General features: G+C 45.3%; 50 protein-coding genes (1 of these 50 only partly in view). 30 read left to right on the plus strand and 20 right to left on the minus strand.

Going from position 1 to position 57,671, the window contains the following annotated elements:
• From NO989_RS07175 to gorA, 3 genes are all read left to right on the plus strand, one after another.
• Window positions 1-841, plus strand: the 3' portion of a protein-coding gene (locus tag NO989_RS07175) for an ATP-binding protein (RefSeq protein WP_371342317.1). 827 nt of this gene lie to the left of the window's left edge; the window shows 841 of its 1,668 coding nt (coding positions 828-1,668); its start codon lies beyond the left edge, outside the window; its stop codon occupies window positions 839-841.
• Between the two features lie 70 nt (window positions 842-911).
• Window positions 912-2,219: a response regulator gene (locus tag NO989_RS07180; RefSeq protein ID WP_371342318.1), complete on the plus strand. Its 1,308-nt coding sequence runs from the start codon at window positions 912-914 to the stop codon at window positions 2,217-2,219.
• Window positions 2,220-2,463: 244 nt separating this feature from the next.
• Window positions 2,464-3,813, plus strand: coding sequence for a glutathione-disulfide reductase (gene gorA / locus NO989_RS07185; protein ID WP_014980462.1), 1,350 nt, complete (start codon window positions 2,464-2,466; stop codon window positions 3,811-3,813).
• A gap of 76 nt (window positions 3,814-3,889) precedes the next feature.
• On the opposite strand, the gene NO989_RS07190 is transcribed toward gorA, so the two are convergent.
• From NO989_RS07190 to NO989_RS07200, 3 genes are all read right to left on the minus strand, one after another.
• On the minus strand, window positions 3,890-6,136 hold the full coding sequence (locus NO989_RS07190; protein ID WP_171337413.1) for a molybdopterin-dependent oxidoreductase: 2,247 nt from the start codon (window positions 6,134-6,136) through the stop codon (window positions 3,890-3,892).
• 130 nt (window positions 6,137-6,266) lie between these two features.
• Window positions 6,267-8,384 (minus strand): TonB-dependent receptor, encoded by a 2,118-nt coding sequence (locus tag NO989_RS07195; protein ID WP_075177836.1) that lies wholly within the window; start codon window positions 8,382-8,384, stop codon window positions 6,267-6,269.
• A gap of 89 nt (window positions 8,385-8,473) precedes the next feature.
• Window positions 8,474-9,604, minus strand: a complete 1,131-nt coding sequence (locus tag NO989_RS07200; RefSeq protein WP_014950951.1) for a PepSY domain-containing protein — start codon at window positions 9,602-9,604, stop codon at window positions 8,474-8,476.
• Between the two features lie 170 nt (window positions 9,605-9,774).
• On the opposite strand from NO989_RS07200, the gene NO989_RS07205 reads away from it, so the two are divergent.
• The 8 genes from NO989_RS07205 to NO989_RS07240 all read left to right on the plus strand — a co-directional run bounded on the left by NO989_RS07205 (window position 9,775) and on the right by NO989_RS07240 (window position 21,612).
• On the plus strand, window positions 9,775-13,110 hold the full coding sequence (locus NO989_RS07205; RefSeq protein ID WP_156078912.1) for an amidohydrolase family protein: 3,336 nt from the start codon (window positions 9,775-9,777) through the stop codon (window positions 13,108-13,110).
• Between the two features lie 237 nt (window positions 13,111-13,347).
• Entirely contained in the window at window positions 13,348-13,893 is a 546-nt protein-coding gene (locus tag NO989_RS07210; protein WP_014950953.1) for a hypothetical protein, read from the plus strand.
• A gap of 22 nt (window positions 13,894-13,915) precedes the next feature.
• On the plus strand, window positions 13,916-15,172 hold the full coding sequence (locus tag NO989_RS07215; protein WP_014950954.1) for a hypothetical protein: 1,257 nt from the start codon (window positions 13,916-13,918) through the stop codon (window positions 15,170-15,172).
• A 77-nt stretch (window positions 15,173-15,249) separates the two neighbouring features.
• Window positions 15,250-16,698 carry a hypothetical protein gene (locus tag NO989_RS07220; protein WP_014977562.1) on the plus strand — a complete coding sequence of 483 codons (1,449 nt, stop codon included), beginning with the start codon at window positions 15,250-15,252 and terminating at the stop codon, window positions 16,696-16,698.
• Window positions 16,699-16,709: 11 nt separating this feature from the next.
• The gene (locus NO989_RS07225; RefSeq protein WP_014950956.1) at window positions 16,710-18,692 is read left to right on the plus strand and encodes an SUMF1/EgtB/PvdO family nonheme iron enzyme; all 1,983 of its coding nucleotides are present in this window, start codon (window positions 16,710-16,712) and stop codon (window positions 18,690-18,692) included.
• 125 nt (window positions 18,693-18,817) lie between these two features.
• Complete coding sequence (locus NO989_RS07230) at window positions 18,818-19,588, plus strand: MotA/TolQ/ExbB proton channel family protein (RefSeq protein WP_014950957.1); 771 nt, start codon at window positions 18,818-18,820, stop codon at window positions 19,586-19,588.
• 15 nt (window positions 19,589-19,603) lie between these two features.
• Window positions 19,604-20,662: a vWA domain-containing protein gene (locus NO989_RS07235; protein WP_014950958.1), complete on the plus strand. Its 1,059-nt coding sequence runs from the start codon at window positions 19,604-19,606 to the stop codon at window positions 20,660-20,662.
• Window positions 20,662-21,612, plus strand: a complete 951-nt coding sequence (locus NO989_RS07240; RefSeq protein ID WP_075177842.1) for a VWA domain-containing protein — start codon at window positions 20,662-20,664, stop codon at window positions 21,610-21,612. Before NO989_RS07235 ends, NO989_RS07240 begins: the two co-directional genes overlap by 1 nt.
• A gap of 38 nt (window positions 21,613-21,650) precedes the next feature.
• Here NO989_RS07240 and NO989_RS07245 read toward each other — a convergent pair whose 3' ends face one another.
• The gene (locus NO989_RS07245) at window positions 21,651-22,790 is read right to left on the minus strand and encodes a hydroxymethylglutaryl-CoA reductase (RefSeq protein WP_371342328.1); all 1,140 of its coding nucleotides are present in this window, start codon (window positions 22,788-22,790) and stop codon (window positions 21,651-21,653) included.
• 823 nt (window positions 22,791-23,613) lie between these two features.
• On the opposite strand from NO989_RS07245, the gene NO989_RS07250 reads away from it, so the two are divergent.
• From NO989_RS07250 to NO989_RS07280, 7 genes are all read left to right on the plus strand, one after another.
• Window positions 23,614-24,867, plus strand: coding sequence for an HlyD family secretion protein (locus NO989_RS07250; protein WP_202285965.1), 1,254 nt, complete (start codon window positions 23,614-23,616; stop codon window positions 24,865-24,867).
• 2 nt (window positions 24,868-24,869) lie between these two features.
• The gene (locus NO989_RS07255; RefSeq protein WP_371342319.1) at window positions 24,870-27,137 is read left to right on the plus strand and encodes a peptidase domain-containing ABC transporter; all 2,268 of its coding nucleotides are present in this window, start codon (window positions 24,870-24,872) and stop codon (window positions 27,135-27,137) included.
• Complete coding sequence (locus NO989_RS07260) at window positions 27,134-27,445, plus strand: helix-turn-helix transcriptional regulator (RefSeq protein ID WP_014950963.1); 312 nt, start codon at window positions 27,134-27,136, stop codon at window positions 27,443-27,445. The genes NO989_RS07255 and NO989_RS07260 overlap by 4 nt, the downstream gene beginning before the upstream one ends.
• 47 nt (window positions 27,446-27,492) lie before the next feature.
• Window positions 27,493-27,699 (plus strand): hypothetical protein, encoded by a 207-nt coding sequence (locus NO989_RS07265; protein WP_014950964.1) that lies wholly within the window; start codon window positions 27,493-27,495, stop codon window positions 27,697-27,699.
• Window positions 27,700-27,809: 110 nt separating this feature from the next.
• A complete protein-coding gene (locus tag NO989_RS07270; RefSeq protein WP_202285969.1) occupies window positions 27,810-28,811 on the plus strand; it encodes a RimK family alpha-L-glutamate ligase in 1,002 nt (333 codons plus the stop codon).
• A 131-nt stretch (window positions 28,812-28,942) separates the two neighbouring features.
• On the plus strand, window positions 28,943-29,284 hold the full coding sequence (locus NO989_RS07275; RefSeq protein ID WP_014977572.1) for a DUF4258 domain-containing protein: 342 nt from the start codon (window positions 28,943-28,945) through the stop codon (window positions 29,282-29,284).
• A gap of 9 nt (window positions 29,285-29,293) precedes the next feature.
• A complete protein-coding gene (locus NO989_RS07280) occupies window positions 29,294-29,737 on the plus strand; it encodes a DNA-binding transcriptional regulator (RefSeq protein WP_014950967.1) in 444 nt (147 codons plus the stop codon).
• An 89-nt stretch (window positions 29,738-29,826) separates the two neighbouring features.
• On the opposite strand, the gene hslU is transcribed toward NO989_RS07280, so the two are convergent.
• Window positions 29,827-31,155 (minus strand): HslU--HslV peptidase ATPase subunit, encoded by a 1,329-nt coding sequence (gene hslU / locus NO989_RS07285; RefSeq protein ID WP_014950968.1) that lies wholly within the window; start codon window positions 31,153-31,155, stop codon window positions 29,827-29,829.
• A gap of 82 nt (window positions 31,156-31,237) precedes the next feature.
• The gene (gene hslV / locus NO989_RS07290; RefSeq protein ID WP_014950969.1) at window positions 31,238-31,762 is read right to left on the minus strand and encodes an ATP-dependent protease subunit HslV; all 525 of its coding nucleotides are present in this window, start codon (window positions 31,760-31,762) and stop codon (window positions 31,238-31,240) included.
• A gap of 305 nt (window positions 31,763-32,067) precedes the next feature.
• Between hslV and NO989_RS07295 the strand changes: the two genes are divergently transcribed.
• Window positions 32,068-32,688, plus strand: coding sequence for a DUF1294 domain-containing protein (locus NO989_RS07295; protein ID WP_242514800.1), 621 nt, complete (start codon window positions 32,068-32,070; stop codon window positions 32,686-32,688).
• Here the strand turns inward: NO989_RS07295 and NO989_RS07300 are convergent.
• The 3 genes from NO989_RS07300 to priA all read right to left on the minus strand — a co-directional run bounded on the left by NO989_RS07300 (window position 32,685) and on the right by priA (window position 36,422).
• The gene (locus NO989_RS07300) at window positions 32,685-33,425 is read right to left on the minus strand and encodes a hypothetical protein (RefSeq protein ID WP_202285971.1); all 741 of its coding nucleotides are present in this window, start codon (window positions 33,423-33,425) and stop codon (window positions 32,685-32,687) included. The genes NO989_RS07295 and NO989_RS07300 overlap by 4 nt on opposite strands.
• An 85-nt stretch (window positions 33,426-33,510) precedes the next feature.
• Entirely contained in the window at window positions 33,511-34,101 is a 591-nt protein-coding gene (locus tag NO989_RS07305; RefSeq protein WP_014977575.1) for a cbb3-type cytochrome oxidase assembly protein, read from the minus strand.
• A gap of 131 nt (window positions 34,102-34,232) precedes the next feature.
• Window positions 34,233-36,422: a primosomal protein N' gene (priA, locus tag NO989_RS07310; protein ID WP_371342320.1), complete on the minus strand. Its 2,190-nt coding sequence runs from the start codon at window positions 36,420-36,422 to the stop codon at window positions 34,233-34,235.
• Between the two features lie 448 nt (window positions 36,423-36,870).
• On the opposite strand from priA, the gene rpmE reads away from it, so the two are divergent.
• Window positions 36,871-37,083 carry a 50S ribosomal protein L31 gene (gene rpmE, locus NO989_RS07315; RefSeq protein WP_014950975.1) on the plus strand — a complete coding sequence of 71 codons (213 nt, stop codon included), beginning with the start codon at window positions 36,871-36,873 and terminating at the stop codon, window positions 37,081-37,083.
• Window positions 37,084-37,288: 205 nt separating this feature from the next.
• On the opposite strand, the gene NO989_RS07320 is transcribed toward rpmE, so the two are convergent.
• A complete protein-coding gene (locus NO989_RS07320; RefSeq protein ID WP_039226843.1) occupies window positions 37,289-37,606 on the minus strand; it encodes a hypothetical protein in 318 nt (105 codons plus the stop codon).
• 673 nt (window positions 37,607-38,279) lie between these two features.
• Here NO989_RS07320 and NO989_RS07325 point away from each other — a divergent pair.
• On the plus strand, window positions 38,280-39,515 hold the full coding sequence (locus tag NO989_RS07325; RefSeq protein WP_014950978.1) for a malic enzyme-like NAD(P)-binding protein: 1,236 nt from the start codon (window positions 38,280-38,282) through the stop codon (window positions 39,513-39,515).
• Window positions 39,516-39,678: 163 nt separating this feature from the next.
• On the opposite strand, the gene metJ is transcribed toward NO989_RS07325, so the two are convergent.
• Window positions 39,679-40,011, minus strand: coding sequence for a met regulon transcriptional regulator MetJ (metJ, locus tag NO989_RS07330; RefSeq protein WP_014950979.1), 333 nt, complete (start codon window positions 40,009-40,011; stop codon window positions 39,679-39,681).
• Between the two features lie 161 nt (window positions 40,012-40,172).
• Here metJ and metF point away from each other — a divergent pair, with 161 nt between their 5' ends.
• Window positions 40,173-41,060, plus strand: a complete 888-nt coding sequence (gene metF, locus NO989_RS07335; protein WP_171337429.1) for a methylenetetrahydrofolate reductase — start codon at window positions 40,173-40,175, stop codon at window positions 41,058-41,060.
• Between the two features lie 225 nt (window positions 41,061-41,285).
• Entirely contained in the window at window positions 41,286-42,170 is an 885-nt protein-coding gene (locus tag NO989_RS07340) for a virulence factor BrkB family protein (RefSeq protein ID WP_171337430.1), read from the plus strand.
• A 67-nt stretch (window positions 42,171-42,237) separates the two neighbouring features.
• Here NO989_RS07340 and NO989_RS07345 read toward each other — a convergent pair whose 3' ends face one another.
• Window positions 42,238-42,876 carry a DUF2959 domain-containing protein gene (locus NO989_RS07345; protein ID WP_014950982.1) on the minus strand — a complete coding sequence of 213 codons (639 nt, stop codon included), beginning with the start codon at window positions 42,874-42,876 and terminating at the stop codon, window positions 42,238-42,240.
• Window positions 42,873-43,115, minus strand: a complete 243-nt coding sequence (locus tag NO989_RS07350; protein ID WP_014950983.1) for a hypothetical protein — start codon at window positions 43,113-43,115, stop codon at window positions 42,873-42,875. The genes NO989_RS07345 and NO989_RS07350 overlap by 4 nt, the downstream gene beginning before the upstream one ends.
• Before the next feature lie 188 nt (window positions 43,116-43,303).
• On the opposite strand from NO989_RS07350, the gene pip reads away from it, so the two are divergent.
• From pip to NO989_RS07365, 3 genes are all read left to right on the plus strand, one after another.
• On the plus strand, window positions 43,304-44,281 hold the full coding sequence (gene pip, locus NO989_RS07355; protein ID WP_371342321.1) for a prolyl aminopeptidase: 978 nt from the start codon (window positions 43,304-43,306) through the stop codon (window positions 44,279-44,281).
• Complete coding sequence (dtd, locus tag NO989_RS07360) at window positions 44,278-44,715, plus strand: D-aminoacyl-tRNA deacylase (RefSeq protein WP_039226792.1); 438 nt, start codon at window positions 44,278-44,280, stop codon at window positions 44,713-44,715. The genes pip and dtd overlap by 4 nt, the downstream gene beginning before the upstream one ends.
• A gap of 115 nt (window positions 44,716-44,830) precedes the next feature.
• On the plus strand, window positions 44,831-45,745 hold the full coding sequence (locus tag NO989_RS07365; RefSeq protein ID WP_014950986.1) for a bifunctional GNAT family N-acetyltransferase/hotdog fold thioesterase: 915 nt from the start codon (window positions 44,831-44,833) through the stop codon (window positions 45,743-45,745).
• Between the two features lie 129 nt (window positions 45,746-45,874).
• Here the strand turns inward: NO989_RS07365 and rpoH are convergent, their stop codons facing one another.
• Complete coding sequence (gene rpoH / locus NO989_RS07370) at window positions 45,875-46,729, minus strand: RNA polymerase sigma factor RpoH (RefSeq protein ID WP_014950987.1); 855 nt, start codon at window positions 46,727-46,729, stop codon at window positions 45,875-45,877.
• A gap of 604 nt (window positions 46,730-47,333) precedes the next feature.
• On the opposite strand from rpoH, the gene NO989_RS07375 reads away from it, so the two are divergent.
• Window positions 47,334-48,560: an EAL and HDOD domain-containing protein gene (locus tag NO989_RS07375; protein ID WP_371342322.1), complete on the plus strand. Its 1,227-nt coding sequence runs from the start codon at window positions 47,334-47,336 to the stop codon at window positions 48,558-48,560.
• Window positions 48,561-48,744: 184 nt separating this feature from the next.
• Window positions 48,745-49,980 carry an EAL and HDOD domain-containing protein gene (locus tag NO989_RS07380; RefSeq protein WP_039226795.1) on the plus strand — a complete coding sequence of 412 codons (1,236 nt, stop codon included), beginning with the start codon at window positions 48,745-48,747 and terminating at the stop codon, window positions 49,978-49,980.
• A 97-nt stretch (window positions 49,981-50,077) separates the two neighbouring features.
• Here NO989_RS07380 and ftsX read toward each other — a convergent pair whose 3' ends face one another.
• The 3 genes from ftsX to ftsY are packed head-to-tail and all read right to left on the minus strand — an operon-like array spanning window position 50,078 to window position 53,471.
• Window positions 50,078-51,058: a permease-like cell division protein FtsX gene (gene ftsX, locus NO989_RS07385; protein WP_156087017.1), complete on the minus strand. Its 981-nt coding sequence runs from the start codon at window positions 51,056-51,058 to the stop codon at window positions 50,078-50,080.
• Window positions 51,055-51,768, minus strand: coding sequence for a cell division ATP-binding protein FtsE (ftsE, locus tag NO989_RS07390; RefSeq protein WP_014950991.1), 714 nt, complete (start codon window positions 51,766-51,768; stop codon window positions 51,055-51,057). Before ftsE ends, ftsX begins: the two co-directional genes overlap by 4 nt.
• A gap of 26 nt (window positions 51,769-51,794) precedes the next feature.
• Window positions 51,795-53,471, minus strand: coding sequence for a signal recognition particle-docking protein FtsY (gene ftsY / locus NO989_RS07395; RefSeq protein WP_156087019.1), 1,677 nt, complete (start codon window positions 53,469-53,471; stop codon window positions 51,795-51,797).
• A 66-nt stretch (window positions 53,472-53,537) separates the two neighbouring features.
• Here ftsY and rsmD point away from each other — a divergent pair, with 66 nt between their 5' ends.
• Window positions 53,538-54,221 carry a 16S rRNA (guanine(966)-N(2))-methyltransferase RsmD gene (rsmD, locus tag NO989_RS07400; RefSeq protein ID WP_156087021.1) on the plus strand — a complete coding sequence of 228 codons (684 nt, stop codon included), beginning with the start codon at window positions 53,538-53,540 and terminating at the stop codon, window positions 54,219-54,221.
• 129 nt (window positions 54,222-54,350) lie between these two features.
• Here the strand turns inward: rsmD and NO989_RS07405 are convergent, their stop codons facing one another.
• A complete protein-coding gene (locus NO989_RS07405; protein WP_371342323.1) occupies window positions 54,351-54,929 on the minus strand; it encodes a YjaG family protein in 579 nt (192 codons plus the stop codon).
• Window positions 54,930-55,532, minus strand: coding sequence for a YhgN family NAAT transporter (locus tag NO989_RS07410; protein WP_014977587.1), 603 nt, complete (start codon window positions 55,530-55,532; stop codon window positions 54,930-54,932).
• A gap of 437 nt (window positions 55,533-55,969) precedes the next feature.
• Here NO989_RS07410 and NO989_RS07415 point away from each other — a divergent pair, with 437 nt between their 5' ends.
• A complete protein-coding gene (locus NO989_RS07415) occupies window positions 55,970-56,152 on the plus strand; it encodes a hypothetical protein (protein ID WP_014950994.1) in 183 nt (60 codons plus the stop codon).
• A gap of 185 nt (window positions 56,153-56,337) precedes the next feature.
• On the opposite strand, the gene pepB is transcribed toward NO989_RS07415, so the two are convergent.
• Window positions 56,338-57,621 carry an aminopeptidase PepB gene (gene pepB / locus NO989_RS07420; protein ID WP_371342324.1) on the minus strand — a complete coding sequence of 428 codons (1,284 nt, stop codon included), beginning with the start codon at window positions 57,619-57,621 and terminating at the stop codon, window positions 56,338-56,340.
• Window positions 57,622-57,671: the final 50 nt, after the last annotated feature.

Consider the following 57,671-nt stretch of genomic DNA (forward strand, 5'->3'; position numbering starts at 1 on the left):
GACCCAGGTACAACTACTTCAAGCTGAGAAAATGGCGTCAGTTGGCCAGCTAGCAGCGGGGGTCGCCCATGAAATTAACAATCCTGTGGGTTTTGTCAGCAGCAACATATCCACCTTAAGCGAGTACGTTGCTACCTACCAAATGATATTCTCACAAATTAACGCGGTGCTTAATGAGCAAGACGAGGGTAAGCGTGCTTCTGCCTTATCAGAACTAGAAAAAATGTTAGCTAATCAGGATATGGCGTTTATCAATGAAGATATCACCGACCTTCTCAGCGATTCGAAAGACGGTTTAAGTCGGGTTGCTGAAATTGTAAAAGGGTTAAAGCTATTCTCTCGTGTAGACAGTGATCACATGCAGCAGCACAACATTAATGATTGTGTACGCACTACCCTTGCCATGGTGAACAACCAATTAAAGTATATTTGTACTGTTGAAACGCATTTAGGCAAAGTCCCTGACGTTGCTATGAATGTAGGCAAGGTTTCTCAAGTTGTTACCAACTTACTCATTAACGCGGGACAAGCGATAGAGAGCACGGGTAAGAACGGTAAGGTAACTATTACCACCTGTACTGCGGGCAAGTTTGTCGAGCTTCGTGTAGAAGACACTGGCTGCGGTATTCCATCAAGTCATTTAGACAAACTCTTCAATCCATTTTTTACAACTAAACCTGAAGGGCAAGGCACTGGCTTAGGTCTTTCAATTTCGTTTGGCATTGCTCAGGAGCATGGCGGCACGCTCTCAGCCACCAGTAAAGAGGGAGAAGGAAGCATATTTACGTTAGCGCTCCCCCTTGTTTCACACTCAGACAAAACATTAGAGAGCGAAGGATGAATCAACTAATAGTGTTATCAAGCAGCATTGCGTGTAATAGTTGTAACGTCGCTTATAAGGATAATAATTTATGACAGAGCCTACTACAGAACAAGCCACGACCTACACGGTTCTATTTGTCGACGACGAGCCGAATATCCTTCGCGCTATTAAGCGTGCGCTGTTCACGATGGACATCACCTTACTGCTTGCTGATAGTGGTGCCAAAGCATTAGATTTAATGAGTAAACACGATGTTCACGTAGTTATTTCTGACATGAAAATGCCACAGATGTCAGGTGCGGAATTACTCGAACAGATCGCTATCAATTATCCCGAGACATTTAGAGTTGTGCTCACTGGCTATGCCGACATTGAGTCAACAATTAAAGCTGTAAACCAAGGCAAGATACACCGTTACCTGCAAAAGCCATGGGACAACCAAGAGCTTATCGGTGTTGTAGAAGAAGGCTTAGAACGAGTTAAGTTAAAGGCGGAAAACCTTCGTCTACAAAAACTAACACGACTGCAAAATAAAAAGCTACGTGACGTAAATGCCTCACTAGAACAAGTGGTTCAAAAGCGCACGCGCCAAATAAAAGCGGCGCTAAATAAAATCGAAAAACACAACCTTGCAATGGAGCAGGTGCTGTTCAACGTGATAAGCATTAACCCTGACATTAATGGTAAGTTTGCCATTGAGGTTAGCGAGTTGGCATCAAAACTGGCGCGTATTGCTCGGTTAGAAAAAGAAGAAATCAAACAGGTGCGTTATGCGGGCCTTATCTGCGAGCTTGGGTTACTAGGGCTTGAAAGCGAAGATTTTAAGGCGCCATTTTCAAAGCTTAAATATCAACAGCAGCAAAACTATCTATCGCAAACCAAGCAGGCGGCGTTAATACTTGCTCCGGCTCACGAACTACATCAAGTTTCTGACATTATTGAATTTCAGTTCGAGCACTATAATGGCTCAGGCTTGTATAACAAAGTTGCAAAAGAAATTCCTGCTGGCGCGCGTATCTTGGCCATAGCCCGAGATTACTGGCGCTTAGTAACCGGCAGAATGAGCGGTATCGAAATGAGCCCTCGCGATGCCAAACTAGAAATGAAAAAGCACAGAAACACCCGCTATGACGGTGAATTTTTGGACCTGTTACTCGAAGCAGAAGATGTAACGACATCTAAACTGCTTTCTACATCATTGAAAGCCTCGCAGCTCAAAGCAGGCATGGTACTAGCCCAAAATTTGTATAACGATAGTCACATCCTTATCCTTCCCGAGGGACATGTGTTTAGTGATGCCACCATTCAAAAACTCGTACACTTTGAAGAAGAACGTGGAAAAGCGTTTAGTATTCAAATAGAACCAGAAGAGCTTTCTGCTACTATAAGTGAATAAGTTCTACAGGTTACGTGCTGAAGGCAGGATGAGCGATGCCTGAATATGCTTCGCTTTGTCTTAGCCTTTTAATTAGGCTGCACTGTCCCCATTGATAAACTAAATGAAATTCCCTAAAGCAAATCTCGGTCTTTTGATTACTCTTTATGACAAGACCGATAGAGAATGATTTGCTGTGCGAACCTTCCGAAGGCATTTATGCTTATCGTTTACGTTCGCCTAACCGACAAAGAAGGCTTTTTGAATGACACATTTTGATTATATATGTATTGGCGGTGGCAGCGGTGGTATCGCATCTGCAAACCGTGCAGCTAAACATGGAAAGAAGGCCGCCATCATTGAAGCGAAAGATATTGGCGGTACTTGCGTGAACGTAGGCTGCGTGCCTAAAAAAGCCATGTGGTACGGAGCACAGGTGGCTGAAGCCATACATCGCTATGCACCTGAATACGGGTTCGATTTGTCGGTAAATCACTTTAGCTGGGACAGCCTAATTGCCAGCCGCCAGGCTTATATTGAGCGTATTCATGCTTCTTACGACCGCGCTCTTACCGCAAATGACGTTACCTTAATTCGCGGTTTCGCGAAGTTTATCGATAACAATACGGTAGAAGTCAACGGCGAAAAGTACACTGCTGACCATATTACGATTGCTGTAGGCGGCCGCCCAATCATCCCAGATATTGAAGGTGCTGAGTACGGTATTGATTCTGATGGTTTCTTTGCCTTAAAAGAGCAGCCGAAGCGCGCTGTCGTGGTTGGCGCAGGCTACATTGGAGTTGAACTGGCCGGCGTTCTTCACGCCCTTGGCACAGAATCGCATTTGGTAGTTCGCAAACACGCTCCGCTTAGAAATTTCGACCCTATTATTCACGAAACCTTAGTGGATATGATCCACGCTGAAGGCTGCAAATTGCACGACCATGCTAGCGTAGAGAAAGTGGAAAAAGCTGACGATGGCGAGCTATCGGTACACTTAACCAATGGCGAAGTGTTAAAAGCTGACTGCTTGATTTGGGCGATTGGCCGTAAACCCTCTACCGACAAAATTGACATTGAAAATACCGACGTTGAACTGAACGACAACGGCACGGTTAAGGTAGATAAATATCAAAACACCACGGCAAAGAATGTCTACGCGGTTGGTGATATTACCGGTGAAGCAGAGCTTACTCCAGTGGCAGTTAAAGCAGGTCGCTTGCTAAGCGAACGCTTATTCAACGGCCAAAAAGACGCTCACATGGATTACTCGCTTATTCCAACCGTTGTGTTTAGTCATCCACCCATTGGCACTATTGGCCTAACTGAGCCAGAAGCTATTGAAGAATACGGTGAAGACAACGTTAAAGTGTACACCTCTAGTTTTGCGTCTATGTACACCGCGGTAACCCGCCACCGTCAGATGACCAAGATGAAACTTGTATGCGCGGGTGAAGACGAAAAAGTGGTAGGCCTTCACGGTATTGGGCACGGCATGGACGAAATTCTGCAAGGCTTCGCCGTTGCCATAAAAATGGGCGCGACCAAAGCTGATTTTGATGCGTGTGTAGCTATTCACCCCACCAGTGCAGAAGAGTTTGTAACGATGACCTAGAGAGACGCACTCAATTGAGCGCTTTCTCACAAAAGCCGGCATTAGCTTATTAGTTAATGCCGGCTTTTTTATGTGTTTAACTTACCTTTTCTAGCTCAACGGGCACGCCATTTAGCACCGCATTTCCCGATAGTTCGTCCACCTGTAAATCGTCAGTAAGAATATTGGTGTTTACCCCAGGGTGCTGACTTGCCACAGACAACTTTATGCCTTTTTTGTTGTGCCCCCATCCATGGGGAATAGATACCACGCCGGGCATAATTGCATCTGTGATTTCAGCCTCTATGGTTAGCCGGCCAACCCGCGATTTCACACTTACTTCATCGCCATCTGTAATGCCATATTTAGCCCCGTCATCTGGATGAAGCTGCAGCGTACACCGATTGTTGCCTTTCACCATACGGGGGCTGTTATGCAGCCACGAATTATTGGTTTTAATATGCCGGCGCCCTATCAAAACGACGGACTGATTTTGCGGCGTACCATGGTTCGCTTTCCCAAAGAAATGCGCGTTAACCCTGTCTAAGTCAGACATGAAATAATCAAAGTCTAAGTGAATTTTCTTATCTTCATGGAACAAGGCATGAGGCAAAGACGGTTGTAGTGGCCCCAAGTCGATACCGTGTGGGTGTGCTTTAAGCGTATCAATCGACAACCCGCCTTCCGGGATAGCGGTTGAAGTTTCGCTTAAGTTAGCATCAGCGCCCTCTTTTTTACTTGCTGCTCGACCATAAAGACCTGCTTGCAACAAATCATCGACCACACCTTTAGGCTGCTTGTCCCAAAGCGCAGCATAGTGTGCGGTGTTTTTTCCGTTTAGCGCATCGAGCCTTTCTGCTAACGAAAGGTATATTTGCCAGTCGCTAAGCTGGTATTCGTCAATGTCCACCACCGCTTCCGAATACTTAGCGAAATTTCGCACGGCAAAGTTGTGAAAAACAATGTCGTAGTGGTCGCGTTCTAGCGCGGTTACCGGAGGAAGGATCACATCTGCATGTCGGGAGGTTTCGGTAACGTAAAAATCCACCGCAACCATAAAATCGAGTTGAGGAAATGCTTTATCAAGCTGTTCTGCATTTGGCGTAGTGACCACGGGATTACCTGCACCAATTACCATGGCCTTAATTTGTCCTTCTCCCGGGGTTAAGATTTCCTCGGCTAAACACGCCACCGGATACTCACCAGCAAACGCCGGAAGCCCTCTTACGCGAGAGGTAAATCCGCCCATGCTGCCCTTGCCTGATACAGGTAATACGTCGGCGGCTGGCTGAGTAAACATCATGCCACCCCGCTTATCTAGGTTTCCGGTGAGCATATTAAACAGCATGATGAGATACTGAGTGAGCGTACCAAACGCTTGTACGCTAGCCCCCATCCTTCCATAACAAACTGCAGACTCAGCATTGCAGAAGTCCAAAACAAGCTGAGTGATTTGTGAAGCTGTAATACCGGTGAGCTCGCTCACCTTTTGTGGTGAATAATCGCGAACGTATTTTTCGACCGCTTTTATATCCTCGGCATAAGGTAAAATTTCATCCGCCTTGTATAACTGCTTTTCAAACAATACATGCAGCATAGCTAGCAGTAACAGCGCGTCACTGCCTGGACGAATAAAGTGATGTTCACAGCTGATATCGGCAGTTTCGCTGCGTTTAGGGTCGATAACGACGACCTTCCCTCCACGTTTTTGAATGCCCTTTAAACGCTTTTTCACGTTTGGCACGGTCATAATGCTGCCATTAGAGGCCAGCGGATTCCCGCCGATGATCATAAAGTGCTGCGTGTGATCAATGTCAGGAATGGGAATTTGGGAGATATGACCAAACAGTCGTCGACTAACAATATGATGGGGCAACTGGTCAACGGAGGTAGCGGAATAGCGGTTGTGCGACTTGAGGGCACGATAGAAATACGGTCCGAATAATATTGAGCCCATATTGTGCGCATTGGGATTTCCTAAATACACACCTACCGCATTATTGCCGTGTGCCTGCTGGATGTGGTGTAAATTGTTTGCGACCAAATCAAAGGCTTCATCCCACGAAATCTCTTCCCAGGTGCAGTCTTCCAATGCACTGTCTTCCGATGCACTCGCCTCGCCGTCAATTCGTACCCTTTTTACCGGGCGCTTCAAGCGGTCAGGATCGTCGTACAAGTCTTTTAACGCACTCGCTTTCGGGCAGATATGACCTTGGCTAAATGGGTTTTCTTTATCCCCTTTTATTGACAGTATTTGACGGCCTTTCGTCGCTACCTCAATACCACACATTGCTTCACAAAGCGTACAAGTAGAATAATGCAATTGTTGTTCAGCGTTGCTCACGGTAATTCCTACACAATTCATTGTTAATGAGTTGTTACGAAATTAGCGATTATTGCTGTAATAGACAAGCATCACTGAAAGTGATGGTAGAGAGAAGGCACCTCGCCACAATTAGACGAGGTGCTATTGGTTAGAAAGAGTAAGTCACACCAAGGGTTGCTGTGGTGCCTAATCCTTTAATATTGTAGCCACCGTAGGTGTATGACTGAGCGCGCGCAGGATAGTAGTCGCTGTTAAACAGGTTTTCGACACCCATAAACGCGTTCCAGTTTTCAGCGAACTGGTACTGTCCACTTAGGTTAACAATATTATAGCTCGATATAGGTCCTTGATCGCCCACATAGTCGCCGTCAGCATTTGGCGAGAAGCGTTTACGATCACCCACATACAGATAGCTAACTGTTAACGATAAAGTGTCTGATGGCTTCCAGTTTACGTTTGCCGTTGCTTTGGGTGGACTAATTTGGCGAGAGCCAAGGTACACATCAGCTTCGGTATTTTTCCCTTCAACGTAACTATATGTGGCTATCACATTGAGCGTTTCAGAGATTCGATAGTCTACTAAGCCTTCATAACCCCAAATTTCCTGTGGTGCGCGTACAGGCTCATACACACCTGTCACTTCGTTGAAACTATTGGTCGTACCAAGTTCAGATGTACTTCTGTAAGCCGCAACTTCAAGGCGTACCTGGTCGAAAAGAGAAGTGAAACCCACTTCGTAGTTATCGATGATAGAAGCTTCCGTTTGAATAAGACCAATATCATCTACCGTTGCAGCGCGCAGTAGGCGGCCAATGTCAGCGATATCTGAACCTTGCGAGTAATTGAAAAACGGGCTAAAGCTGTCGCTCCAGTTATACTTAATTGCAATGTTATAAGTGGTTGCGTCGTAATCTATAGTGTCCCCCTTAACTTGAAGAGGAACAGAGCATTGAGTTTCAGAGCGACACAGCTTCAGTGTTTCGTAGTCATCAACCGATAAATCGATACTTTCCCTTCTCACACCTGCCTTTACAATAACGTCGTCGTGAATTACCCACTTTGTTTGTAAAAAGCCAGCTAAGCTGTCCATTTCCATTTCAGGAACCCACACGCGCCCATCAACCAGCGGTTGTGAGGTAGTGTCTTTTAGCGCGTCGATACCATAGATAAACGTGGCTTCTACGCCATCGAAATCAATGGCAGTATTAAACGTCGCGCGAGCGCCGCGCTTTTCAGAGCGAATAATAGACTGGCCGCCGTCGTAGCCTTCATCCGGGTTCGCTAAGTTAGGCGAAAAGAAGAATACGTTCTCAATATCTTGCGAGTACACATCAAGCGTCATTTCACTGTTTGCAAAGATATTGCTGTCTGTGTATTTCAGGGTGATGTTCTCATTTCCGTCAGGCCCCTGAGGTTTCCCGCGTTTTTGCAACGCTTCAGGTACGTGAATAGCGTAGGTTTTCACGCCTTCGTTGATGTCTCCAGGAACATCTCCCAAATCAGTTTTTTGTTGAGAGCTAAAGTAGTTGTAGCTAAATTGAAGGCGTTTCTCTTGATCGAAATCGTAACCTAATTTGGTAAAGTAATTCTGTGTTTCAGCGTCTGACAGGCCGTACTGCAAACCTAAGATGTCGCCTTCTGCATCGCGCTGAACGCCGTTTTCCTCGTAACTGGCGGTAACAAGGTAATCGAAATTCTCCACCTTGCCGTTAATCGCAGCTGAAATACGCGCACCGGCTGACTCTTCAAGCTTCACTGCGCTAAAACGTGAAGACAAACTCACTTGGCCCTCATGCGTGTCTTGCGCTGTTGCTTGTTTGGTAATGTAGTTGATAATACCGCCTGACGCTCCATTGCCATAAACAGACGTAGCGCCCTTAATTACCTCAATTCTAGCAAGCGCGCTAGGGTCAATCGTTTTCACACCTAACGAGCCATTTCTAAGCGGCGTGGACTGAGGCACACCGTCAATCATCACAAGCGGAGCTCGTCCGCGCAAAGACTGGCCAGTATTGCTCGAACTACCTGTATCTGGAGCTAAGCCCGGCACCATCTGCGCTAACAAGCTCTGTAACTCGGGATTTACTTTCAGGTGATCTTCAATCTGCTTTCTTGAAATAACGGTGATTGACGCTGGTACTTCATCAATACTTTCAATAACACGGCTTCCAGAAACGATAATACGTTCCATATCCTTTTGGGCATCATTAGCAAAAGAAGGCGCACTAACGGCTAAGGCAATGAGCGTAAGCGATGGTCTAAACATGAAAACTCTTTTAAGAAAATAAGGTTACGAAAGGCGCGTTATACTAAAGGTGTAGAAGAACAATGTAAAGATAATGAAAATTATTCTCATTATCTAAAGTGGCGTTTACACCAAAAGTAAAACCCTGTTATCGTAAAAAACGCAGGGAGTAATGCGATTAATAACCAGATAAATTCAAGCAATGGGCCCGCGAAATCACCAATGTGAAACTTGTATTTGAAGTTCCAAACCTGCGTCGCTACGTTCGCTTTTGATGCATCGTAATAACCCGTTATTTCTCCATTTTGAGGGTTTGTCCAAACCCAGCTGTAGGCGTGGGACTCGCCGGGGTTTTGCATTCTGAAACCTATGTGTTCGCCTGAATTTTTTGGGAAGTAAATGCGAAATAGTGACGCATTGGGAAACACCGCTATGGCGTTTTGATAAGATGTATCGATAGCCACTGAAGCACTACTAGCATCGTGGGATAACGGTTCAGGTACTGGCCTTTTCTCAACTTTTGAAAAAGTAACGGTTTCCACCACCTGCTGCGTAGCGCTTTTCCAATTAAACGCCATGCCACTAAAAGCGATGAGTATTAGTGGTATAGCCAAATAAACGCCCAGCACTGTATGAAGTTGATACATGAGAATTCGAAACTTGGCGCGGCGTTTAATCGCAAGGCGTTTTATTCTATTTTTTGGCTTTACCCAAAGGTAAAAACCCACAATTACTTCAAGAAGTAGAACTAAGGCACTAACAGACACCCAATTTCTAAGTGGCCTTTCGTTGTCACCATCTTGATACAACAGCCATCGATGGATAGCCATGGTGAACCCATAAAACGTGCTGTAATAATCGTATCTATGAAGTATTTCGGCAGAGTTGGGGTTTACGCTTACGTATTCGCCATTGTTGAGCTTCCCTTGCCAAGCGAGTTCAGGGTCTGACTCGGGCATTAAAAGCTCGACTTTCTGACCCGTCTCGTCTTCCAGCGCATTCACTATGTAAGAAAGGGGTAAGGGCGATTCGTGAGATTCTATGGTCCACTTCTCTGGTTGGACAAAGGTTTGGATATCTTTTGCATAAATTAGCAATGCACCGGTGATGCTAAGGCAAATAATAAATAACCCACATACCAGCGCTAATAGAAGGTGCAGTCGTCGTACCCAAAGTTTCAAAACAGCGCTCACAAATTGCGAAATAAACGCGAATAGTAACGATTCTCGAAAATTGGTCAATGAAAGTTAAACGCTAAAATCGTGCTTACAATCGCATAAGCTAAATGAATCTATCCTACTTTGCAGTAAGATTAACCTTAGTTTTACAATTCAAGAGTACGTATCTTCATGTTAAGTCATGTACTCTGATGTAGACAGAAAATAAATAACAAGCGGTTGGAAGCACAATTATGATAACGACAAAGAAAAGTTTACTGGCCATCACGCTAGTAAGCGCCCTGGGCTTGGGCGTCGCACCTACTTTATACGCCCAAAACGACAGTGAAGAAAAAACAGAATCCGAGCTTGAAACATGGGAAGTCAGCAACCCACCTTATGCATTAAACGAAGTCACTATCAAAACAAACGAAACCACGTGGTCTAGCTTAGACGTTGCACCAAACGGCGAGTTTATGGTTTTTGACATGCTGGGCGACTTGTACAAAGTGAGCATGAGTGGTGGCGATGCGACCCCGCTGACCCAAGACTTCGCATGGAATATTCACCCTTCAATTTCTCCAGACGGTAAACAGATCGCATTTATCTCGGATAAAGATGGGTTAAGTAACGTATGGGTTATGGACATTGACGGTAGTAATCTTCGTCAGGTAACCAAAGAGAAAAGCAATCTTATCCACTCTCCTAAATGGAGCCCAGACGGCGAATACCTAGTGGTAACCAAAGGCATCATGTCTAGCCGTAGTATTCCTGCGGGCGAGATTTGGATGTACCACAAATCAGGTGGTGACGGCCTACAAATTAAAGCTCGTAACAGCGGAAAGCGCGACCAACAAAACATTGCTGACCCTGTATTCTCTCATGACGGCAAGTATATTTACTTTACCGAAAATACGGTTCCGGGCGCCCGCTTTGAATATAACCGCGACCCGTTAGAAGGCATTTTTGCTATCACTCGCTACGACCGCGAAACCGGCGAAGAGAGCCGCTATATTAGCGGTACGGGCGGCGCTGTGGTTCCTACGCCTTCACCTGATGGTAAATACATCGCTTTTGTGCGTCGCGTTAAAGATAGAACCGCGCTTTTCATTAAAGACATCAAGACAGGTGTAGAAACACCACTGACGTTAGAACTAGAGCGAGATATGCAGGAAGGCTTTGGTTCGGAAGGTTACTTTGCCTACTTCGACTGGATGCCAGACAGCAGCGAAATCGTATATTGGACAGGCGGTAAGTTCCACACTATCAACGTGAAAGATAAAACCACCAGTACCATGGACGTGACCGTTGAAGGCACGGTGAAATTTGCCGATGCGTTACGCTTTGACGTAGATGTCGCACCTGATGAATTTGACGTTCGCATGATCCGCTGGTCTCAAATGTCGCCCAACGGTAAATCCGTACTCTTCCAAGCGTTAGGTAAACTTTATGTGCGCGACGTTAAATCTGGCAAAATTAAGCGTTTAACGAAACAAAACGACCATGACGAATACTATCCGCGCTTCTCTAACGACGGAAAGTCGATTGTTTATACGACATGGAATGACCAAGACCTAGGCACCGTTCGCGTGGTTTCTGCTCGTGGCGGGAAAGGAAAGGTTGTTACCCAGCAGCCAGGTCATTACATTGAGCCATCGTTCTCTGCCGATGGCGAGAAAGTCGTCTTCCGCAAGTTTACGGGCGGCTACTTACTAGACCCCAAATACTCGGTTGAGCCGGGAATTTACGTAGCAGATCTTGAAAAAGACACCGTAGAAAAAGTCTCTGATGGCGGCTACAACGCGCATTTCGCGGGTAACAACGACCGAGTGTATTTCACCGAATCAGCGGGCGGCGAAGCTTACTACGAAACCCAGCTTTCAAGCGTTAACCTTAAGGGTAACGACAAGCGAACTCACCTTTACGGTGCAGATAAAGTAAGTGAGTACAAACTTTCACACGATAAGAAATGGGTTGCGTTTGTTTACCAGTTCAAAACGTACGTGGCGCCGTTTGTCGAAAATGGCAAGCGCATCACCATAGGCCCGAACATGACCTCACTGCCGGTAACGCAGCTCTCAAGCCGTGCAGGTGAATACTTAACGTGGTCGCCTGACAACAAAACCCTTAGCTGGTTTAACGGCCCTACGCTATTTAGCCGTTCACTTGATGAAGCCTTTGCCTTTGTTGATGGCGCAGCGGAAACGCTGCCTGAGCCGGTAGCTGAAGGTATGGATTTGTCGTTTACCACTAAAGCTGACAAGCCATCTGGTTACAAAGCCTTGGTAGGCGGTAAAGTGGTAACCATGCGCGATGCCGACAACACCCAAGAGGTGATTGAAGATGGCGTTGTGCTGATTAAAGACAACCGCATTGAAGCAGTGGGTAAACGTGGTGATGTGACCATTCCTGATGATGCAATGCAAATAGACACCACGGGAAAAACCATTATCCCAGGGCTTGTTGATGCGCACGCTCACGGCTCGCAGGGCCGCAATGAGATTATCCCTCAGCAAAACTGGAGTCAATACTCGAATGTGTCGTTCGGCGTAACAACCATTCATGATCCTTCAAACGACACGACAGAAATTTTTGCTGCGGCAGAATTACAGCGTAAAGGCGATATTGTTGCGCCACGTATCTACTCCACCGGCACGATTTTATACGGTGCAGAAGGACTAGGTTACAAAGCGATTATCAATAATTATGAAGATGCCTATTTCCACGTAGAGCGCTTGAAAGAAGCCGGTGCTATTTCAGTGAAAAGCTACAACCAGCCCCGTCGCGATCAGCGCCAGCAAGTGCTGTGGGCAGCAAAAAATCAAGAGATGATGGTAGTGCCTGAAGGAGGCGGTAAGCTTCAGCAGAATCTGACTATGTTGGTAGATGGCCATACGGGTCTTGAGCACAGCATTCCTGTGGAAAAAGGCTACAGCGACGTCACTCAACTGTGGAAAGCCACTGAGTTTGGCTATACGCCGACCTTTGTTGTGTCGTACGGCGGCATGATGGGTGAAGAGTACTGGTACGACAAAACTGAAGTGTGGAAGAACCCGCGTCTTCTTCGTTATACGCCGTCGACGATTCTAGATAGCCGTGCGATCCGCAGACCTACTGCGCCAGAAAATCAGTACAACCACCAAAACGTAGCAAGCTACGCCAAAGAGCTCCGAGATAATGGGGTCAGTGTACATATTGGTGCTCACGGACAGCGTGAAGGCTTAGCTGCTCACTGGGAGCTGTGGATCATGGAACAAGGCGGCTTCACGCCTTGGGAAGCGCTACGCGGCGGTACTATTGATGGCGCGAAACACCTAGGTATGGGCAAAGATCTTGGCAGTATCGAAAAAGGTAAACTTGCTGACCTAGTGGTGATTGATGGCGACGTATTAAGCGACATTAGAAAGAGTGAATTCGTAGAATACACTGTACTAAATGGACGCGTATACGAGTCGGCCACCATGAACGAAGTGGGCAGTAAGAAAAAACGCAAACCGTTTTTCTTTGAACAAGACAATGCCACCTTTATGCCGCTACAAACGGCAGATGATGTGGAAGCGAAAGCGCACCACTATCATTGGGAGCATTAATTCTGCGTCCAAAGTCCTGTAGTAATAAATAACATAAACTAGTAGGCCTTAATTAACCCAACGCTAAAGCCGACGAAAGCTTCCTGTTTCGTCGGCTTTTTATTTTCTGAATATGAAAACTTACCTGTGCATGTTTAAAACTGAGTTTAGTCTTAAGTAAAAGAGTGGTATAACTGCTTTAAGGATGGAGGGTAATATATGAACCACCCCAAATCAGATTAAAAGGACTTATTCGCCATGCAGTATTATTTGCCACTAGCATTACTGCTTAACGCACTCATTTTTGCTTCAGCTGGCGCTCAAACGAGCGAAGCCCCTACCTATTATCAAGATTGCGCCGTTCTCGATTTTGGCGAACAAGATCTATCTACGATGACAGAAGCGGAAAAAATACAAGCGTTAGACGACTCCTTATTTGGCGCACTAAACCAAAGCGAAGAATGCATGAACGCAGCGGCACAATCGAGCGCACAAAGCGTAGCTAGCGCGGCGGGTCAAGGTGCCGGGCAAGGCGCTGGTGCGGGTAATACCTCGAGCACATCATCTTCGGGGGCAGGCGCTGGGCAGTCTAGCTCACAAAGCAGCACTGAGTCTCAAGAATCATCGACGAATACACAAACAACCACTTCAAGTTCAGATCCTTCAAAACAGTCTATTGGAGGGCAAGCGAAAGGTGGAAGTTCAGCGGTATGTGACGCCGTAATTGCCGGCTTGCAAGGAGCAACAACTGAGTCTGAAAAGGCGCATTTCCAAGCATTAAAAGAGCAATACGGTTGTAAATAAAAAATCAGAGGAAGGAAAGGATATGTCTTCATTTAAACCCAAGGCCCTGTTTACCGTGGTCGCAACAGCATCGTTTATACTCTTGAGCGGATGTGGCTCAACGCAGACTAATGTCACCAGTGTAGGACCATCTATGGTAGGCCCAGGGGGCGGTCAGGCGTTAGGCGCGCAAAAAAATACCTACAACTACAACTCCGAAATTTATATGGATGTTGCTATACCTGTATTTGACCCGGGCTTTCCAACAGAACGTGATGGCACTATCGATTACGATGAAATAGAAGAGGAAGGGATTTGGCCTCAAGTGCGTCGCTTAGAAGCTAACCGCTTTGCAATCGCAACCAAAGAAGCCCTAGGTGAAACCAAATCTTTCGGCAGCATTAACGTAACGCCAGATGCTTCTGCACTTGCCGATGTTTACGTGCTGGGCAAAATTAATTACTCAGATACTGAAACTGTAGAAATTGGCGTGAAAGTGATGGACGCTAAAAACACAGTATGGGGTGAAGAAGAATTTGAATACCGCGTAAGTGAAGGCTGGTATCGCGATGCCATGTCTCGCGGCGAAAACCCTAACGGCCCAGTTTTCGAGCAAATTGCAAAATTCGTTTATGATTTGCTTATAAAGAAATCCGATGCCTACAAGCAAGAAGTGCAAATGGTGTCAGACCTGCGCTACGCACAAATGTATAGCCCTGAGTCGTTTAGCCAATACCTTACTCAAGGCAGAAGAGGTGAGATTGAGCTAGTAAGTGCGCCTTCAGATAGCGATCCAATGCTTCGTCGCGTGCGCGCCATACAGGCGAAAGATGAACAATTTATAGATAGCCTTCAAGAAACCTATGATTCTTTTTGGGTAACCACTGAAGAGCCATACCGTAAGTACCAGAAAGAGACACTTCCTGAAGCCAAGAAAATCAGAGAACTTGAAGCAGAACGCACCACACAACAAGTCACGGCAGGGTTATTCGCAGTCGCCTCAGTGCTTTTAGGCTCTAACTCTAGCTCAACGGCTGGTCAAGTAGCCGCGGCAGGTGCTGGTATTGCCGCAATTGGCACACTGAGTGAAGCAATCAAAACTAACAAAGAGCTTCACGCCCAACGGGATCTATTCGATGAAATGGGGCAAAACCTTGATATTCAGGTAGCCGATCAAATTGTTGAAATAGACAATCAACGAATTGAGCTTCAAGGCACAGCAAGCGAACAATACTACCAGCTTCGCGCTCGCCTTAAAGATATCTATGACATGGAATCCACACCAATGACTGCGCTATAAGCCCAGTCGTTGGTGTTATCAAAACCATTAAATAAGATATCTATTCTATTGTTAAGTTAGAGAGTAAAGGGTTACGCATGCCAAGCGTTGAGCAACAAATAGAGCAAAGCAGAGCAAAGAAAAAGGCACTCATAAAAAAGTCACTGCTCGGTTTTTCACTGGTCATGTTGATAGGCGTTGCAGGCGTACTCCTTATCTCATATATGCCTACTGTCACATCGAACGTTACGGACGCCACGGATGACACAACAGCAGTACCCCAAACCGCAAAAGCTACACCCACTGTGGAAGTTAATGAAGAAGAACGAAAAGCCCTTCAAATGGCGCTTAGCGAGTCAAAACAAAGTGTAAACGACTTGGTTAGTCGCGTTTCACACTCCCAGATGTTCCTAGAAAAAGCGAGTGAAGTTGAGCGCAAGTTGAATACTGCGTTTAATGAGTATGGCGCATCCAACTACGGCGCAGTTATAAATGCACTGGATGATATAAAGAGCTCAGTTGACACAATAAATACTGACTACGAAAACGCCTACACTCAACCTTATGAAGACGCCCTCCTTGCCTTCAATAATGGGAATGTTTCAAGCGCGTTTAACCTAAATAAAACGTCGTTAACGATAAACCCTGATTTCGAAAAAGCTAACATTTTGCAGCAACGCATTGATGTATTTGATGAGGTGCAAGACGCCTACGAGCAGGCACGCATTGGTAAGGTCGAAAACAACATCAGCAAACAGCGCGAAGCGTACGCAAAAATAGTACAGTTAGATCCTGCCCGTAAGGACGCACAGCAAGCACTTGATGCTATTAACCGGCAATTGCAAGACAGCCGATTTGATACGCTGCTAGCTCAGGCAAATCGAGCTATCGAGCAAGGTGACTACCCTGCTGCCGCAGAATTCCTCAATGACGCCAAAAGTCTAAAAGCTTCAAGCAATGAGCTTGCCACCATTAGTAAAAAGCTCGCGTCTTTAGTTGCTTCACAAGAGCAGCAGAAAATTGAAAATCAAGTCGCCTTGTTTGTCAGCGCAGATGAATGGCAAACCGTAAAGCTGCTAGCAAATAAAGGCCTCGCTAGCTTTCCAGTCAGCCCTGCTTTACTTGAGGCAAAGCAAAATGCCGAAGCCATACTCGATGCAGAAAAAAGCTTGAGCGCTTACCAAAGGCGGCCAGAACGTTTATCGGATAACAACGTCAGAAATCTAGCCCTTAAAGACATTGCGCGAGCAGGTTCACATGCAGAAAAAAGCGCAAAACTGCGTGCCCAAATATTTTCACTTGAGCAAGTGATCGACAATATCAATCAGCCCCGATCCGTAACAATAACGTCGGATAACGATACCTATATTAAGGTACTTGGAGTAGGCCTCGTGGGGGAAGTAAAAACAAAAACCATTCAGCTGAAACCTGGTACATATCGCATTGAAGGGAGCCGCGAGGGTTATCGCTCAACCATTCAAGAGATTGTAGTTTCACCGTCAGACACCAACCTATCAGTACATATTGTATGTACTGAAAAAGTATAAGGACCTATCCAGTGAGCAGTATTGATGACGCCATTGCCAAAGGAAAGAAGCGAAGAAAGGGCGTTGCTATAGCTTCATTAATAGGACTGGCCGCCGTTCTCGTTGTTTATTTTGGCTGGCTGTTTCTTACCAAAGGTTATGCCTTTGCAGTTTCTCCAGAACGTGCAGCACAAAATCCGCAATTTGCTGTTTTAAGTGGTAGTGCGATGTTCATTAGTGACAAGCTTTACGTGTTTGGTAGCCATGCTGAAGTCCAGGTTTCGGCCCCAAAATATCAAGATGCCACGGTTGTTATTAACGACAATTCGCCAAGCACTATTAATGTTACGCTCGTTCCTTTACCGGCAAAAGTCACCCTATCAACCTCCCCTTCATTGAGTGAAATAACCTGGCATTTAAACGCTGAGAAAGTAGCGGTATCGAGAACCTACGTAACGGAATTAAAAAAGGGCAGCTACAGAGCGAGCGCCAGTCATCCGCATTATGAAACGGGTGAGATCCAATTTGATGCAGATATCGCGCAGGAAATTGAACAAGTTATTTCACTTTCTCCAGTTAAGGGCGCAATTAGCATAAACTCAAGCCCTTCTGGTGCCAATGTCTCCCTTGACGGTAAAGATATGGGTGTCACGCCACTTTCTATTAATATGAATGGCGGTAAGTACGAAATTGTCGTGACGAAGTCAGGGCTAGAGCCATTGGAAGACACCATTGAAGTCACTAGCCAACGCCCTAACCCGACAAGAAACTATAACCTTCAACCCCTTCAAGCACAGATAACAGTTTCGACAGACCCTCAAGGCGGCGTACTTACAGTAAATAATAAACCGACTGATACAAGATCTCGTGTGGATGCGAATACGCCACATATCGTCAAGTATGAAAAAACCGGATTCATTTCACAAAGCCAGCGGATCACGCTAGCTCCCGGCGAGAACAAAGCGCTTACCTTCAACCTTCAAGAAGAGCGAGGACAAGTGAATATAAGCGCGTCGTTAAGTGCAAAAGTTTTCATCGACGGTTCACCTAAAGGTCAAACGCCGCTTAATTTAACGCTTCAAGCTTTACCGCACACAGTAACATTCGAACGTGAAGGATATCGCAGTGTTACCAAGACTATTACACCTAGTGCAAACAAGCCGGTGAAAGTACACGCTGATATGCTTACAGAGTTTGAAGCAAGACGGCGTGAAGGTAAGCCGCTTTTTGCAAATACACTGGGTATTCAACTTTCGCTTGTTACACCCAAAGCCTTCACTATGGGCTCTCCTGCAAACGAAAAGGATCGCCAGCGCAATGAAACGCAAAGAGACGTATCTTTTTCGCGTAAATTCTGGATGTCTAATCACGAGGTTACTCAGGCGCAGTTCGCCGCGTTCGCAGGGAAAGGGCCTAGCAGCAAGCTACCGATCACGAATGTTTCGTGGAGTGATGCGGTTGCGTTTACAAATTGGCTAAGCGAGAAGGAAGGTTTAACACCGTTTTATGTTGTTCAAAATGGCAGAGTAACCGGTATTGATAAAACCTCGAAAGGCTATCGTTTACCTACGGAAGCCGAGTGGGAATTCGTTGCAAAAATGAATCGCCGAGCATCACCAACAATCTTTGTTTGGGGTAATCAGTTTAGGCTTCGCGATAAGCAAGGCAACTTCGCTGATGCGTCGCTAAGTGGGAAACAGACCTTTATTTTAAAAGACTACGATGACGGATTTGCCGACAAAGCTCCTGTTGGTTCGTTCAAAGCTGAACGCGGTGGATTCTACGATTTAGATGGCAATGTGCGTGAGTGGGTCCACGATGTTTACCAGAATTCACCATCAAACCAGTCTGGTACTTTTGCCGACTACCTAGGCCCTGTTGGACAAGGTAAACACGTAGTAAAAGGCGCGTCGTTTCAAACGGGTCGGCTTAAAAATATTCGCGCAAGCGTGCGCAGCGGTGAGACTGAACCTGCTGACGATATAGGCTTTCGCATAGCGAGATACGAGAATTAATATGAAAAAGAAACTGATCATTGCTGCAGTATTGTTGGCCATTGCGGGCACCGCAAGTGCGTACTTTGTATCGTTAGATTCGCCGCAAGACTTTCCAACTAACATTTAACTATCAAGGAATGATGATGAATAAAGAGAATACGTTGTCAATGAACCCCAGCTTTCTTGTAAGTGGCGGGGTCTTTCTATTTATATTTGCCTTGGTACATTTTCTATTTGCCGGTTTTATTCGCCCCGCAGCCGAAAAAGTCATGGCAACAGCTGGCACAGCGTCCCTATCCTCTTTCTGGGTTATTCTTAAAGATATCGAGCAACAGGTTTGTATCTCGCTGATGCTGTTTTGCATTTTCCTAATGGTTTACAAACTTTGGAAGCTGCTGGATGAAGAAGAGATTTACTCACGAGACTTACTGCCTGAGCACAACAAAGATACGCCACTAAATGTAGATAAAGCGTTAGATGAGCTTTCGTCTTCATCTTATAGCGACACCCCCGCATACAGCACGTGGATAAACTGCATTAGACGCTTTAAAAACACACAGAACGTGCAGCATGCTGCCGATGCAATCCACGCTTCGGTAGAAAATATTGCTGCCCAGCTTGAAAGTGGTAATAACGTGATTCGCTACATTATTTGGGCTATTCCTTCGATTGGTTTCGTTGGCACTGTTCGCGGTATTGGCGCAGCCCTTGCGCAAGCAGACGCAGCCCTAGATGGTGATATCGCGGGAATGACGGCTTCGCTGGGCGTTGCGTTCAACTCTACGCTCGTCGCGCTTTTTATATCGCTTATTCTAATGTTGTTAATGCACCTGTTAAATGGTCGCCAAGACACTATGGTAATTCGCACACAAGAGTCTTGTGAACACCACCTTCTGTCACACCTTCACAACTAATTAGGCGAGACAGTAATGCCTAAAGTGCGTAAAGCCGAAGACGGATTTAACCTGGCGTTTTTAGACGTTATGGCCTGTGGCCTTGGCGCGGTTATTCTTATTTTCATTCTGGTCGACTTTAAAGCGTTTACACCTACACCAACTGAAGAGAAAGAAAAATTAGAGCAAGAACTCGCCGCCGCAGAGCAAGAACAACAAAAACTCAAAAAGTCGATTGACGAGTTAAACGATAAAATTGCCCTTGAGTCAGCGAAGCAAGACGATGCTCAGCAAGCGCAAGCAGATACAACGCAAGACCAGTCAAAACTACTGCAAGATATGTCTACTGAAATGGCAGTAGTGGCTGATCTTGAAAACCAGCTAGCCGCATTGTCTAAAGAAGTAGAAAAGTCAGCCAACATTCAAATGCAAGGTACCGGCGAACAGAACTACATCACTGGCATGAAAATAGAAGGCCCAGAAATAGGTCTGCTAATTGACAAAAGTGCGTCAATGATGGGCGATAACTTGGTGGATATTTTAGGCAAGTTAGCGTTGAGTGATAGCCAGAAAGTTTCTACGCCGAAGTGGATACGCACCAAGCGGGTAGCCCAATGGATGCTCGCGCGTGTTCCTTTAGAATCAAGAGTCACCGTAGTGACTTTTTCAGACACCGCTACCACACTAGGCCTTCGTGATGTAAATAGTGCCAAAGTCAGCGGTTCGATGAACGCAATAGTTAAAGACCTCGGTGCTGTCGTCCCCAATGGAGGAACAAACCTTCAAGAAGGTTTAAGCATTTTATTTAAGGCTAACCCAAACATCACCGATGTGTATATTGTCACCGATGGCCTTCCTACCTTGGGTGACGGACTACCTATGAGCTGCAAAAGCTTCATTAGTAGTAAAAAGTCAATTTCATCAGATTGCCGTAAGACCTTATTTGTTGAAACCGTTAAGCGCGCTAAGAAAGGCGTGCATTACAATGTGATTTTGCTGCCCATTGAGGGCGATCCTTTTGCTTCACCTATGTACTGGGAATGGACCCGCGCAACAAGCGGCACTTTCCTATCACCTGCTCCGGAGTGGCCCTAATGCGCAAAATTCAACGAGCCCCCGTTGAGGTATTCAACATTGCCTTTCTCGACATAATTTCCTGTGCTTTCGGCGCCGTAGTCATGCTGGTGCTTCTGGCCAAAAACGGCACTGAAGACACTGAGCGCGGCCCTAGTAACGTAAGTGTTCTTATTGACCAGGTATTACAGGCTCAAGTTGATGTGGAAACGCTCAAAGGCGCACTGTCAGATAAGCTACAAGAACTGAAAGCAGCACAAAGCAAAACCGCTTCCGTCACGGAACAGAAAGACAATTTAGACTCATCGATACCACGCGCACAACAAACCATTAATCAACTGAAAGACAAAGCTTCGTCGCTGCGTAACGAAATACGCCAGGCAACCGCTATGTTAAATACGCCGAATCCGACAGATACCCCTGACGACGATGTTGGTGGAATTCCCACCGATGCTGAGTACGTTATTTTTGCTATCGATAACTCGGGTTCCATGTCCTCTGGCAGTGGTTGGAATCGCGTGATCACCATCGTAAACGACATTTTAAAAAACCATCCTAAAATGAAAGGTTTTCAGATTATGTCTGCTGACGGAAGCTTTATGTTTTCCAGTAGAGCTGGGCAATGGCTAGATGACAGACAAACAATGAGAGATACCGCAATGAGCCAAATGAAGAGCTTTAAAGGAGGGGCGAGTCAGCCTGAAGCGGGGATCCTTAAAGCCATCAAACTGTATAAAAACACCAAAGGGCGTGTGAGTCTTTATGTGTTTGGCGATGATTATCAAAGGCCGAATTTAGATCAGATTGTAAGTCAGATTACCCAAGCTAACCAAGGTGCCAATGGACAGCCTGTTATTCGTATACACGGCGTAGGCTTTAGCCGAAGTAATGGAAACGCACAGCGCTTTAGTGCATTTATGCAGGCGGTAGCGAAGCGAAACCGCGGCGCTTTCATCGGCCAATATTTTTAGTCTCTATTGGCCGATGAGTCGCCTCGTTGGCCAAGGTTTTATCTGTTTCGGCCATACTGTTCGTGTGACGACACCCAGTCTGACGAACTAATGGCTGATGCTAGTGATATCTCTCCAGCCAACACCACAGACGCCACAATTTCTGCAAATTTATACACGCGATCTCGCCCGTAGCAACCCAGTAACTCTAAGCACTCGCGCTGTGTACCTATACCTGTACCACCGCCATACGTCGCTACGATGAGCGATGGAATGGTAATAGACACGTACAGGTCACCGTCGTCTGTTAATTCTGAATACATCATTGCCGCCGACGATTCAGATACGTTTGCAACATCCTGCCCTGTGGCGATAAACATAGCAGTAATACCGTTTGGTGAATGCAGACCCGTGTTATTCACACCAGACAAGAAAGATCCTACGCCAGCTACACGGCCGTGATAATCTATCTGTTTGGGGTCTACGCGCATTACTTCTAATAAATGTTCGCGTTTAATAGTGGCTTCAGCTGTCACCCGTTTACCACGGGTACGCATAATGTTTATTTGAGAGGCCTTTTTGTCTGTAGCAAAGTTAGACTCAAGGTAGAAATTCTCTATCCCCTCATAATGATCGAGTATCCACCCGCATGCTGCGAAGGTAGCACGTCCAACCATGTTTTGACCCGCTGCGTCACCAGTCTTAAAGTTAAAACGCAAAAACGCAAATTTGTTCGATAGGAAATGGTCGATATACGTCAGCTTAGCAACACTTGAGGTCGCTTCTGCTTCTTCTTTAATCTTCTCAAAGTTTGCTTTAATCCATTTAACGAAATCTCTGGCACCCCGTGCATTTTCAAAAATAAATACAGGGGCTCGCTGCATAGCATCGTCGACGACCGTTGCCGTTACGCCACCACTCATGTTAAGCAGCTTCATGCCTCGGTTATACGATGCCACCAGCGTACCTTCGGTAGTCGCTAACGGCACGACAAACTCCCCTTGTGCATGCTCTCCGTTTATCTTCAACGGCCCTGCAATACCGATAGGAACCTGCGCCACGCCAATAAAATGCTCAATATTCCCCTTAAGCGCTTGTGGGTCGATTGAGTACTTACCTACGTGATCAATTTTCTTTCCGGTGGCGCTTTCGAAATATTCTTGGCGTGTTTTTATAATACTTTCGCCGTAGTCATCCATGTCATCACGAGGAATAAAAGCGCTGCGTTGTCCTGGCGCAGTAATATTGTCTTCCACTTCAAATTTAAGCTTTCCAAAAGGCGAAGCAGAAAAGCAAATACCCAGTTTTCGCTTTTCTGGGCACGGCGCTTCATCAATATCTAAATGCACGGTAATGGTTTGACGCAAGCCAAAGGGCTCTCCGTCTGATTTATTTAATGCTTCTACGGAAATACTGGAGTCGGGAGTTAACTGGAGTGAAATTTTATGCTCTGGAATTTTTTCGCCATCAAGAGATATCCACTTTACTTCTTTAATGGTTGCGTCTTTCAATCTGTTTTTCAGAGAAAAAGATAAGCCTTTATCTGTCTTCGTAAGACTTGCGCGTGTATAGAGTTGCTTTAAAAGTATGCTGGGCACAAACATGAGGCTTCCTTCTGTGTGTTCTTACCGTGTTATTTTCATATTCCTTTGTTTTTTATAGCACATTCTTTATACAGTTCTATGACTTCTTTGTATTTTACTGGCAATTATTTGTGTCTGAATCACTTCTAAATTTGAGCCAGCCGCTTTCAAAAATGCGCCAACACCAGTGAAACCGTGTGCTACTGAAATATAGACCTTAGCAGTAATTCATCAAGTTCCCAACCCACCTAAAGTGAACACCGTCACCGCAGTAATGTTGACCACAAGGTATCTGGTAGTAACAAAACGGAGGCGTCAAGAACTGTGATGCCAAGGAGAAAAAGCCTAAACGGAAGTGGCGGCCAGATACCTTTAACGTGACCCAAACAAAGTTAGATAAGCACTGCAACGCAAATGCATAAACAAAAAAGGAATGGAGATGAGAACAGGACTGTTTAGAAAGGAAGTCATTGATGAGCAATCAAATGCTGTTGATGGACGTTTTTTAATGACCCCAAAACCTGTTTATTCTGCAATAGCTGGCCTGCTTGTGGTCTGGATTTTGGCAGTGATTATTTATCTAAATACGGGAAGCTACGCACGAAAGGCATCAGTGAGTGGATGGCTGGAACCCAATCATGGCGTTTTTAAGCTCTATGCCGATGCAAGGCGCGGCAAAGTACTTGATGTATTGGTCAGTGAAGGTCAATTAGTGAGTAAGGGCGCGCCGCTAATTAAGATCAACTACAGTAGCGATGATGCATCAGGTAATAAAGTTAGCACGCAGTTGCTCGCTGAGCTTGAAGCAAAGCAGCATCGAACACGTCAAAGTATTCAACGTCTTGATGTGTTGCATAGAGCGCAGCGACAAGGCTTAGAAGAACAACTGAGCCAAGCCAAACGGGCATTAACGGCTTTAGACGCCATCGTTGAATTGTCGCAAACCCAGTGGGCACTAGCACTAAAGCAGTGGGAGAAAGCGCAAACCTTACTTAATCAAGGGCACATTAGCCAGGCAGACTATGAAAACCATACGCTACAAAGATTGACCGCCGAACAACAGCTTACGTTGGCTCAAAAAGACCAAAATGACGAAAAGGCGAATATCGCTACTCTCCACCATGAACTTGCCACTTTGCCTCAACAGCAGGCCAATGAAATGGCAAACGTGGAGAACACCTTGAGCGATCTCACGCAGCAAATAGTAAGTCACAAGAGTAACGCAGAAGAAACGATTTATGCGCCTCACAATGGCGTGATATCCGGCCTTCAAGTAAAGGCGGGATATACCATCGATAGTTCTCGCCCGCTTCTTACCTTACTGCCTAAAAATGCCGACATTCAAGCGCGTATTGCAGTTCCCGTGCGGTCTGCTGGATTTTTACGCAAAGGCCAAGCCCTGCATATTCGATACGACGCATTTCCTTATCAAAAATTTGGTGTGCAGTCAGGGGAGATAGTGAACATTTCACCTTCGTTGGTGCTACCTGGTGAGCTTACCGACATCCCTATTTCTATTAGTGAACCCGCTTATCTTGTTACTGCAACGCTAAATACAAAAGAAATCTTGGCTTATGGAAACAATATTTCACTGAAAGCTGGGATGACATTTTCTGCAGACGTAGATTTAAGTCAGCGTACGTTGATGGAGTGGTTAATGGAACCACTGTATAGCATTACTGGGAAGCTGTAATCATGATGAACATTACACACCCACTTTCAACGCAAATCCTTTATACAAAAAAGCGTGTGCCCGTTGTACTGCAAAGCGAAGCAGCTGAGTGTGGACTTGCTTGTATGACTATGATTGCGCAGTACTATTCTGATAAACGTGATCTAAATGCTCTACGTCAGTCTGTGTCTGTGTCGCTACGAGGCACTACGTTAAAAGACGTAATGCGCATTGCCAGTGATTTGGGGTTCCAAACCCGCGCCATCAAGATAGAAATGGAGCACTTGGCGCAATTATCTTGCCCTGCAATTCTACATTGGAACATGAATCACTTTGTTGTGTTAACTAAAGTGAAGGGAAAAACCCTTACCATTCACGACCCCGCGCTTGGAGAAAGAAAACTCACTTATTCTGAGGCGTCGAAGTACATTACCGGTATTGCACTTGAGGTCACGCCTAGCGACACATTTAGTCCCAAGAAGTCCGCGCCACGTTTGGGTCTTAGTCAATTCTTCACTCGAACAACAGGGTTTAAGCGCAATCTTCTAACCCTTTTCGCGTTATCGATTGTGTTGCAGTTATTTGCACTTGCTTCACCCTATTACATGCAAACAGTCGTAGATGATGTATTGATTTACAACAACGATGCATTACTGAAAGCGCTGGCAATAGGGTTTGCCCTGCTACTAATAATAGAAACTTTTACTAGCGGGATAAGAAAGTTCGTTATTCTGTCGGTGTCGTCTCGCCTTCAGCTTCAAATGTCGGCGTCGGTATTTAAGCACTTATTATCGCTTCCCTTGGACTACTTCGACAAGCGACATATTGGCGATGTGGTATCCCGCTTTGGCTCACTGGCAAGTATTCGTGAGTTCCTAACCACCGGCCTGGTTACTGCGCTGTTAGACGGCCTCATGGCAGTGATCACACTAGCAGTAATGATTTTATATTCGCCCAAACTCACTCTGGTTGTAGTGGCGATCATGCTTGCCTACCTCGCCGTTCGTCTTGGACTGCTGCCGTTTATTAAACGTCTTACCACTGAACGCATTGCGCTTGCAGCATTAGAACAAAGTCACTTTATGGAAAGCGTACGCGCTATCCTACCTATTCGCGTATACAGCCAAGAAGTACAGCGCCACGGGCAGTGGCAAAACAAGCTTGTCGCCACGCTAAACAAAGACATCACTCTTGGAAAAATCAACATAGGCAGCGCACTGACCAATCAGCTATTGTTTGGCGCTGAAAATTTGGTCGTTGTGTATATTGGTGCCAGCCTGGTTATGGAAGGAACCCTTTCGATAGGGATGCTGCTGGCATTTATGGCGTACAAAGCTCGCTTTGTCAGCGCATTAGATGGCGTGGTTAACAAGCTGATTGAGCTTAGTATGTTAGGTGTTCACTTCAACCGCTTAAGCGACATTTTACTTACACCATCACAGCATAAGCCTCTGTCGTTAAAAGCTAAGGACGATACATTTGAAAAACAAAACGTTCATTTTAGCAATGCAGACGTCCCCAACTCATCCACGTCCAACTCACTTGCACCTAACGTTTTAACGCCTGATGGCGCAAGTACGCCCTCGCTTCTTGATGCCAAAACTCGCCCTATAGCGCTTAAAGCGACAGCGCTCAGTTATCGCTACAGTGAAACCAATGCGTGGGTGTTTAAAAATCTAATGTTCTCGGTACATAGCGGAGAGATCGTCGCAATCACTGGCGATAGCGGCTGTGGAAAAAGCACAATGCTTAAGTGCCTGATGGGACTGTACCCTGTTTCAGAAGGCAATATCGAACACCCAAGCTCTACAAACCCAGTCATCGCGTCAGTGCTTCAGGAGGATACCTGTTTAAGCGGCACCATCGCGCAAAATATCTGTTGTTTTGAAGAAGCTCCCGACCTCAAGAAAATGGTTCACGTCGCTCAGCTTGCCTGTATCCATGAAGACATCATGCAGATGCCTATGCAATACCACTCCTTGGTCGGTGATATGGGTAGCAGCTTAAGTGGTGGTCAAAAACAGCGCCTGCTTCTAGCAAGAGCGCTTTATCAAGAGCCAGACATTTTATTTTTAGACGAAGCAAGCAGTCACCTAGATATGGAAAACGAGGCTCAGATAAATCATCACCTTAAGTCTCTAAATATGACGCGAATTATTGTGGCACATCGCCCTCAATCAATTGCCATGGCAGACAAGGTTTATCGTCTGGAAAACGGCAACTTACATCTATGCCCTCCCACTGAAGTAACAGGAAGCGCAACGTCAGGTAAACAAGGAGAAACACTATGAAAACACATGAAATCAGAGAACCCGCAGTATTGATGACAGCAGCTGAACGCATGCAAATAGATGCGAACGGCATTACCGCTCGGAACAGCGTTATCCCCATTGACTGTTTATCAAAACGCGAACTACAAGTTGCACACAAAATAATGGAAGGACGCTCAAATAAGGTTATTGCCTCAGAGCTATTCATCAGTGAAAGGACCGTCAAATTTCACTGCGCCAACATTTACAAAAAGCTCAACATTAGCAACCGTTCTGTGCTTATTGCCTGCTGTTTTAGAACCCTTTACCAAGAAGTGGCTTCGCTGTAAGCGTGTCCACTTCATTACTCACCACGCCACTACAAGGAGCGTACATTATGAAAAACCATCCATTAACTCAGAACCAACCAGCAAATTCTAAGCTTGCTACCGTTGCTGAATCTCAGCTATTTGAGGTATCCGGCGGACTACGAGCTCGCCTAAGTGAAAGTGTGCCGGTAGTCGGTCCAACACCTAAAGAGCCCGTTTACATAACCATGGCTATTGGTGAAGGCGGCGGCAAACTACCTGATATTTTGTCGTAACTTACCGCTTATCAAAGTCAACACATGGATACGGTTTAGGCAGTATCCCATGTGTTGCTTTAAGGGCTACTAGATTCTTTGAACACTTACAACGCTAGCAAGGAACGCAAATGCACGTCGCACTACTAGGCAGTGAGCAAGACCCACAAATTCAACATATAGCCAAAGCACTTCACCAAAATAACACGCCCTTTTATTTCGCCAATACGCAACATTTTGGTTCTACGTGGAAGATCAGCTACGACCCTGACTTCGATGACGGGCTAATTCATTTCAATTCGCCTTCACTTTGCGACCAACCTAGAGTCACGTTCTCGAATACCCAGGCCGCTTATTGGCATGAGTACCTACCTGGCATACCGCTAAAAGCCCCTAGTGATAATGCTAAAAACGATGCCAGTGCAGATGCTCAAACACAAGGTGATAGACCTCATGATGGTGAATCTACTTTGCTAGAAAACGCAGGGTGGGTTGAGCAAGAGCGAGCAAGTACGCTACTTTGCTGGTTCAGCTTTAGCGACATTAAATGGGTGAACTCTATCGACGCTGTTAGAAGCCACCAGTGTAAACCTTATCAATCGCGTATTGCTGGCAAACTAGGAGCACATATTCCCTACACCTTTGTTGGCAATGCACCCGAGGTTGCTTCGCAGTTTTGTAGCAATATGCGAGACGTTATTTACAAGCCCGTACGCGGCGGTCGAACCGCGCAGTTTGTGAATAAACAACCAAACATACGCCCACTACTTAATACGCTTTTAGGTGAGCGCCCTGTTACCTTTCAAAAATATATTGCAGGCGTGAATGTAAGAAGCTATGTGCTGGGCAATGACGTACTCAGCGTACAAATCGACTCAAGTGAATTAGATTACAGGAATGACGACAATGCGAGCGTATCGGTGACCCTAGTCCCCAGCGACGTTAAGCAGTTAGCTATCAAAATATGCAAAGCATTAGGTATGCACTGGTGTGCTATCGACTGGCGTAAAAGTGCGAAAGGAAAGTACTTTTTTCTAGAGGCAAACCCCAGCCCTTACTTCCTAAAAGTAGAGAACGATACCGGTCTAGATATAACAGAAAAATTGGTAGCACTGCTGGTGAAGACTTCGTAGTAGCAAGCAGGACGTTTAGAGGCTAATTGGGTTTCCAAAACAAATTTGCGATTGTTTAGAAGCCTTTACGCAATCATTGACAACACCCCAACAACCTATCAATATGATAGGATGAATTTTAAAAGGCATTCATGGCTAATCACAATCCCCAAGGAATTAATGAATTCCCTCTTACAGAGGAAACTGCCAGAAAAATAATGAATGACCTCGCAGAAAACTATACTAACCGGATTCGGTGGACTAAACATGTTAAACAGCACATGCATGAGCGAGGAATCACTACAGGTCAGGTGATCACTTTATTAAAAAGTAAGCACTCAGTATTTAGAGAGGGGCCATATCTTGATATTTCTGGAGACTGGAAATTTAATTTGAAAGGTTTAGCTGCGGGCAAAGTTATCGAACTCACTGTTGCACTTAAAAATCATCATGATAGTCCAATGTCATTTCTAATTACTGTATGGATAAGTTGAGAGGGTAAAATGTACCATTACACTGAAAGCGGGTTATCAAATGTATACCTGAAAAACGGTGTTACCGTTGAAGTTGTAGACGGTGAAGAATATACAAGCATTGACGATATGAACGGTCTTCATAGTGCGATAGCACAGACAATTGTTAATACCAACAAGCCTCTTGCTCATGATGAGTTTAAATTCTTACGTGTAGAACTAAATGTTTCTCAAAAAATGCTGGCGAATCGTTTTGGTGTTGATGAACAGACCATTGCGCGTTATGAGAAAGGTCAAACAAAAATTCCACGGACAACAGATGCTGCCTTAAGAGCCTTATACATGGAAAGCCAAGAGAAGAATAATCCCGTAAGTTACTTTCTTGATTTACTAGCAAATACCCAAGCGGAAGAAGCTGCAAAAATAATTCGTCTTGAAGAAGTCGAAGACCATTGGGAAAAAGTAGAATGGTAAAAAAGCCGACTTAACGTCGGCTTTTTAATTCTTGTTCATGTAGAAGGGTTAGTTGAACATATCAACTAACCCTTCTACTTAGCGCTAAATTACAAGATAAAGCGCGACAGATCTTCGTTATCTACCAAGGTCTCTAAGTGGCTGTTAACGTAGTCTGCATCAATCACGAACGACTCACCGCTCTTTTCAGAGGCGTCAAACGAGATATCTTCCATAAGGCGCTCTAGCACGGTGTGCAAACGGCGGGCACCAATGTTTTCAGTGCGCTCATTCACCTGCCATGCCGCTTCGGCTATACGCTGTATACCAGAATCGTCGAAACTAATATCCACGCCTTCGGTCTTCATTAGCGCAATGTACTGGTGAGTTAATGACGCATTCGGCTCGGTAAGAATGCGCTTGAAGTCACCGACTTTAAGCGCAGATAGCTCAACGCGAATTGGAAGACGACCCTGAAGCTCTGGAATAAGGTCAGACGGCTTGCTCATTTGGAATGCGCCCGAAGCGATAAACAAGATATGGTCAGTTTTAACCATGCCGTGTTTTGTCGATACCGTTGAACCTTCCACAAGTGGAAGTAGGTCACGCTGAACACCTTCGCGAGATACATCAGCCGACGAGTTACCCTCGCGCTTACAAATTTTGTCAATTTCGTCGATAAACACAATACCGTGCTGTTCTACCGACTCAATGGCCTTTTCCTTTAAATCTTCTTGATTCACAAGGCGTGCAGCCTCTTCTTCAATTAGTAATTTGAACGCTTCTTTAATTTTCAGCTTCTTCTTTTTCTTTTGCGAACCCGACAAGTTCTGGAACATGCCTTGAAGCTGATTGGTCATTTCTTCCATACCTGGAGGCGCCATAATTTCTACGCCAACCTGCGGAAGTGCTACGTCAATTTCAATTTCTTTGTCGTCTAGGTCGCCTTGACGAAGCTTTTTGCGAAATGCTTGGCGCGTGCCGCGATCTTCAACGTTTTCCTTATTACCCCATGCATCTTCTGGTGGAGGCAGCAAAACATCTAAAATGCGCTCTTCCGCAGCTTCTTCTGCGCGGAATTTCACCTTTTTCATTTCATTTTCTTTCGTCATCTTCACCGCAATATCAGCAAGATCACGAATGATGGTCTCAACTTCTTTACCTACATAGCCCACTTCAGTGAACTTAGTCGCTTCAACTTTAATGAACGGCGCGTTAGCAAGTTTTGCTAAACGGCGGGCTATTTCAGTTTTACCCACACCCGTAGGGCCAATCATCAAAATATTTTTTGGCGTAACTTCTTGGCGCAGTTCAGGTTCAAGCTGCATACGACGCCAGCGATTTCGAAGTGCAATAGATACAGCGCGCTTGGCATCTTGTTGACCAATAATATGTCGGTCTAACTCGTGAACAATTTCTCTTGGTGTCATTTCAGACATGAATAAACCCTTTTCTAACAGCGCTTGCTGTACTCAAATTCATACGAGCGACAGCAAGCCGATAACAGCACTCAGCTATTACTTAGTAATCTAGTACATCAACCGTTTGGCTATGGTTAGTGAATACGCAAATATCACCCGCTATGGTCAACGCTTTTTCGGCAATTTCTTTTGCGCTTAGCTCTGTATTTTCAAGTAGTGCAGTAGCTGCGGCTTGAGCGTAGTTACCACCAGAGCCAATCGCGATAAGATCTTGTTCTGGCTGCACCACATCACCGTTACCGGTAATAATAAACGATGCGGTTTCGTCTGCTACGGCAAGCAGTGCCTCTAGTTTGCGAAGCGCCCTGTCAGTCCGCCAATCTTTGGCGAGCTCTACTGCCGCTTTGGTCAAATGGCCTTGGTGGGCTTCAAGCTTTGCTTCAAAACGCTCAAATAGCGTAAATGCGTCGGCTGTGCCACCAGCAAAGCCCGCTAAAATCTTGTCGTGGTATAAACGGCGCACTTTGCGCGCATTACCTTTCATTACGGTATTGCCCAGTGATACCTGTCCGTCACCGGCCATTACCACTTGATTCCCACGTCGTACAGATACAATCGTTGTCACGTTTCATTCCCCGTTTAGCTGGGCGCAGCTGCGTTTTTTCATGTTACAAAGGCAGCAGCGTTCAAATTCAATAACAAATAAGTGGGGGAAGGCTTTTTAATTTCAAGGGTAAGACAAAAGAATGTGCGCTCAAACCTGCCTACTATATGGGCTTAGCGCATACGGCGCTTATTGAATACCCCATATATAGAGTGCATACTCTCGCCAATGAAGCCCTATGGCCAGTTGAAATAATGCCTAATTGATAGAGCACAGATAAAATAGCAACACTGAAGTCGCTACATAATGGTATTAAAGGAGTAAGAATGAAGTATCAAGGAAGAATACAACAGTGGGACGATGCTAAAGGTTTTGGCTTTGTAGAGCCCAACGGTGGCGGAATACGGGCGTTTGCTCATATCAAAGCGTTTAAACAGCGCTCTAGGCGACCTATTAATGGCGATATTATTGTTTATGAAGTTGAGCAGGATAGAAAAGGCAATCACCGCGCCTGCAACATCAGCTTACTCAAGGATCACAAAGCAAAACGTTTACGCGCCAATAAGCCAACCTCGCAAAGAAAACGTAATATTATCGTACTGAGTATTTTCTCCGGTGCACTTGCGTTATTTACATTGTCAGGTCGGTTACCGTTTATAGTGCCTATCATTTATAGCGCGGTAAGTATGCTTACCATACTGTTTTACGGCATAGACAAATCGGCTGCAAAAAAGGAAAAACGGCGAGTTTCAGAGGCAAAACTGCATATATTAAGCTTATTGGGAGGTTGGCCTGGTGCATTGCTAGCCCAACAGATTTTTAAACATAAGCGTAGTAAATCGTCATTTATGAGAGTTTATTGGGTAACGGTTTTGGTTAATCTCATTTTGCTTGGGCTAATTGCATTTGAAGTGATTAATACGCAGGCATTCATGGTTGAAATTTAGCGAAATCGATACCCTTCAATGTCAAAACCAAAACCACTTTCGGAGCCCTTAACATACACCCATCCTTTATTTGGTAAGCGTTTGTGCTCACTTTGATTTAAGCATAATCGTCCATCTGACAAGGTACCGTTCTCTTTTAACAACAGTGAGTGTCGACAGTGTTTAGAGCCGCTGCCTTTTTCATAAGCAAATTTCAGTTCCGTTTCTTGTTTTCCGGACGCTAAGTGAAACGTGTAGGGCAATGCCCTATCAATAAAACTCCAAGTAAAAATAAGCCCCAAAAACGGCATGGTGAAAATTGTTACTTTTCCACGCCAATCTTTCATCACAAATTGCGCTTGTCGTTTATCGATGGATATAGACAGGTAATAAAAGGCACAATAAACAAAAGTAAATAAAACAATGGCCCATGTTGAATTATTTAGCCATGCGTTAATCACGATAAAGTTGGTGAATGCCGATACAATCAAAGCGCCAATAAGTACTAAAAAAGTGCCGTTACTGATACGTGTTATTGGATGAAGCTCAGACCACTTAGGTCGAGTAAAATGCTCATCTTGATGGGCGCTATCCGTATCATTCTCAGGTGGCAGCGTTGCCCGCTTAGCAGCGAGCTCATTTTTTGCTGCCTGATAGCGTTCTGGAAAGGCCTGCTTATCAATATTTTCCAGAACGTCCTCAAGCTCTTCTATGCTATAAGCGGCGTAATTTGGTTGTTCGGTGATGGCAATACTCATTGATACTTCCTTGTAAACGCATCCTTTCTCTACGCGCTATTTCAGCGCCGTATGCACCGCATTAAGTGTTACCTACAATAAACTGCTACAAATTCCAGTACCAAATTTGGCATGTCGCAATGTTCACTTTACGCAGACTGTGCTTGGCTTTTTCTGCATCACGCTTAGACTCGTAAGGGCCCAGAATAACGCGGAACCAATCGCCGTTGCTGCCAGTGCTGTGTCTGATAAGCGCCTCTAAACCTTGGAATGCAATTTTGGCTTTCATCTCTTCAGCCTGCGCGCGGGTTCTAAACGAGGCGCACTGCATTAAATAGCGTTTGTCAGATTTTTCTTGCTCTTTGACCTCAACTTCTACTTCATATCCTGGAAGGGTCTTAATGTACTCCCATTCTTCTTCAGGAAGCTCAGGTAACGTCTCTTCTGTAGGAGCCACAGGTCGTGAAGCTTGTGTATCCACGTCGTCTTCTACATTGTCTTTTATTGACCACAAAAATGCACCAAAGCCAATCACCAATGCGAATACGCCAACAAGGCGCACAATAGGAAGTTTTCCAGAAACCGGGGCGTTAGATTGCGCATTTGATTGCGCGCTTCTGGCTGGTTTTCTACCTTTACCAGCCGGCTTCTTTTTTTGAGGAGAGCGTCCACGAGAGACATAATCGCGTTGAGCCATAGTCGGCAATATTCCTACTTGTTATCGTTGTTTGTATGCGTAAGAAAACGTCATATACCAAATCTTTATGAAGCAGCAGCTTTCCTGCACTTCAATCCTGCAGAAATTTTAACGTATTGCTACCCAACAAGCTAACTGAAATCGGTAGGATCAATATCTATCGACCACCTTACCTTCATTGCCTGTGGCAACGCCTGTAAAAATGGCAGCGCCAAACGCAGCGCATTGTGAAGCGGCGCACGCTTTTCATGACTGCATACCAGCATAAACCGAAACCTGCCTTGCCGCTTTTCAATCAAACAAGGAAACGGGCCATTTAACGCAATGGCATGCTGCTGGTGAAATACTTGCTTGCTGTCTTGTAAAAAGCGATAGGCCAAACTGCTGTCGGTCGCTTCTGCGCGAATGACAAACTGGCTAATAAATGGGGGAAGCCCTGCCGCTTTTCGCTCCATTAAAGCGTGTCTGGCGAAATGCCCATAGCCGTTATGTACTAAATCTTGTAGCAAAGGATGGTGGGGATTGTGAGTTTGCAGCCACATTTCACCGGGTTTACTGGCGCGCCCTGCTCTTCCAGCAAGCTGAGTTACAAGCTGAGCGAGCTTTTCTGGTGCTCTAAAATCGGCACTAAAAAGTGCACCATCACAATCTAGCACCGCCACTAAGGTTACATGCGGAAAATGGTGACCTTTTGATAGTATTTGGGTACCTACCAGCAGCTGGTACTCTTGGCGGTTTATTGCTTCTAGCGCCTGATGCAGTTTGTCTTTGCCCCGCACGGTATCGCTGTCTATTCGTACCTGCTTAACACCGGGAAATAAGCTTGCAAGCCCTTGCTCGACTTGCTCGGTGCCCGTACCCGCCGTAACTAATTCATTGTGATGGCACGCTTCGCAGTTTGATGGCATTGAGCGCATGCCGCCGCAGTGATGACACTGCAAACGGTTCTGCGCTTTATGCACCGTATACGGGCGGTCACAACGCTTACACATGACGGTTTCGCCGCAGTGATGGCAAAGCAGCGCTGGCGCATAGCCTCTGCGATTCACAAACACCAATACCTGATTTCCCTCGTTGATATGCTGGCGCATTATCGTTAGCAAGCCTTGCGAAATACCGTAGTGAATGGGTTGGTCACGCGCGTCCAACACATGCTGATGCGTGCTTTTCGCACCTCCCGCTCGCTTAGTTAACTGCAAATGGGCATAGCGACCGCTTAGCGCATTATTAAGTGTTTCGAGTGCGGGCGTGGCGCTGCCTAATAAAAGAGGAATATTGTGCTGCTTAGCCCGCATGGCTGCTAGGTCACGGGCGTGATAGCGAAGTCCATCTTGTTGTTTAAAAGACTCGTCGTGCTCTTCATCCACAATCAGCATGCCGGGGTTGTGCAGCGGGGTGAAAATAGCCGAGCGAGTACCGATGATTATCCCGAGTTCACCTGCTTTTGCTCGCTGCCATACATGTAACCGTTCTTTATCAGAAAGCTGAGAGTGTAAAACGCCCACTGCAATACCAAAGCGCTTTTCAAAGCGTGACACCGTTTGCGGCGTCAGCCCAATTTCTGGCACAAGTATAAGCACTTGTTTTCCGTCGCGCAGTAAGGGTTCGATAGCTTGAAGATACACTTCCGTTTTACCGCTACCGGTAACCCCTTCAAGCAAACTTACAGCGAAATTGCCCTGCTGACGATTAAGTGCGGCAATGGCAACCGACTGCTCAGTATCTGGAATTGGCTTTTCAGACACCGATAACGAGGCAAGCCAACTGCCTGACTTAAATTCGGGCGCGACTTCTTCAATGCTTATCAATGACTTTTCGACGAGCGCTTTGACCGCAGGTGCGCCATACTGCTTGCGCGCTTGGGATGCTAATAAGGCACCACCAGCCATTGCAGTAAAACAGGCTTGTTGTTTAGGCGCCCGCGATAACGTGTCTGCAGTCGTTTGCTTACCTTCTTCGGTAAGCATTAACATGTCTTGGGGTGTTGGCGCTGCTGACTCGCCTTTGCGTAATAAGACAGGCAGCATGGCGTGTAGCACTTCACCCGGCGCATGATGATAGTACTGCCACAGCCATTGGGCCATTTTCAACAACACCCCATCTATAATAGGGCTATCGTCCAGTACCGACTCAATAGCTTTTAGCTTGTTGGAGTTTTCAATGTCGCTTTCAGGTTTGTGTAGGGTTTCAACAACTACGCCCACAAGTTTGCGCGGACCGAAAGGCACAACCACTCTTACACCCGCACTTAGTGCGTTATCGTGGGTATACGTGAAAAGTTGGCGCAGTGGCACTGGCACGGCAACTTGGATAAAGGCCATTGCGAAGGTTCTACCTTATTTGACGATTGTTACAGCGCGTAATGCGCTTACTAAGCTTCTTATGTTGAAACTAATTATACTGAGGCTTCTTGCAGACCTATACGTTACAGCAAGTTGAGCTGCTAACAGCTAGCTACACATTTTGCCACTAGAGCATCTGGCCCAGCCTTGAAAGACAAATATTTAAACATACTTTACAGGTAAGCATAAAAGGAATGTTTTTTGTTTGGCCTTTTTATAAGGCTATCTTTTTATACGGCTACCTTGTCTAGCTCTCTTGTTTAGCATTTGGCCAAAAACCGCTTGATCAAGGCCCTGCCATCCTTTATTATGCGCCGCTCTTTTGCGATAGGCTGTTCTTTGAACGACTTATCATTTGAATTAAGTAACGTATGGTGTGCGACTTCGGGTTGTATAGCGATACGGCCTTATTATGTGAGGTAACCCAATGAAACAAGATATCCACCCAAAATACGAAGAAATCACAGCAACTTGCTCATGTGGTAACGTAATGAACATTCGTTCTACGCTTGGTAAAGACATCAACCTAGACGTATGTTCTTCATGTCACCCATTCTACACTGGTAAGCAACGTAACGTTGACACTGGTGGTCGTGTTGATCGCTTCAAGAAGCGTTTCGGTGCATTGGGCAAAAAGTAAGCCTGATATCGAGTTCAAAAAAAGCGCCTTTATGGCGCTTTTTTATTGCTTAAAATTCACGCTTCACACAAACAAGGTGTGCCAAACAGCGCTTTACCGCCGTTATCCTACGTCAGGCCTGTACCTAGCCAGTGTAACAAGCCCTGCAACTCGCCTTTCTGAAAACGTTTTTAGCTTAATTTACAACATCCAGCGTAACCTGAACTCAGTGAAGGTTTTTAACATTAGATAAATGCCTATCCCAATTGCCGCCACTCACTTTCTTACACTCTTCTTCGCTATCAAAATAAATACCAACGGGTGCTGACTTAATTGACGCCAAAGCAATATTCACTTGGTTTATGAAGTCTATATCCCAACCATTAGTTAACGCCCGCTGCTTCTCCTGCTCAGTATTAAACACGGCAATCACTTGCGGCGCTCTCCAATGTCCTACGTGAGTTAGCCAAACAAATCCATTATTGGTAGATTTTACGCTTTCACACACATCGGTTAGCACGGTTATTAGTTTTCTTTCTGTCATATCCTCGCCTTCAGCGCGAATTTTGAGTGGGCTTTCACAGGATTTTATCAGAAATATTGGATGGAGAATTAACGAGGTGTCTCCCTGCGTTCTATTTTCCTGATTTGGGTTTCTGTCCAATGCATTTATGAGAACGTAGATCCCTTTGATAGCTTTATTTTCCCCCTCCACACAATAGACCTACAGAATGTTATAACAAGTCAAAATAAATAGCATGAATGGCAATTATAGCCCCATTTTACTGGTCTAATTAGTATGCCTAACCTACATTGGTATATGAGAATTCTGATCAGATATGTACACAGTGATTGGCTGTGTTAGAGTTGCGATCGGCACTTTGATAGTGAGCATTAATTCTGTGAATAATGCATGACTTTCAAGACTTGTGGCGCTTTTGGGTACATAAACCAGAGGCTTGTATCCATTAAGGTATGTGAACAGAATCAGTAAAGGTTAACGCCTAGTCTGCTTTTCCACATGCCACCTTGGGGCCTATTGATGATTGCTGTAAAACAAAGATCAACAAGCCCTAGTGCTAACAACTATTTATAATCACTTTGTCATTACTTGGTTGTAACGCGCTTACGTTTATTATAACTATAACGACAATAAAATAGCTACAGAGCGTGAACGAAAACACCGATGAACCCTACATCTAAGGATACCTTTTTACATGTCAGATTTTAGACAACGCGCACTCGACTATCACGCCAAACCCACACCTGGAAAAATCCGCGTAGAGTTATCTAAGCCAGCCGACAGCGTGGACGACCTTGCTCTTGCCTATAGCCCAGGCGTTGCCGAGCCGGTCAGAGAAATAGCCGAAGATGCAGATAACGCCTATAAATATACGGGTAAAGGAAATCTGGTTGCCGTTATCAGTAACGGAACCGCGATTTTAGGATTGGGTAACCTAGGCCCACTGGCATCGAAACCTGTTATGGAAGGTAAAGCCCTTCTGTTTAAACGCTTTGCTGGCCTGGATGCCATTGACATTGAAGTGAAGCATCGTACGACCGAAGAGTTCATTAATACGGTAGCGAATATCGCCGACACATTTGGCGGCATTAACCTAGAAGACATTAAAGCGCCTGAGTGCTTTGAAATTGAACAAGAACTCATTAAGCGCTGTAAAATTCCGGTATTTCATGATGATCAGCACGGTACCGCTATTGTAACTGCAGCGGGCATGCTTAATGCTCTGGAAATTCAGGGTAAAAGCATAGAGAGCGCTAAAATTGTGTGTATGGGTGCCGGTGCAGCAGCGGTCGCTTGTATGGAACTGCTTATAAAGTGTGGTGCCCAGCGTGAGCGTATTTATATGCTAGACAGAAAAGGCGTTATCCATACTCGTCGCGAAGACTTAACTGAGCACAAAAAGCTATTTGCTAACAATACTGACAAGCGTACGCTTGAAGATGTAATGGAAGGCGCGGACATTTTTGTTGGTGTGTCAGGACCGGATGTTTTACCACCAGAAACACTGGCCTTGATGGCTGAAAACCCAATTGTATTTGCATGTTCTAACCCAGACCCTGAGATAAAGCCTGAACTTGCTCACGAAGTACGTAAAGATCTTATTATGGCTACCGGACGCTCGGACTACCCTAACCAGGTTAACAACGTACTGTGTTTCCCGTTTATTTTCCGTGGAGCACTAGATGTTCGTGCAACGGCCATTAACGATGAAATGAAAGTAGCGGCAGTAGAAGCCCTTCGTGCTATCACGAAGGAGCCTGTACCAGAAGAAGTACTAGCTGCCAGTAAGAGTACTAGTCTGACATTTGGTAAGGAGTACATTATTCCTAAACCTATGGACCCGCGTTTATGCGAGCGTATTGCTACCGCCGTATCTAAGGCTGCGATTGAATCTGGCGTTGCACGCGTGCCTGAAAGCCCAGAAGAATAAAATTCTGGCGCATAAAGCAAAAAAATGGAGGGGCTAGTGCCCAACCTTTATTTGCTAAAAGGTGCGCTTAGAGAATACAAGTACATAAAAAACGGCGCCGTGTTGTAGGTTATCAACTAGCAATAACTTACAACAAAGCGCCGTTTCTCTTTAATACCAAATATCAGTCGTCTTCCGACACATCGTTTTCGAAGCTTGGATCAATGCCCATTTCTTCCATAATGCGTCTTGCTTCAGCCGGTACGCGATTGGGATTGTCTTTGCGCAGGTCATCATCGTTAGGCAATGGTTGACCGGTAAACGCATGCAAAAATGCTTCGCACAACAGTTCTGAATTAGTGGCGTGACGCAGATTATTGATTTGGCGGCGAGTACGCTCATCAGTAAGCGCCTTAAGCACATTAATAGGTATAGAGACAGTGACTTTCTTTACCTGTTCGCTCTTCTTGCCATGCTCTGCGTAGGGGTGAATATATTTACCGTTCCATTCTGCCATTGTACTAACTCGGTCTACTCTTTTTTATGTTATGAAGAGAAATTCTAAACAAGTTCACGAAAAGGTCAATTGAGCAGTGTAAACCTCTTGACGTCTAGACATATATTCTTTAATTTAGACGTCTAAACGTCTATAAGAATACATTTTTGAGAGAAAAAGCCATGGTTTCTTACGCACAAGGTATCGATGCATTAAACCAGTCCCTGTCGGAACTGCGTGATATTGATGTATCTTTTGAATTCTTTCCGCCTAAAACGGAAGCCATGGAACAGACCCTGTGGAAGTCAGTTGAACGTCTCGCGCCACTAAAGCCAAGCTACATGTCGGTAACCTACGGCGCGAATAGCGGTGAGCGTGACAGAACCCACGACGTTGTAAAACGCATTCAGCAGCAAACCGGTGTCGCGGCGGTTCCTCACTTGACCTGTGTTGATGCTAGCCGTGATGAGCTTAAGCAAATTGCAAAAGACTACTGGGACTCAGGTATTCGCCGTATTGTTGCGCTTCGTGGCGATTTACCGCCAGGAGTAGAAAAAACAGAGATGTATGCCTCTGATCTTGTTGCCTTGCTAAAAGACGTTGCCGATTTTGATATTTCTGTTGCTGCCTATCCAGAGAAGCACCCTGAAGCACCAAATGCGCAGTTTGATTTACTAAACCTCAAGCGCAAAGCAGAAGCAGGTGCCACAGAAGCGATAACCCAGTTCTTTTTCGATACGAGTGTGTACCTTCGATTTAGAGACCGTGCAGCCGCAGCGGGTGTCGACTTAGATATCGTTCCGGGTATTTTGCCGGTAACCAACTACCAAACACTGGTGAAATTTGCGGGGTTCACAAATGTTCATGTGCCGGGATGGTTACACAAAATGTTCGACGGCCTTGATGCCGACGACCAAGCCACACGTAACCTAATAGGTGCTAACATCGCCATGGATCAGGTAAAGGTATTGGCTAAAGAAGGGGTAAAACACTTCCATTTCTATACGTTGAACCGCAGTGAATTAAGCTACGCCATCTGTCACATGCTAGGTGTGCGCTCAGGCACTTAATACATACAACAATCAGGATCGTGCTGACATTTTTGAATGAAGCACTCCTCAATAGGCGCAGTCAATGCGCCTTTGTTGTATAAAGCCTGCATTAAACTTTGCCACCAAGGCCGCCCGCAGTTACCATCTGATATAACATGTAATGAACTATCGATGCTTTATAACAGTCCGCATAGATAAGACCGCGCTGTTTACCATTTACACGGTATCGTCAGGAGAAATTGAGTGGATTTAGACAAGGTTAAAGCCTTATATAACAATGTTACTCCTCAGGTTAGAGATCTCTTTAGCATCTTCATAAAGCGCTGTAGAGAAGACAATATTACTATCTCTGCTGGGCACTTAGCCTATGTAACGTTGTTATCTTTAGTACCATTTATCATGGTGACCTTTACCATTATGTCGGCTTTTCCTGCCTTCGCGTCTGTAAGAAGTAAGCTAGAGCATTTTGTTTTTAGCAACTTTGTTCCTACCGCCAGTGATGTGGTACATAAATACATGACCGATTTTGTGGGCAATGCCTCACAAATGAGTGCCATTGGTATTTTGTCGCTTCTTGTCGTTGCGTTAATGCTCATATCAAACGTAGATAAAACCTTAAATAGAATTTGGCGCACGCAAAGTGACAGACCTATTGTGTATACCTTTGCTATTTACTGGATGGTAATCACGCTTGGCCCTATGTTGATTGGCTCTAGTGTAGTGGTCAGTTCTTATTTGACTGGATTAGCGGCGTTCACTGAAGAATACACACCAGGTCTTGGTACTTTCTTACTCAGCCTTGTACCCAGCGGTGCAGCCATGCTTGCATTCACCATTTTATACATGGTGGTGCCGAATAGACGAGTGTTTGCTCGTCATGCTTTCGTAGGTGCCATTGTAGCCACTATTGCTTTTGAAATTACTAAGTCAGGTTTTGCACTTTATGTTACAAACTTCCCCTCGTACGAACTTATTTATGGCGCGCTTGCAGTGGTGCCTATTCTGTTTTTATGGGTGTATTTGTCGTGGATAATTGTGCTGTTTGGTGCAGAGTTTACGTGCAGTCTAGGCGAAGCTTTCGAAAACCGTAAAGCAGAAAACGAACCGCGCAAAGTCCCTCAAGAATAATTAGCCCACATGTTTAAAATAAAAAAGGGAGCTTCTCGCTCCCTCTCTATATATTACTGCTTAAAAGCTAGTTTTTCATTGAAGAAATAAACGCATCAGACTCTGCAATAGCAGAATTCATTTGTCTGATAAGCTGAGCGACGTTGTTCTCGATAGTAGAGAGCTCGCCCTGCAGCGCGCCTATCGCGCTGGCATTTAAATTGTGCTTCAAGTACAGCACATTATCTTGAAGCGCGCTTAATACCGGCGGCATTTTACTTTCCGCTTTGCGCATAGCCGTCATTAGTGAAGCGTAACGACGTTTAGTTTCGCGAAGCTTCGCCGCACTATCTCGCTTCAGCGATGCGTTCTCATACTTCTCTAGCTCTTCAGACCATTCATCGAATAAAGCCTCAGCTACACTTTCCACCTTGTCTATACGTGAACTCACTTCTTCCGAGGCGGCAACACTATCTTCGTACTGACCGTTTAATCGATTGTAAACATCTTCAAGTTCACCGCCATCAAATGCAACGGCCGCGCTGAATGCCTCCAGCGCCGAATTAAACTGCTCTTGAGCGTCTTCTTGTGATTCTTTCGCGTTTTCAACGCGGTCTACTAAGATATCACGCTTTTCAACGCCCACCTTTTCCCATGCTGCGTAATATGCAGACTGACACCCACTAAGGGCAAGCATAGCAACAAATGCTGATGCAAGTAGCTTCATGCGGTTACTCCACCTCTAAAGCGCGCTGCGCTTATAATACTGATTAGATGCAAAATGGCACCTAATGGCCAGAATACGATAGCAAGAACGACGGTCGCAGCCAGGGCATAGCACACGCCTACGGTAATGAAATAGAACAGCGCGCCCAGTATTCTGCCTTGAACCAAATGACCTAAACCAGGAATAAAGAAGTTACAAATTGCGGCGATTACATTACCGCCCGATCCTTGACCTGCCATATAAACATCCTCGCATTTATGACTATAATATGATTAGCTAGCACGTAATGACACTTGTTCTATAGTATACACTTAAGATTTATCGCTTATTTTACAAGCATAAACAGCGTTGAAGCAGTCAGCACGCAACCGTTTGTATAACAATAAACTAAACTAAAACAGGCACTCACACAACGCGCAGAAACAAAATGAAACGACTTTACCCCGATGTTACCTACTATGAAAATGGATTTATCGAAGTGGGAAGTGGGCATTCGCTTTACTTCGAGCAAAGTGGTAATCCAAACGGCATCCCCGTGCTCTTTATTCACGGAGGCCCAGGTGCAGGCTTACCCCCTAATTACAAATGCTTTTTTGACAGCAATAAGTATCGCATTGTCGGCTATGAGCAACGTGGTTGCGGCCGCTCTACGCCTATAGCTGACACGCTAAATAACGACACATGGTCGAATGTTGAAGATATCGAAGCATTACGTACACACCTTTCAATTCCAAAATTTCTCTTGTTTGGCGGTTCGTGGGGTTCGACACTCGCCCTGCTCTACGCGTTAAAGTACACGCCGCGAGTGACAGGACTCATTCTACGTGGCGTATTTTTAGCTCGACAGGAAGACAGGGATTGGTTTTTATCGCCAAATGGCTGTGCAGCTCAGTTATTTCCCGAGTATTACCGGAAATTTACAAAAGATGTGCCTAAGCCTGTGACCTCTAATTCAGTGTGTGATTTCTATAGCGCAATGGTGCGTTCTAGCAATGATGTACTAAGACATTCAGCGCTTAAAAGATGGTACCAATGGGAAGAGAGACTTTCTCGTATAACGCTACCACCTGGTGTGGGTGATTCGACAACTAATTACCCTATGCAGCTGGTCACCTGTTTAGCCACATTGGAATGCCATTTCCTATCTAATCAATGTTTCCTAGATGAAAACTATATTCTTGAAAACATTAGCAAAATAAGTCATATTCCTGGAACAATTGTACATGGTCGTAACGACATGATCTGCAAAACAGAAGCGGCGGAGGCACTTCACAAAGCGTGGCCTCAAAGTCAGCTACAAATTATCCCCGACGCGGGGCACAGTACTTCCGAGCCTAGTATAGGTTACGCGCTCTGCCGTGCTACCCGCGACATGTCTCGCTTTATTCAGGAGTCGTCGAAGTGATAGGACTAATTCAACGCGTATCGGAAGCCAATGTCACCGTTGCCGGTAATGTTATCGGCGAAATTGGTAAAGGCATGTTGGTGCTCTTGGGTGTTGAGAAAGAAGACGGTGACGCGGAAATAGAGAAACTAGCAAATAAGCTCTGTCGATATCGCATGTTCAGTGACGAAGACGGAAAAATGAATCTAAATGTTGAGCAAGTGGGAGGCGAAATACTGGTGGTCTCTCAGTTCACACTCGTAGCCGATACGCAGAAAGGTAATCGTCCTGGTTTTTCACGCGGTGCATCGCCAGAACACGGCCAAGCCATTTATGAAAAGTTCGTTCAGTCTCTAAAAAATAAAGGTATGGTAGTGGCCACCGGCGAGTTCGGCGCTGATATGCAAGTAGGCCTAATTAATGACGGCCCCGTCACCTTTCAATTTAGCGTTTAGCGGGTAAAATCGTACGCTTCGTCAGCATCCCAAACTTGCTTACATAATTAAGCTTGTACCGCATGTATTCTTACGTTTAAATACTCGTTCATTCATTTAAGAAGGCCGGTTTATTGTGTACAAGGTAGTCACACCAAAAAGCGATGCCGAGTTTGAAGCCTATTTTCATTTTCGGTGGGAACACTTACGCCAGCCATGGAATTTCCCTCCAGGCTCTGAAAAAGACGAATATGAACAAGTCGCAGAGCACCGTATTATTACTAACCGAAATGGCGAAATTGTAGCTTGCGGCCGTGTGCATTTGAACACAGCCGAAGAGGCACAAATTCGTCATATTGCGGTTCACCCAGGCCATCAACGCAAGGGCTTAGGCCAAATGATCATGGCCGCACTCGAAAACGTTGCGAAAGACTTGGGCGCCGAGCGCGCTGTAACGAACAGCCGCGAAATATCTATCGACTTTTTTAGCGCATGTGGCTTTGAAGTTGAGCGTGAAGCGCCTAACGAACTAGGCATGCTGAAACGTCAACAAATGGTCAAGAAGTTCACTGAAAACAACACATTAGTACTTCACCCTAAGTGGTGTAAATCACTGCAAGAGACATGGTCTGAGACCATTCCCATTACCGAGCACATGGGAATTAAGCTTTACCAGTACACAGGCCGCACGCTTGAAACCCGTGCATCATTAAACAAAAACATCAATATTCACGGCACTATGTTTGCTGGCAGTATTTTTTCTTTAGCTACACTAACTGGCTGGGGCATGATTTACCTGCAGCTTAAAGAGCGTGGATTAGACGGTGACATTGTATTGGGCGATGGTGATATTCATTACCACAAACCCATCACGATGAAACCAAGGGCAATCTGTAATATTGAAACCTTGTCTGGAAAATTCAAGCCGCTAGAGAACGACAACAAGGCAAGGTTTGAGCTGAGTGTGGCAATTTTAGATGGCGACACCCCTGTGGCGGAATTTGAAGGGGTATTCTACGTACTTCCTCCCTCTAAAAATGAAGAAGAGTAGCGTTACGGATTAGCGATCATCACTAATTCGTACGAGCCGTCACTAAGAACAAAAATCCACTCATAAAAAAAGCGCCGTTAAGGCGCTTTTTTCGTCGTTAAGCTATTTGTAAGCTATGCACTGCGTATACTACGCGACCATAGCTGCTTGAAGCTTTTTCATCGCGTTCTTTTCAATTTGACGAACACGCTCTGCAGAAACCTGATATTTATCAGCTAAGTCTTGCAGAGTAATCTTGTTGTCTGCTAACCAACGAGTTTCGATGATATCTTGGCTACGCTCGTCTAGCGTTTTAATCGCTGAGTACAAGCGCTTGCTCGCCGCTGTATCCCAGTCGTTGTTGATTACGTCAGTTTCAACATCTGAAGATTTGTCTTCTAAATACTGAACTGGCGCAAAGTTACCTGTTTCATCTTCGTCCGCAGTTAAATCGAACGCTTGGTCTTGAGAGCTCATACGCGCTTCCATTTGAAGCACTTCTTTTGTACTCACGCCTAATTCGTTCGCTACTGTTTGCACTTCGTCATGAGTAAACCAACCAAGACGCTTCTTCGCCTTACGAAGGTTAAAGAACAGTTTGCGCTGCGCTTTGGTTGTCGCAACTTTCACTATTCGCCAGTTTTTAAGTACAAACTCATGAATTTCTGCTTTGATCCAATGTACCGCGAAAGAAACCAAACGTACGCCCACTGTTGGGTCGAAACGCTTAACGGCTTTCATCAGACCGATGTTACCTTCTTGAATTAAGTCGGCTTGTGGTAAGCCATAACCTGAGTAAGATTTTGCAATGTGCACTACAAAACGAAGATGCGACATTACTAGCTTACGAGCGGCTTGTAAGTCTTCGTCTTCGCGAAGGCGCACTGCCAACTCGCGCTCTTCCTCAGCGCTAAGCATATCAATGCTGCTTACAGCTTGGATGTAGCCTTCAATGCTACCGCTGTGTGGCACTGACAGGGCCATAGATTGCAAATTGTTGCTCATTGTTCACCTCATTTATTGCCGCTTCATATTAGCAAAGTAACCGAAGCTGCGCGAGACCTAATTAAGATATGAAGTCTAACCGATATGTAGGTATAGCGACTATTTCTACAATATCAAGACCTAAATTAAGAAAAAAAGTTCAACTTTAAAGCTTGCGGTCCATTTACGAATGCATTCACCGCAAACACTAAGCCTAGACTATCGACTTCACATCGAATGACACGCTGCACTTTCTGGCGTCGTGCCTTTGGGTCGGTCATTTAACCACTACATCATTATACTTTAATTACACATACCAAAGTGAAGGCTAATCTCACTGGTATGAAATCCAACGCTTATTTATTACACGCTAGTTATCCGAAATATAAGATTTTCACTAACTCTAAGATAAGTCAGCAAGGTGCCTACGCGTCAATACAGTATATAAACATTGCATATGTCATCTTATACCTTGCTTTTCTGGCTGGAAACTGAAAATAATAGATTGGATTAATCGATTTTGCACTACAACCGCTGTACAGCATTTTCCAGACAACAATTATAAAAGACTGGAAGGGAAATACTTAAGGAAAGGAGTAAGGCAAGTGAAGCAAAGAGGATCTTGATGTTTGCTTACGTCGCTAGACAGCCAATATTTAATGTAAACAGAGAAGTTTACGCCTACGAACTACTTTTTCGTGTTGGAGAAGATAACTGCTTTCCCGATATACCTCCTGACGAGGCTACCTCGAAAATTCTTACCTCTACCCATTTAAGCTTAGGTATTGAGGAGATAACCGGAGATAAGAAAGCCTTCATTAACTTTCACCGCGATACACTAATGTTTCGTTTTCCGACCTCTCTGGATGCAAGCAAAGTGGTCATTGAGATTGTAGAAACCGTTGACGTTGATGATGCGCTGGTAGCCGCTTGCAAACATATTCGAGGTCTTGGCTATCCTATTGCTCTTGACGATTATGACATGAAAGGCAAGTGGGAAGCTTTCATTCCATTTACCAGGATAGTCAAAATTGATATTACAGAGATCCCCCACGAAAAAATTCCCGCCCTTGTCGAACGCTTCAAGTCGAACAAAATACAGTTGGTTGCTGAAAAAATTGAGACCTATGAAGAATTCAATAAATTCAAAGATATGGGTTTCGACTACTTCCAAGGATACTTTCTAGCTAAACCCGAAATTGTAAGGCACAGAAAGTTAGGGCCCAGCAGCCTAACTATGATGGAGTTACTTACGCTAAGTAGCCAAGCAAAACTTAATTTCGATGAAGTAAACAAAATCATTGAACGAGATCCCTCGCTTACCTACTTACTGCTGCGGTTTATCAACAATCCTCTGGTCAACAAGCGACATAAAATAACGTCACTTAAACACGCGTTAACCTTCATGGGCGAAGTAGAAGTGAAGAAGTTCATATCATTGCTGGCTCTTGCAAACCTAAGCGATGGTCAGCCTACTGAGCTAATGCAAATGGCGCTTGTTCGCGCAAAGTTCTGTGAACTGGTCTACACCCAGCTTAAAGGTGCCGATGACCCGTTAAAAGGTTTTCTTACTGGCCTGCTTTCTTTGCTTGATGCCATGATGGAACAGCGAATTGACGATTTGGTCAGCAAGGTTCCAATTAGTGACGACGTTAAAGATGCCCTGTGCGGAAGCCCTGGTGTGCTTCGCAACTGCCTGACGCTATCACAATTCTTTGAAAGAGCTAAATGGACGGGCATTCAGCAATTCGCAACAAAGTATGGTGTTAAACAGAGTCTTCTGCATAGTTATTACAACGAAGCGATAAAGTGGGCTAAACACATTCATAAGGCCGCTTTGAACGACAACTAAGCCTACGATTACGCCAGTTGATGTGAAATTAATCGTTGAATAGTTGTTAGATTGCGCTTACATATCATAGACTAGGGTCAGTTCTTTTGGATTACACATTAAAGAACACCTAACCTTAGCGCTAGCTAAGCCTCTAAATATAACAATAAAAATAACCTTAACCGTGTTGTATCAGGAATAGATTATGTTCGCGTTTATAGCTCGCCAGCCTATTTTAGATAAAAGCAAAAGTGTTTTCGCCTATGAGCTTCTGTTCAGAGATGGCAAGTCTGGTGCTTATCCGGAACATAACGAAGAGAAAGCTAAGTATATTTCTGAGCACTTCCATCCACTTGGGCTTGATGATATCAGCGGCGAAAAAACGTCTTTTATCACGTTCTCGTCAGATACAATTATTTCGCGCTTTCCTACATCGCTTAACCCTGAGTCGGTAGTGGTTGAACTGGCTGATCCATCCGACAACACCAGCGGACTATTCGAAGCATGCCAGCACATAAAGCAACTTGGCTTTAAGCTAGCTATCGATGATCCCATGATGGTGGGTTCAAAACACGACATATTTCCTCTTATCGATATTGTGAAAGTCGATGTGACAAAAACCCGCTTTGAAACCATTGAAAAGCACATTCCGCGCTATCACGATGCGAACGTGCAATTAGTGGCGGAACAGGTTGATACGCAAGATAATTTTTCAACGTGCGTAGATTTGGGTTTCGACTTCTTCCAGGGTTATTTTTTCTCGCAACCGGAAGCACGTATTCTACGACAGCTTCCTGCGTCTAAAATGAACATTGTTGATTTGATGGGCGAAAGCTCTAGCAGCGACTTTGACATAGACCGTATCAGCCAAATTATAGAGCGAGACGCCACCTTAAGCTTCTTATTGCTGAAGTTTATCAATAACCCCACTATTAATAAGCGTTACAAAATTACATCACTAAAGCACGCGCTTAATTACATGGGTGAAGTAGAGATTAAGAAATTCATCGCTTTATTAAGTTTAACGAACTTAGGCGATGAAAAGCCCCTTGAAATCATTCATATGTCTTTAGTTCGCGCTAAGTTTTTCGACTTACTTGCTGAGCGTAGAGGTCTTAGAAATAATCCGCCCATCTCCTTTTTGGTTGGTTTATTTTCGCTTCTTGAAGGGTTACTTGATCAGTCTATGACAGACATTGTAAAGCAGCTGCCGCTTTCCGATGAGGTTAACGATGCACTACTTGGCAAGAACTTAGAAATGAACAGCTATATGACTTTGGTTCGCGCCTTTGAAAGCGCCCTTTGGATGAATGTCATAAAACAAGCTAAAGTGCTTAATATTGACCAGAAGCAGCTGCATATGCTGTATAACCAAGCCATCATTTGGGGCAATGGAGTGCGCAGCGCTATCTCCTCACACTATCCCCGTGCGATAGCTTAAGTACAAAACTAAGAACACGCCTACTTACCGCCAATAACGTCATACAGTGACTTATATATTTCGCACTGTAGGCGTGTAAGTATACTCACGTCTACGACTACTTGGGCTCTATTTCCCTTACATGACGCTGCACAGAGATAAGTGAGCCCAGTAAACCGAGCAGCACCGATAGTCCCAGCATAGTCAGCAATGCAGAACCGGTTAATCCGGTAATGTTGAAATCCTTCTGATACATAGCGGCAAACGTAGTGATGCTGCTATCCATCCACCATAGTATGATAATAACGGCAAACCACGCCATTAGTCCGCCCAATAGGCCATACCAGAAGCCTGTATATAAAAACGGGCGATGGATAAACGCATCGGTTGCGCCAACCAGCTTCATCACCACGATTTCGTCATACTTGTTCAAAATATTCAGACGAATGGTGTTACCAATAATTAGTACAACGGCGATGAAAAGTAGTAATCCTATTAGCGTAACCAAGTCTCTAGCAATATCGATAACGGCATATAGTCGCTCTAACCATTCGATATCCAGTTTGCCAATATCAACTTCACGCTGCTGTCGCAGCTTATCTAGCAGTGCTTTGGCTGCCGTCGGTGACGCGTGTTTTTCGTTTGGCGTTACTAGTACTACATCAGGCAGTGGGTTTTTCTCTAGATAGGCGATGGCATCGCCCAATCCTGACAAGTGCTGAAATTCTTTAAGCGCATCATCCGCTGGAATATAAACAACGCTGTCTATTTCAGACCAGCTGTTTAATCGTGCCACCAGCTGTTGCGAACTTGCCGCGTTGATATTTGGCTTTAAAAACAGAGATATTTCTGAAGCCTGATCCCAGCCTGCTGTAATTTTCTCAGTATTTTTCACCATGATATAAAGCGTACTAGGTAGCGTAATACTCAGGCCTAGTACCCCAATAGTCATTAAAGATGCCAGCGGCTGACGCCACAGCTCTCCAAGACTCGCCAGCGCTTGGCGCACATGGCTGACAAAGAACATCACAATAGATTGAATAAAGCCCACTTTGGCAGAAGACGCCCCTTTTGCACGCCCTTTAAACAAAATACTCATGACCAGGCTCCTTCACTGCTGGCTGAACTTGTGCCATCAAGATCATCAGTAAGGCCATCGGTGATCATTTGACCATTTTTGAGGGTCAGCGTGCGATAACGCATGCGAGCAATCAGCCCTAAATCATGGGTTGCAATAAGTACTGACACGCCCGCTTGATTGAAGTCTTCGAAAAGACGAATAATTTCCATAGAAAGCTTGGGGTCGAGGTTACCGGTCGGTTCGTCTGCCAGCAGTAACGGGGGTTTATTTACTACTGCTCGCGCGATCCCCACTCGCTGCTGCTCACCACCAGACAACGTAATAGGCAGGCAACGCGCTTTATCTCTTAGCCCTACCATTTCAAGCGCAGCTTCTACGCGCTTGCGAATTTCTTTGTGGGTGTAACCCTCAATGACTAGCGGTAACGCCACGTTGTCAAAAACCGACTTGTCCATTAGCAGCTGGTGACTTTGGAAGATCATGCCGATATCGCGGCGTATATAGGCAATATCTCGACGGGTAATGGCGTTAAGGTCGTGGCCATTAATAAGAACGCGCCCTACTGTTGGGCGCTCCATTAGGCTGATAAGTTTAAGTAGCGTGCTTTTTCCTGCGCCAGAATGCCCTGTTAAAAAGGCCATTTCACCCGGCGCAATATGAAAATTCACCTTGCTTAGCGCACGTTGTCCGCCCGGATAAGTTTTGCTTACCTGCTCAAACTTTATCATTATTTTTCCCTACCGCTTTGCTGGTTTTAGCTTTCAGGTGTGTCCATTTCGCTAAACAACGCATCAATAAATTCTTGTCCATCAAACTGGCGTAAATCATCAATACTTTCGCCAACACCTATATACCTTATAGGAATTTTAAACTTATCGGCAATAGAGAATATAACGCCGCCTTTCGCTGTACCGTCTAACTTGGTTAGTGTGATGCCTGTTAAGCCCACGGCTTCGTTAAACAACTTGGCTTGGCTAATGGCGTTTTGCCCTGTACCTGCATCCAATGTAAGCATAACTTCGTGAGGCGCATTCGGATTAATTTTCTTCATTACGCGAACCACTTTCTTAAGCTCTTCCATCAAGTTGTTCTTATTCTGCAGGCGCCCTGCCGTGTCGGCAATAAGGATATCTGTGCCGCGCGATTTTGCTGCTTCTAGTGCATCGTAAAGTACCGATGCACTGTCAGCGCCAGTGTGCTGTGCGATAACCGGAATATCGTTGCGCTCGCCCCATACTTGAAGCTGTTCAACCGCCGCCGCTCTAAAGGTATCACCCGCAGCAAGCATCACTTTCTTACCTTCTTGCTGGAACTGCTTAGCCAGCTTACCAATAGTCGTGGTTTTACCTACGCCATTTACGCCAACCATTAAGATAACGAACGGACCTTCACTGGAATCATGGGCCTGCATCACTTCTGACAGAGGCTGATTCACTTGAGACAACATTCCCGACATTTGCTGCTTCATGATCTCCAGCAAGGCTTCGGCATCTTTTAAATCTTTTCGAGAAGCACTATCGGTTAGGTGATCGATGATTTTTTGCGTAGTATCCATGCCCACGTCAGCGACTAACAGCTGAGTTTCAAGGTCTTCATAGAGCTCATCATCAATGGTTTTGCCTTTAAACAGGCTTACTATGCCGCTACCTAAATTCTCTTTTGTACGAGATAGGCTTTCTTTTAAACGTGCGAATAACGACTTTTTCTCTTTCGGCTTTTCTTCGGCTTTGGCTTTAGCTTGCGCTTCAGCCTCTGCCTTTGCGCGAGCCTCTTCTTCCGCTTGCGCCTTCGCCTGTGCTTCAGCCTCTGCCTTTGCGCGGGCTTCTTCTTCCGCTTGGGCTTTCGCCTGTGCTTCAGCCTCTGCCTTTGCGCGCGCTTCTTCTTCGGCTTTAGCCTTCGCCTGTGCTTCAGCTTCTGCCTTTGCGCGAGCTTCTTCTTCCGCTTGCGCCTTCGCCTGTGCTTCAGCTTCTGTCTTAGCGCGGGCCTCTTCTTCCGCTTGTGCCTTCGCCTTTGCTTCAGCTTCTGCCTTTGCGCGGGCTTCTTCTTCCGCTTGGGCTTTCGCCTGTGCTTCAGCTTCTGCCTTTGCACGCGCTTCTTCTTCAGCTTTAGCCCTCGCCTGCGCTTCAGCTTCTGCCTTTGCGCGAGCTTCTTCTTCCGCTTGGGCTTTCGCCTGTGCTTCAGCTTCTGCCTTTGCACGAGCTTCTTCTTCCGCTTGTGCCTTCGCCTTTGCTTCAGCCTCTGCCTTAGCGCGGGCCTCTTCTTCCGCTTGAGCCTTCGCCTGTGCTTCAGCTTCTGCCTTAGCGCGGGCCTCTTCTTCCGCTTGCGCCTTCGCCTTTGCTTCAGCTTCTGCCTGTAAGCGAGCTTCTTCCGCTTGGGCTTTTTGTTTATCTGCTTTTTTGTTCTTACTGAACCAGCCAAAAAGTTTCGACATCGTTAGGACAAATCCTTATAAATTCTTAGCAATTTCGGCTACACTTGCCGCCTAATGTATGAACGCATGATACCATTGTCAGCCACTATGAAGCGAGTTTCTCGCCCTACTCGGGCACCATCTTCTGCAAAAAAACCTTATTCATCCCAAAAAGGGAAAAAATCAGGGAAAACCCAAAGCACAAATAGTCCTGGGCAAATACGCATTATCGGTGGCCAATGGCGTGGTAGAAAGTTACCCGTACTCAATGCAGAAGGGTTAAGGCCAACTACAGACAGGAACAAAGAAACTTTGTTTAACTGGTTAATGCCTTACATAAACGATGCACGCTGCTTGGATGTATTTGCGGGTTCTGGTGGGCTAGGTTTAGAAGCTCTGTCTCGCTATGCAGCACATTGTGATTTTATAGAGCTGGATAAACAGGCAGCAAGCCAGCTTAAAAGTAATCTTACCTTATTAAAAGCAAATGAACTGGCGTCAGCAACCGTTCATCAAGGGGACGCACTAGGTATTTTAAAAGGCATCAGCCAAGCGCCTTACGATATTATTTTTGTCGATCCGCCTTTTGCGAAATCATTGGTAGCACCTACGCTGGCTGCGCTAGAAGATAACAAACTTGTTCATAGTGGTAGCGTGGTGTATTTAGAGCACGAAAGTGCGCTAACAACGCCCGCTCTCCCCGCCCATTGGCAAATTATTAAAGACAAACAAACTAGCGCGCTGCGCTATATGCTAATTGAGATATGTTGATTGATAACGATTGAAGTGCCTCAATTGAGGAGAGATAAGCCGTGACCTTTAAGTACACGGCTTTTATTGAGCATAAGAGCTAAGGATCTGTTGCTCGTTTTACCTAAGCAAGATCAAGTTGCGTTGTCATTAAAGCTCAAGACCAATATTGGAGATTCCAGCTTCCAAGGCAAGTGCTTTCATTTCATCTGCCGCTTTCGCTGGGTATTTGGCTTGCTCTACATAATCAAGCAATTCGTTTTGTACCTCAACTTCAAACTCCATCAGCGGATGCCCTTTTACAGTCTCGTCATCGGCTTCTTCGCTTTCTAGCAAATAGGCTTCTACGCTGCCTTGCGATAACTTGCTGATGACCACTGCGCCTTGCGGATCGTCGCCTGCCATCAAATTTAGCAAACCAGCTAGACCAATAGCTGCATCAATTGCTGGATAAACGCCATAGTTGTCATGCTCACTGGTATCAGGTGTAGCCACTTCAACTTTCTCAAGCTGTACCGCAATGTTGAATTTGCTCTTGGGTGATTTCAACGTTTCCCACGCCAAATTCAAACAGTTGCGCAATGCGCTTGCATCACCACTTTCCGTTAATTCACAGAAAAGCGTGTAGTTGGGTAGCATACGCTCAAGTAATGCAGCACCGAATGCAACGGCTTTCCAGCCTTCCAAGGCGCGAACGCGCCCAAAGGTATTAAGTTTTTGCTTTGCCATTTAAAGGGCTCCAGTGGCATGCATGAAATATTGGGTAACGCCATCCAGCAACATTTGGATAGCAATCATAACTAGGATCATACCCATTAATCGCTCCATCGCAACTAGACCGCGCTCCCCCAGAATTTTATGGAACACATTTGAAAATAGTAAGATCACTGCGCTTATCGACCATGAAGCCGCAAGCGCAATCGACCAGTCAGCCATTCTGTCTGGCGCTTGGTTGGCAAGAAGAATAAGCGCAGCCAGCGTTGAAGGGCCCGCTATCATAGGAATAGCTAGAGGTACTAGAAAAGGTTCTTCACCTACAGCTAATCCACTGGGGTTGCCAGATGATGGAAAAATCATTTTAAGCGCAATAAGGAACAGAATAATTCCCCCAGCGATACTTACTGTCTCTTGTTCCACGTTCAGAAAATTGAGAACCGATTGGCCACTGAACAAAAAGAGAAACAGGATGCCAAGAGCAAATAATAATTCTCGAATTAGGATGACTTGACGACGCTTTGGTTCTATCGATTTGAGTACCGACATGAACACAGGGAGGTTACCTAAGGGATCCATGATCAAAAAGAGCATGATGGCAGCAGACCAAGTATCCATTTTTTTACTGTCTCCGGTTGTGAGGCTAAGCCCGTTTGCGCGTAAACCATTGAGTATAACTCAAAGTTCTTACAGATGGTCGTTTTAGGCGCGCAATGGTAAACCAAGCTGACTTAGTTAAAAACACCTTTTAAGGCATGATTGTTTTTCATTTATCTAGAGCCTGCAAAAAATACTCGAAAAATAACGAAAGTGCGCTTTACTAAAGCGTAGGGAGAAGTGTTTGTCATTTCTAAGCGGTGTTTTCGCCTTATTCACGGTCAGAATTCAAACAGCCCAATTGGCTTTTTCTACACCTTTTGGATAATGTCTTATCTCCAGAGCTTTTGATGTAATAGTGGGTAACATCATTTTGTTTAACGTTTTGTTCTGCGCATTGTTCGGCGTTGGAACCTGTTAATCCTCAATAAGAACAACCAAAAATAGGAAATATTGCAATGAGTTTGATGACTGTTAAAGAAGTGGCTGCTTTTCTTGGCGTACAAGAAGTGCGCGTAGAGCGCCTTGAGCGTGAAAGCCTTTTGGTTTCGAAAGATAAAGACACCGACGGTAACCCACTTTTCGACAGTGGCGACGTTGAACGCTATAAAACGCTAGCCGAGCGTTTAGGCGGGATCTAATTTACAGAAAAAGGGCGTGATTTTTTGCAAAGTCACGACCTTTTTATTTTTTTGCGCGAAGCGACGTTAGTTCAAGTAACGCTATTCGCTTTGCCTCTACTCATCCACGTGGCACAACGTGCGACGTTTAAAAATAGAGTAGAGTAGCGTTCGACAGCCATTGGAGGCGTCGAACGCTATCTTATTTATGCACTGAAGTCTTTCAGCATTCTCGCAATTGAGCGAATACCTTTCGCTGTTGCCCCTACCGGCATTTCAGATGTTGCCCCGCCATGGTAAGCAGCGGCTAAATCCAAATGTACCCAGCCTTCTGGCTTAACAAAGCGTGATAAGAAGCCCGCAGCGTTTGATGCACCGCCACCACCGCCACCTTTCATTGGGCGACTGTTTGCTGTATCTGCGAACGCCGATGGACAGCGCTCTGCGTGGAAATCTTCAAGTGGTAGCGCCCAAAAACGTTCGTTTTCTGCCTTCGCTGCTTTAAGCATTTGTTCGCGGGCATTATCATCTAACGAGAATACGCCATGGTAGTCAGAACCCAGTGCAACCACTGCAGCACCGGTTAGCGTTGCTGCATCAATAATCAACGGTGCGCCCGTTTCCGTTGCCGCCATAAGGCCATCAGCCAACACTAAACGTCCTTCAGCATCGGTATTAACCACTTCAACGGTTACCCCATTTTTATAGGTAAGCACATCACCTAACTTATAAGCGTGACCGCTAATAAGGTTTTCTGCACAGCACAAAATAAGCTGAATACGCTTTTCACTGCCTTGAGAAATAGATAGCCCTAATGCCCCTGTTACCGTCGCTGCGCCGCCCATGTCACATTTCATATCTAACATGCCTTCGCTTGATTTAATGCTGTAGCCACCGCTGTCGAAGGTGATGCCTTTTCCAACTAGCACGGCATCAACCGGCGCATCCGTATTACCTGTTGGGTTGTAATCAAGTACCAGCATTGCAGGCGGACGTTCACTGCCGCGGCCCACATTATAAATGCCAATCCAGCCCTGCTCTTTAAGATCTTCACCTACCGTCATTGAGTAAGTGACCTTGTCACCACCCAGTGACTTAAGCCACTGTGCTGCTCGGGTTGCTAAGGTTTCAGGGCTTAGATCTTCAGGTGTTTCGTTTACCAGCTGACGGGTAAATAGTAACGCCGCATATTCTTGCTCTAGCGCTTCTTTGTCAGCCGTTTCGGCCCATTTTATTGACGCTGGTTTGCGCGCACGCGTGAAGCTAAGTGCAAAAGCCCACTGCTGCTCTTTGTGCCAATCACCGCTTAGCGTAACTGCTGGCAGGCTTAAGCCATCTAGCTTTCTTGCCGCTTGCTGAATTAAACGCTCATTAAGCTTGTCGTCAGGCAGGTGAATAACTGCACCTGATTCAGTGAAAGAAAGCTTAGCACTCTCGCCCCACACTGCTTCAGCACTGTTTCTAGAAAGGCTAACGGTAAATTCTGCCATCGCGTTTTATTCCTTATTACATCGTTATATTATTGCAAAGCGCTTTTTGC

The sequence above is a fragment of the Alteromonas sp. DY56-G5 genome, from assembly GCF_041414725.1.
Lineage (GTDB): Bacteria > Pseudomonadota > Gammaproteobacteria > Enterobacterales > Alteromonadaceae > Alteromonas > Alteromonas macleodii.

Excerpts from the sequence above, each read along its gene's own strand:
- NO989_RS07180 (WP_371342318.1), top strand. The coding sequence starts at position 912 with ATGACAGAGCCTACTACAGAACAAGCCACGACCTACACGGTTCTATTT.
- gorA (WP_014980462.1), top strand. The coding sequence starts at position 2,464 with ATGACACATTTTGATTATATATGTATTGGCGGTGGCAGCGGTGGTATC.
- NO989_RS07195 (WP_075177836.1), bottom strand. The coding sequence starts at position 8,384 with ATGTTTAGACCATCGCTTACGCTCATTGCCTTAGCCGTTAGTGCGCCT.
- NO989_RS07205 (WP_156078912.1), top strand. The coding sequence starts at position 9,775 with ATGATAACGACAAAGAAAAGTTTACTGGCCATCACGCTAGTAAGCGCC.
- NO989_RS07210 (WP_014950953.1), top strand. The coding sequence starts at position 13,348 with ATGCAGTATTATTTGCCACTAGCATTACTGCTTAACGCACTCATTTTT.
- NO989_RS07215 (WP_014950954.1), top strand. The coding sequence starts at position 13,916 with ATGTCTTCATTTAAACCCAAGGCCCTGTTTACCGTGGTCGCAACAGCA.
- NO989_RS07220 (WP_014977562.1), top strand. The coding sequence starts at position 15,250 with ATGCCAAGCGTTGAGCAACAAATAGAGCAAAGCAGAGCAAAGAAAAAG.
- NO989_RS07230 (WP_014950957.1), top strand. The coding sequence starts at position 18,818 with ATGAATAAAGAGAATACGTTGTCAATGAACCCCAGCTTTCTTGTAAGT.
- NO989_RS07235 (WP_014950958.1), top strand. The coding sequence starts at position 19,604 with ATGCCTAAAGTGCGTAAAGCCGAAGACGGATTTAACCTGGCGTTTTTA.
- NO989_RS07240 (WP_075177842.1), top strand. The coding sequence starts at position 20,662 with ATGCGCAAAATTCAACGAGCCCCCGTTGAGGTATTCAACATTGCCTTT.
- NO989_RS07245 (WP_371342328.1), bottom strand. The coding sequence starts at position 22,790 with ATGGATGACTACGGCGAAAGTATTATAAAAACACGCCAAGAATATTTC.
- NO989_RS07250 (WP_202285965.1), top strand. The coding sequence starts at position 23,614 with ATGAGAACAGGACTGTTTAGAAAGGAAGTCATTGATGAGCAATCAAAT.
- NO989_RS07255 (WP_371342319.1), top strand. The coding sequence starts at position 24,870 with ATGATGAACATTACACACCCACTTTCAACGCAAATCCTTTATACAAAA.
- NO989_RS07260 (WP_014950963.1), top strand. The coding sequence starts at position 27,134 with ATGAAAACACATGAAATCAGAGAACCCGCAGTATTGATGACAGCAGCT.
- NO989_RS07265 (WP_014950964.1), top strand. The coding sequence starts at position 27,493 with ATGAAAAACCATCCATTAACTCAGAACCAACCAGCAAATTCTAAGCTT.
- NO989_RS07270 (WP_202285969.1), top strand. The coding sequence starts at position 27,810 with ATGCACGTCGCACTACTAGGCAGTGAGCAAGACCCACAAATTCAACAT.
- NO989_RS07275 (WP_014977572.1), top strand. The coding sequence starts at position 28,943 with ATGGCTAATCACAATCCCCAAGGAATTAATGAATTCCCTCTTACAGAG.
- NO989_RS07280 (WP_014950967.1), top strand. The coding sequence starts at position 29,294 with ATGTACCATTACACTGAAAGCGGGTTATCAAATGTATACCTGAAAAAC.
- hslU (WP_014950968.1), bottom strand. The coding sequence starts at position 31,155 with ATGTCTGAAATGACACCAAGAGAAATTGTTCACGAGTTAGACCGACAT.
- NO989_RS07295 (WP_242514800.1), top strand. The coding sequence starts at position 32,068 with ATGAAGTATCAAGGAAGAATACAACAGTGGGACGATGCTAAAGGTTTT.
- NO989_RS07300 (WP_202285971.1), bottom strand. The coding sequence starts at position 33,425 with ATGAGTATTGCCATCACCGAACAACCAAATTACGCCGCTTATAGCATA.
- NO989_RS07305 (WP_014977575.1), bottom strand. The coding sequence starts at position 34,101 with ATGGCTCAACGCGATTATGTCTCTCGTGGACGCTCTCCTCAAAAAAAG.
- priA (WP_371342320.1), bottom strand. The coding sequence starts at position 36,422 with ATGGCCTTTATCCAAGTTGCCGTGCCAGTGCCACTGCGCCAACTTTTC.
- rpmE (WP_014950975.1), top strand. The coding sequence starts at position 36,871 with ATGAAACAAGATATCCACCCAAAATACGAAGAAATCACAGCAACTTGC.
- NO989_RS07320 (WP_039226843.1), bottom strand. The coding sequence starts at position 37,606 with ATGACAGAAAGAAAACTAATAACCGTGCTAACCGATGTGTGTGAAAGC.
- NO989_RS07325 (WP_014950978.1), top strand. The coding sequence starts at position 38,280 with ATGTCAGATTTTAGACAACGCGCACTCGACTATCACGCCAAACCCACA.
- metJ (WP_014950979.1), bottom strand. The coding sequence starts at position 40,011 with ATGGCAGAATGGAACGGTAAATATATTCACCCCTACGCAGAGCATGGC.
- metF (WP_171337429.1), top strand. The coding sequence starts at position 40,173 with ATGGTTTCTTACGCACAAGGTATCGATGCATTAAACCAGTCCCTGTCG.
- NO989_RS07345 (WP_014950982.1), bottom strand. The coding sequence starts at position 42,876 with ATGAAGCTACTTGCATCAGCATTTGTTGCTATGCTTGCCCTTAGTGGG.
- NO989_RS07350 (WP_014950983.1), bottom strand. The coding sequence starts at position 43,115 with ATGGCAGGTCAAGGATCGGGCGGTAATGTAATCGCCGCAATTTGTAAC.
- pip (WP_371342321.1), top strand. The coding sequence starts at position 43,304 with ATGAAACGACTTTACCCCGATGTTACCTACTATGAAAATGGATTTATC.
- rpoH (WP_014950987.1), bottom strand. The coding sequence starts at position 46,729 with ATGAGCAACAATTTGCAATCTATGGCCCTGTCAGTGCCACACAGCGGT.
- NO989_RS07375 (WP_371342322.1), top strand. The coding sequence starts at position 47,334 with ATGTTTGCTTACGTCGCTAGACAGCCAATATTTAATGTAAACAGAGAA.
- NO989_RS07380 (WP_039226795.1), top strand. The coding sequence starts at position 48,745 with ATGTTCGCGTTTATAGCTCGCCAGCCTATTTTAGATAAAAGCAAAAGT.
- ftsX (WP_156087017.1), bottom strand. The coding sequence starts at position 51,058 with ATGAGTATTTTGTTTAAAGGGCGTGCAAAAGGGGCGTCTTCTGCCAAA.
- ftsE (WP_014950991.1), bottom strand. The coding sequence starts at position 51,768 with ATGATAAAGTTTGAGCAGGTAAGCAAAACTTATCCGGGCGGACAACGT.
- ftsY (WP_156087019.1), bottom strand. The coding sequence starts at position 53,471 with ATGTCGAAACTTTTTGGCTGGTTCAGTAAGAACAAAAAAGCAGATAAA.
- rsmD (WP_156087021.1), top strand. The coding sequence starts at position 53,538 with ATGATACCATTGTCAGCCACTATGAAGCGAGTTTCTCGCCCTACTCGG.
- NO989_RS07405 (WP_371342323.1), bottom strand. The coding sequence starts at position 54,929 with ATGGCAAAGCAAAAACTTAATACCTTTGGGCGCGTTCGCGCCTTGGAA.
- NO989_RS07410 (WP_014977587.1), bottom strand. The coding sequence starts at position 55,532 with ATGGATACTTGGTCTGCTGCCATCATGCTCTTTTTGATCATGGATCCC.
- NO989_RS07415 (WP_014950994.1), top strand. The coding sequence starts at position 55,970 with ATGAGTTTGATGACTGTTAAAGAAGTGGCTGCTTTTCTTGGCGTACAA.
- pepB (WP_371342324.1), bottom strand. The coding sequence starts at position 57,621 with ATGGCAGAATTTACCGTTAGCCTTTCTAGAAACAGTGCTGAAGCAGTG.